Source organism: Glaciibacter superstes DSM 21135, assembly GCF_000421145.1.
Lineage (GTDB): Bacteria > Actinomycetota > Actinomycetes > Actinomycetales > Microbacteriaceae > Cryobacterium > Cryobacterium superstes.
Map to the genome: position 1 here is coordinate 1 of NZ_ATWH01000011.1, position 56,822 is coordinate 56,822.

General features: G+C 63.2%; 56 protein-coding genes and 3 pseudogenes (1 of these 59 running past the window's edge). 42 read left to right on the forward strand and 17 right to left on the reverse strand.

What is annotated here, in order from left to right:
- The 3 genes from K323_RS26445 to K323_RS28990 form a co-directional block, all read left to right on the forward strand.
- The coding region (locus K323_RS26445; protein ID WP_022886127.1) for a cation-translocating P-type ATPase at positions 1-2,587 on the forward strand (2,587 nt) is incomplete at its 5' end.
- 392 nt (positions 2,588-2,979) lie between these two features.
- Entirely contained in the window at positions 2,980-3,765 is a 786-nt protein-coding gene (locus K323_RS28520; RefSeq protein ID WP_022886128.1) for a hypothetical protein, read from the forward strand.
- 141 nt (positions 3,766-3,906) lie between these two features.
- Positions 3,907-4,338: a hypothetical protein gene (locus tag K323_RS28990; protein ID WP_022886129.1), complete on the forward strand. Its 432-nt coding sequence runs from the start codon at positions 3,907-3,909 to the stop codon at positions 4,336-4,338.
- Positions 4,339-4,345: 7 nt separating this feature from the next.
- Here K323_RS28990 and K323_RS26460 read toward each other — a convergent pair whose 3' ends face one another.
- Positions 4,346-4,933, reverse strand: a complete 588-nt coding sequence (locus K323_RS26460; protein WP_022886130.1) for a DUF3267 domain-containing protein — start codon at positions 4,931-4,933, stop codon at positions 4,346-4,348.
- Between the two features lie 257 nt (positions 4,934-5,190).
- Between K323_RS26460 and K323_RS28995 the strand changes: the two genes are divergently transcribed.
- On the forward strand, positions 5,191-6,135 hold the full coding sequence (locus K323_RS28995) for a GAF domain-containing protein (protein ID WP_022886131.1): 945 nt from the start codon (positions 5,191-5,193) through the stop codon (positions 6,133-6,135).
- Positions 6,136-6,405: 270 nt separating this feature from the next.
- Here K323_RS28995 and K323_RS29000 read toward each other — a convergent pair whose 3' ends face one another.
- Positions 6,406-7,302 (reverse strand): hypothetical protein, encoded by an 897-nt coding sequence (locus K323_RS29000; RefSeq protein WP_022886132.1) that lies wholly within the window; start codon positions 7,300-7,302, stop codon positions 6,406-6,408.
- 247 nt (positions 7,303-7,549) lie between these two features.
- Between K323_RS29000 and K323_RS0115230 the strand changes: the two genes are divergently transcribed.
- Positions 7,550-7,930, forward strand: coding sequence for a hypothetical protein (locus tag K323_RS0115230; protein WP_022886133.1), 381 nt, complete (start codon positions 7,550-7,552; stop codon positions 7,928-7,930).
- Between the two features lie 45 nt (positions 7,931-7,975).
- A complete protein-coding gene (locus tag K323_RS0115235; RefSeq protein WP_022886134.1) occupies positions 7,976-8,596 on the forward strand; it encodes an RES domain-containing protein in 621 nt (206 codons plus the stop codon).
- Positions 8,597-8,626: 30 nt separating this feature from the next.
- Here the strand turns inward: K323_RS0115235 and K323_RS29500 are convergent.
- From K323_RS29500 to K323_RS26475, 3 genes and pseudogenes are all read right to left on the reverse strand, one after another.
- Positions 8,627-8,785, reverse strand: a pseudogene (locus tag K323_RS29500) (DUF4913 domain-containing protein); the annotation flags it as partial.
- Positions 8,786-9,304: 519 nt separating this feature from the next.
- Positions 9,305-12,022 carry an HAD-IC family P-type ATPase gene (locus K323_RS0115245; RefSeq protein ID WP_022886135.1) on the reverse strand — a complete coding sequence of 906 codons (2,718 nt, stop codon included), beginning with the start codon at positions 12,020-12,022 and terminating at the stop codon, positions 9,305-9,307.
- Positions 12,023-12,112: 90 nt separating this feature from the next.
- Positions 12,113-12,994 carry a universal stress protein gene (locus K323_RS26475; protein ID WP_022886136.1) on the reverse strand — a complete coding sequence of 294 codons (882 nt, stop codon included), beginning with the start codon at positions 12,992-12,994 and terminating at the stop codon, positions 12,113-12,115.
- A 462-nt stretch (positions 12,995-13,456) separates the two neighbouring features.
- Between K323_RS26475 and K323_RS0115255 the strand changes: the two genes are divergently transcribed.
- On the forward strand, positions 13,457-14,467 hold the full coding sequence (locus tag K323_RS0115255; RefSeq protein WP_051147389.1) for a universal stress protein: 1,011 nt from the start codon (positions 13,457-13,459) through the stop codon (positions 14,465-14,467).
- A gap of 6 nt (positions 14,468-14,473) precedes the next feature.
- Here K323_RS0115255 and K323_RS30065 read toward each other — a convergent pair whose 3' ends face one another.
- Positions 14,474-14,671 (reverse strand): cation transporting ATPase C-terminal domain-containing protein, encoded by a 198-nt coding sequence (locus tag K323_RS30065; protein ID WP_022886138.1) that lies wholly within the window; start codon positions 14,669-14,671, stop codon positions 14,474-14,476.
- A gap of 83 nt (positions 14,672-14,754) precedes the next feature.
- Between K323_RS30065 and K323_RS26480 the strand changes: the two genes are divergently transcribed.
- The 4 genes from K323_RS26480 to K323_RS0115285 all read left to right on the forward strand — a co-directional run bounded on the left by K323_RS26480 (position 14,755) and on the right by K323_RS0115285 (position 17,786).
- Positions 14,755-15,855 (forward strand): AI-2E family transporter, encoded by a 1,101-nt coding sequence (locus tag K323_RS26480; RefSeq protein ID WP_084697363.1) that lies wholly within the window; start codon positions 14,755-14,757, stop codon positions 15,853-15,855.
- 507 nt (positions 15,856-16,362) lie between these two features.
- The gene (locus tag K323_RS0115270) at positions 16,363-17,103 is read left to right on the forward strand and encodes a CPBP family intramembrane glutamic endopeptidase (RefSeq protein WP_022886140.1); all 741 of its coding nucleotides are present in this window, start codon (positions 16,363-16,365) and stop codon (positions 17,101-17,103) included.
- Entirely contained in the window at positions 17,100-17,246 is a 147-nt protein-coding gene (locus tag K323_RS29840) for a hypothetical protein (RefSeq protein ID WP_022886141.1), read from the forward strand. The genes K323_RS0115270 and K323_RS29840 overlap by 4 nt, the downstream gene beginning before the upstream one ends.
- 273 nt (positions 17,247-17,519) lie before the next feature.
- Complete coding sequence (locus tag K323_RS0115285) at positions 17,520-17,786, forward strand: site-specific integrase (RefSeq protein ID WP_022886143.1); 267 nt, start codon at positions 17,520-17,522, stop codon at positions 17,784-17,786.
- Here K323_RS0115285 and K323_RS28525 read toward each other — a convergent pair.
- A pseudogene (locus K323_RS28525) lies at positions 17,747-18,086 on the reverse strand (hypothetical protein); the annotation flags it as partial. The gene K323_RS0115285 and the pseudogene K323_RS28525 overlap by 40 nt on opposite strands.
- Before the next feature lie 140 nt (positions 18,087-18,226).
- Between K323_RS28525 and K323_RS0115295 the strand changes: the two are divergent.
- The 5 genes from K323_RS0115295 to K323_RS0115320 all read left to right on the forward strand — a co-directional run bounded on the left by K323_RS0115295 (position 18,227) and on the right by K323_RS0115320 (position 22,557).
- The gene (locus K323_RS0115295; RefSeq protein ID WP_026851708.1) at positions 18,227-18,484 is read left to right on the forward strand and encodes a metal-sensitive transcriptional regulator; all 258 of its coding nucleotides are present in this window, start codon (positions 18,227-18,229) and stop codon (positions 18,482-18,484) included.
- Positions 18,485-18,554: 70 nt separating this feature from the next.
- Positions 18,555-18,821, forward strand: a complete 267-nt coding sequence (locus tag K323_RS0115300) for an SHOCT domain-containing protein (protein WP_022886145.1) — start codon at positions 18,555-18,557, stop codon at positions 18,819-18,821.
- Positions 18,821-20,263, forward strand: coding sequence for a multicopper oxidase family protein (locus tag K323_RS0115305; protein ID WP_022886146.1), 1,443 nt, complete (start codon positions 18,821-18,823; stop codon positions 20,261-20,263). The genes K323_RS0115300 and K323_RS0115305 overlap by 1 nt, the downstream gene beginning before the upstream one ends.
- A 272-nt stretch (positions 20,264-20,535) precedes the next feature.
- Positions 20,536-20,790 carry a carboxymuconolactone decarboxylase family protein gene (locus K323_RS26495; RefSeq protein WP_022886147.1) on the forward strand — a complete coding sequence of 85 codons (255 nt, stop codon included), beginning with the start codon at positions 20,536-20,538 and terminating at the stop codon, positions 20,788-20,790.
- Between the two features lie 522 nt (positions 20,791-21,312).
- Positions 21,313-22,557 carry a nitrate/nitrite transporter gene (locus K323_RS0115320; RefSeq protein ID WP_022886149.1) on the forward strand — a complete coding sequence of 415 codons (1,245 nt, stop codon included), beginning with the start codon at positions 21,313-21,315 and terminating at the stop codon, positions 22,555-22,557.
- A gap of 19 nt (positions 22,558-22,576) precedes the next feature.
- Here K323_RS0115320 and K323_RS0115325 read toward each other — a convergent pair whose 3' ends face one another.
- Positions 22,577-23,011 carry a pyridoxamine 5'-phosphate oxidase family protein gene (locus tag K323_RS0115325; RefSeq protein ID WP_022886150.1) on the reverse strand — a complete coding sequence of 145 codons (435 nt, stop codon included), beginning with the start codon at positions 23,009-23,011 and terminating at the stop codon, positions 22,577-22,579.
- 329 nt (positions 23,012-23,340) lie between these two features.
- On the opposite strand from K323_RS0115325, the gene K323_RS0115330 reads away from it, so the two are divergent.
- The 5 genes from K323_RS0115330 (at position 23,341) to K323_RS26505 (ending at position 29,291) form a co-directional block, all read left to right on the forward strand.
- Positions 23,341-23,580, forward strand: coding sequence for a heavy-metal-associated domain-containing protein (locus tag K323_RS0115330; protein WP_022886151.1), 240 nt, complete (start codon positions 23,341-23,343; stop codon positions 23,578-23,580).
- A 112-nt stretch (positions 23,581-23,692) separates the two neighbouring features.
- Entirely contained in the window at positions 23,693-25,648 is a 1,956-nt protein-coding gene (locus tag K323_RS26500; protein WP_033373324.1) for a heavy metal translocating P-type ATPase, read from the forward strand.
- Between the two features lie 96 nt (positions 25,649-25,744).
- Complete coding sequence (locus K323_RS0115340; protein ID WP_026851709.1) at positions 25,745-26,110, forward strand: ArsR/SmtB family transcription factor; 366 nt, start codon at positions 25,745-25,747, stop codon at positions 26,108-26,110.
- Positions 26,107-27,756 (forward strand): SulP family inorganic anion transporter, encoded by a 1,650-nt coding sequence (locus K323_RS0115345; protein WP_022886154.1) that lies wholly within the window; start codon positions 26,107-26,109, stop codon positions 27,754-27,756. The genes K323_RS0115340 and K323_RS0115345 overlap by 4 nt, the downstream gene beginning before the upstream one ends.
- Positions 27,753-29,291 (forward strand): multicopper oxidase family protein, encoded by a 1,539-nt coding sequence (locus tag K323_RS26505; RefSeq protein ID WP_022886155.1) that lies wholly within the window; start codon positions 27,753-27,755, stop codon positions 29,289-29,291. Before K323_RS0115345 ends, K323_RS26505 begins: the two co-directional genes overlap by 4 nt.
- A gap of 458 nt (positions 29,292-29,749) precedes the next feature.
- Here K323_RS26505 and K323_RS26510 read toward each other — a convergent pair whose 3' ends face one another.
- From K323_RS26510 to K323_RS0115365, 3 genes are read right to left on the reverse strand one after another with little or no spacing between them, the layout of a single operon-like run.
- Positions 29,750-30,184, reverse strand: a complete 435-nt coding sequence (locus tag K323_RS26510; RefSeq protein WP_022886156.1) for an Hsp20/alpha crystallin family protein — start codon at positions 30,182-30,184, stop codon at positions 29,750-29,752.
- A 54-nt stretch (positions 30,185-30,238) separates the two neighbouring features.
- On the reverse strand, positions 30,239-30,910 hold the full coding sequence (locus K323_RS0115360; protein ID WP_022886157.1) for a BON domain-containing protein: 672 nt from the start codon (positions 30,908-30,910) through the stop codon (positions 30,239-30,241).
- A gap of 40 nt (positions 30,911-30,950) precedes the next feature.
- On the reverse strand, positions 30,951-31,499 hold the full coding sequence (locus tag K323_RS0115365) for a putative ABC transporter permease (RefSeq protein WP_022886158.1): 549 nt from the start codon (positions 31,497-31,499) through the stop codon (positions 30,951-30,953).
- A gap of 293 nt (positions 31,500-31,792) precedes the next feature.
- On the opposite strand from K323_RS0115365, the gene K323_RS30705 reads away from it, so the two are divergent.
- The 6 genes from K323_RS30705 (at position 31,793) to K323_RS28530 (ending at position 37,627) form a co-directional block, all read left to right on the forward strand.
- Positions 31,793-31,915, forward strand: coding sequence for a hypothetical protein (locus K323_RS30705; RefSeq protein ID WP_022886159.1), 123 nt, complete (start codon positions 31,793-31,795; stop codon positions 31,913-31,915).
- 352 nt (positions 31,916-32,267) lie between these two features.
- Positions 32,268-33,716, forward strand: a complete 1,449-nt coding sequence (locus tag K323_RS26515) for an amino acid permease (RefSeq protein ID WP_022886160.1) — start codon at positions 32,268-32,270, stop codon at positions 33,714-33,716.
- Positions 33,713-34,984, forward strand: coding sequence for an arginine deiminase (locus K323_RS0115380; protein ID WP_084697367.1), 1,272 nt, complete (start codon positions 33,713-33,715; stop codon positions 34,982-34,984). The genes K323_RS26515 and K323_RS0115380 overlap by 4 nt, the downstream gene beginning before the upstream one ends.
- Positions 34,985-34,999: 15 nt before the next feature.
- Positions 35,000-36,025, forward strand: coding sequence for an ornithine carbamoyltransferase (argF, locus tag K323_RS0115385; protein WP_022886162.1), 1,026 nt, complete (start codon positions 35,000-35,002; stop codon positions 36,023-36,025).
- Position 36,026: 1 nt separating this feature from the next.
- Positions 36,027-36,953 (forward strand): carbamate kinase, encoded by a 927-nt coding sequence (locus K323_RS0115390; RefSeq protein WP_022886163.1) that lies wholly within the window; start codon positions 36,027-36,029, stop codon positions 36,951-36,953.
- An 80-nt stretch (positions 36,954-37,033) separates the two neighbouring features.
- Entirely contained in the window at positions 37,034-37,627 is a 594-nt protein-coding gene (locus K323_RS28530; RefSeq protein WP_022886164.1) for a P-type ATPase actuator domain-containing protein, read from the forward strand.
- Positions 37,628-37,780: 153 nt separating this feature from the next.
- On the opposite strand, the gene K323_RS30070 is transcribed toward K323_RS28530, so the two are convergent.
- A complete protein-coding gene (locus K323_RS30070) occupies positions 37,781-38,176 on the reverse strand; it encodes a protealysin inhibitor emfourin (protein WP_022886165.1) in 396 nt (131 codons plus the stop codon).
- A gap of 165 nt (positions 38,177-38,341) precedes the next feature.
- Between K323_RS30070 and K323_RS0115405 the strand changes: the two genes are divergently transcribed.
- Entirely contained in the window at positions 38,342-38,689 is a 348-nt protein-coding gene (locus tag K323_RS0115405) for a VOC family protein (protein WP_022886166.1), read from the forward strand.
- A gap of 92 nt (positions 38,690-38,781) precedes the next feature.
- Here the strand turns inward: K323_RS0115405 and K323_RS0115410 are convergent, their stop codons facing one another.
- Both K323_RS0115410 and K323_RS26525 read right to left on the reverse strand, forming a co-directional pair.
- On the reverse strand, positions 38,782-39,237 hold the full coding sequence (locus K323_RS0115410; protein WP_022886167.1) for a hypothetical protein: 456 nt from the start codon (positions 39,235-39,237) through the stop codon (positions 38,782-38,784).
- A 121-nt stretch (positions 39,238-39,358) separates the two neighbouring features.
- On the reverse strand, positions 39,359-40,519 hold the full coding sequence (locus K323_RS26525; RefSeq protein WP_051147400.1) for a M4 family metallopeptidase: 1,161 nt from the start codon (positions 40,517-40,519) through the stop codon (positions 39,359-39,361).
- A gap of 91 nt (positions 40,520-40,610) precedes the next feature.
- Here K323_RS26525 and K323_RS0115420 point away from each other — a divergent pair, with 91 nt between their 5' ends.
- From K323_RS0115420 to K323_RS28535, 11 genes and pseudogenes are all read left to right on the forward strand, one after another.
- Positions 40,611-41,501 (forward strand): LLM class flavin-dependent oxidoreductase, encoded by an 891-nt coding sequence (locus K323_RS0115420; RefSeq protein WP_022886169.1) that lies wholly within the window; start codon positions 40,611-40,613, stop codon positions 41,499-41,501.
- Positions 41,498-41,950: a PaaI family thioesterase gene (locus K323_RS0115425; protein ID WP_022886170.1), complete on the forward strand. Its 453-nt coding sequence runs from the start codon at positions 41,498-41,500 to the stop codon at positions 41,948-41,950. Before K323_RS0115420 ends, K323_RS0115425 begins: the two co-directional genes overlap by 4 nt.
- Before the next feature lie 119 nt (positions 41,951-42,069).
- Positions 42,070-42,927: a class II fructose-bisphosphate aldolase gene (locus K323_RS0115430; protein ID WP_022886171.1), complete on the forward strand. Its 858-nt coding sequence runs from the start codon at positions 42,070-42,072 to the stop codon at positions 42,925-42,927.
- Between the two features lie 3 nt (positions 42,928-42,930).
- Positions 42,931-43,749, forward strand: coding sequence for an HAD-IA family hydrolase (locus K323_RS0115435; RefSeq protein ID WP_022886172.1), 819 nt, complete (start codon positions 42,931-42,933; stop codon positions 43,747-43,749).
- The gene (dhaL, locus tag K323_RS0115440; protein ID WP_022886173.1) at positions 43,746-44,384 is read left to right on the forward strand and encodes a dihydroxyacetone kinase subunit DhaL; all 639 of its coding nucleotides are present in this window, start codon (positions 43,746-43,748) and stop codon (positions 44,382-44,384) included. Before K323_RS0115435 ends, dhaL begins: the two co-directional genes overlap by 4 nt.
- A 24-nt stretch (positions 44,385-44,408) precedes the next feature.
- Complete coding sequence (gene dhaK, locus K323_RS0115445) at positions 44,409-45,404, forward strand: dihydroxyacetone kinase subunit DhaK (protein ID WP_026851711.1); 996 nt, start codon at positions 44,409-44,411, stop codon at positions 45,402-45,404.
- A gap of 77 nt (positions 45,405-45,481) precedes the next feature.
- A complete protein-coding gene (locus tag K323_RS0115450; protein ID WP_022886175.1) occupies positions 45,482-45,907 on the forward strand; it encodes an RbsD/FucU family protein in 426 nt (141 codons plus the stop codon).
- A gap of 46 nt (positions 45,908-45,953) precedes the next feature.
- The gene (locus K323_RS30550; protein ID WP_245571006.1) at positions 45,954-46,112 is read left to right on the forward strand and encodes a ribbon-helix-helix protein, CopG family; all 159 of its coding nucleotides are present in this window, start codon (positions 45,954-45,956) and stop codon (positions 46,110-46,112) included.
- 1 nt (position 46,113) lies between these two features.
- Positions 46,114-47,523 carry an HsdM family class I SAM-dependent methyltransferase gene (locus K323_RS26530; protein ID WP_245571007.1) on the forward strand — a complete coding sequence of 470 codons (1,410 nt, stop codon included), beginning with the start codon at positions 46,114-46,116 and terminating at the stop codon, positions 47,521-47,523.
- Complete coding sequence (locus K323_RS26535) at positions 47,520-48,674, forward strand: restriction endonuclease subunit S (protein WP_022886177.1); 1,155 nt, start codon at positions 47,520-47,522, stop codon at positions 48,672-48,674. The genes K323_RS26530 and K323_RS26535 overlap by 4 nt, the downstream gene beginning before the upstream one ends.
- Positions 48,675-48,739: 65 nt before the next feature.
- A pseudogene (locus tag K323_RS28535) lies at positions 48,740-49,624 on the forward strand (restriction endonuclease).
- Positions 49,625-49,659: 35 nt separating this feature from the next.
- Here K323_RS28535 and K323_RS0115470 read toward each other — a convergent pair.
- Both K323_RS0115470 and K323_RS29005 read right to left on the reverse strand, forming a co-directional pair.
- Positions 49,660-50,010: a DUF4190 domain-containing protein gene (locus K323_RS0115470; RefSeq protein ID WP_084697373.1), complete on the reverse strand. Its 351-nt coding sequence runs from the start codon at positions 50,008-50,010 to the stop codon at positions 49,660-49,662.
- Positions 50,011-50,097: 87 nt separating this feature from the next.
- Entirely contained in the window at positions 50,098-51,084 is a 987-nt protein-coding gene (locus tag K323_RS29005) for a hypothetical protein (RefSeq protein WP_022886179.1), read from the reverse strand.
- A 418-nt stretch (positions 51,085-51,502) separates the two neighbouring features.
- Here K323_RS29005 and K323_RS0115480 point away from each other — a divergent pair, with 418 nt between their 5' ends.
- Together K323_RS0115480 and K323_RS0115485 are read left to right on the forward strand one after the other, a co-directional pair.
- Entirely contained in the window at positions 51,503-52,540 is a 1,038-nt protein-coding gene (locus K323_RS0115480; RefSeq protein WP_022886180.1) for a Fic family protein, read from the forward strand.
- Between the two features lie 4 nt (positions 52,541-52,544).
- Entirely contained in the window at positions 52,545-55,943 is a 3,399-nt protein-coding gene (locus K323_RS0115485) for a DEAD/DEAH box helicase family protein (protein ID WP_022886181.1), read from the forward strand.
- Positions 55,944-55,962: 19 nt separating this feature from the next.
- On the opposite strand, the gene K323_RS0115490 is transcribed toward K323_RS0115485, so the two are convergent.
- A complete protein-coding gene (locus tag K323_RS0115490) occupies positions 55,963-56,451 on the reverse strand; it encodes a hypothetical protein (RefSeq protein ID WP_157509458.1) in 489 nt (162 codons plus the stop codon).
- 150 nt (positions 56,452-56,601) lie between these two features.
- Here K323_RS0115490 and K323_RS0115495 point away from each other — a divergent pair, with 150 nt between their 5' ends.
- A protein-coding gene (locus K323_RS0115495) for an FtsX-like permease family protein (RefSeq protein ID WP_022886183.1) crosses the window boundary here: on the forward strand, positions 56,602-56,822 show its 5' portion. Its footprint extends 3,376 nt past the window's final position; only the first 221 of its 3,597 coding nucleotides appear in the window; the start codon lies at positions 56,602-56,604; its stop codon lies off the right edge, out of view.

A 56,822-nucleotide genomic window follows, 5' to 3' on the forward strand; every position in this document is an offset into this window, starting at 1 on the left:
TGTCTCTCTCGTCGCGTGGGTCGTCGAAGGGGCAGAGGGTGCGCCCGTCGACGCCATCGTGATCGCCGCGATCGTCGTCCTCAATGGGATTCTTGGCTACACACAGGAGGCGAAGGCCGAAGATGCCGTAGTCGCGCTCGGCACGATGTCCGCCGCGGCATCAACCGTCTTGCGAAGCGGCGAGCTGAAGACCGTGCCGTCCGCCCAGTTGGTGCGAGGCGACGTGCTCGTCCTCGGCGAAGGCGACGCCGTCGGTGCGGATGCCCGACTGCTCACTGCGAGTGCACTGCGCATCCAGGAGGCATCGCTGACCGGTGAGAGCGAGGCGGTCACCAAGAATCCAGCGACGCTGACGGAGCCGGCGCCGCTCGGCGACCGGGTGAACATGGTCTACAAGGCCACCTCCGTCGCCCAGGGCGTCGGGCGTGCGGCCATCACGGGGGTCGGGATGTCGACCGAGGTGGGGGCGATCGCCGAGATGCTCGACGCGACCGTCGAAGAGCCCACTCCGCTGCAGAACGAGATCAACCGCATCGGCAAGATGCTCGGCGTCATCGTCGTGATCGTCGCTCTGGTGGTGATGATCACCATCATCCTGGTCGAGGGCATCACGGCGCCGAGCGATCTGGTCGTCGTGCTACTGCTCGGAGTCTCACTCGCCGTGGCCGCGGTGCCAGAGGGGCTCCCCACGATGCTCTCGGTCGTACTCGCGATCGGCGTGCAGCGCATGGCGAAACGCAACGCCGTCGTGAAGAAGCTCAGCTCGGTGGAGGCGCTCGGCTCCGCATCGGTGATCTGTACCGACAAGACCGGCACCCTGACCCGCAATGAGATGACGATCGAACGCGTGGTTACCTCCTCCGGGCGAGCCGACGTCACCGGTGTCGGATACCGTCCCACGGGTTCGGTGCTGAGCGATGGTGAGGAGCTCCCCGGCGACCAGCGCTATGAGGTGCAACTGGTGCTCGGCGCGGGATCTCTCGCGAACAATGCCCAGCTCACCGAACACGACGGCGAGTGGCACATCCAGGGGGATCCGACGGAGGCCGCGTTCCTCGTGGCGGCCCGCAAGCTCGAGGGCACGACGGGACACATCGACCGTTTCGAGCGGCGGGCCGAGATCCCGTTCACCTCTGAGCGGAAGATGATGTCGACGCTGCATCAGGAGAAGACCGACCGAAGCCTCCTCCTGTTCAGTAAGGGCGCCCCCGACGTGCTGCTGAGCAGCTGCACCCTGCTTCAGGTGGGCGAGAAAACGGTTCCGCTCACCGAAAGGCTCCGGCAGCAGGCGATCGATGAGGTGGAGGCCCTGTCGGCGGAGGCCTTCCGCACGCTCGGTGTCGCATACCGGGTGCAGAACACCGCCGACTCCTCGGCCGACGTCGACGAGTCGCTCGAGCACGACCTGGTGTACGCCGGTGTCGTCGGAATCATCGATCCGCCGAGAGCTGAGGCCGCCGAGGCGATCTCCGAAGCGCACCGCGCGGGCATCCGCGTCATCATGATCACCGGTGACCATCCGGCCACCGCCGCAAGGATCGCCGCCGACCTCGGGATTATCGGGCCGTCGGCACGTGCGGTGACCGGAGCCGAACTCGACACGCTCGATGACCACCAACTGCGGAACGTCACGCGTGAGGTATCCGTGTACGCCCGCGTGTCGCCCCGGCACAAGCTGCGTCTCGTCGACGCGCTGCAGGCCGACCAGCAGATCGTGTCGATGACCGGTGACGGGGTGAACGACGCTCCCGCACTCAGGTCCGCCGACATCGGCGTCGCGATGGGCATCACCGGCACCGAGGTCACCAAAGAGGCCGCGCGCATGATCCTCGCCGATGACAACTTCGCCACCATCGTCGCGGCGGTCCGTCAAGGCCGGGTGATCTTCGACAACATCAAAAAGTTTCTGCGCTACCTGCTGTCATCGAATGTCGGCGAGGTGCTCACGGTGTTCCTGGGCGTCGTTTTCGCCGGTGTGATCGGCCTCACGGACGCGAGCAGCGACGCGCTCGTCCTGCCGCTGCTCGCGACCCAGATCCTGTGGATCAATCTGATCACCGACTCCACCCCCGCGCTCGCGATGGGCGTCGACCCCGAGGTTGACGACGTGATGGCGCGGAAGCCGCGCAAACTGACCGACCGGGCGATCGACGCGCGCATGTGGGGCGGGATCCTCTCCATCGGCCTCGTGATGGCATTGGCGACGCTGTTCACCATCGATCTGTTCCTCCCCGGCGGTCTCGTCGAGGGCAACGACACGCTCGAAGTTGCACGCACGGCCGGATTCACCACCCTCGTCTTCGCCCAGCTGTTCAACGCGCTGAATGCCCGTTCGGAGACGACCAGCGCGTTCCGGATGCTGTTCGCGAACAAGTGGCTCTGGGGCGCCATCGCGCTGGGTGTCCTGCTGCAGATCGCCGTCGTCGAGGTGCCGTTCCTGCAGGTGGCCTTCGGAACCACGTCCATGGATCTCGCCCACTGGGGCACATGCGTGGCACTCGGATCAGTCGTGCTCTGGTACGACGAGATCCGCAAGGTCCTTCTGCGCGCACTCGCGAGGCGCCGCGGGGAGGTAAAACGGTGCTAGTCCGCCTCTTCGACGTCGGCGGGGCCTTCGTTGTCTCGGTACTTGATTCGTACTGGAACAGGGGTGGGGTCGGTGCGATCTTGTCGGGTGCTGGTGTGGACATAGTTGATACTCGATTCTTTAGCTCTGCAAGCGGTGTGCCGTACCGAATTCCGACGGCGGACGACATCCACGGACTCACTCGTCGCGTCGGCCCGCGCCTTGCGTGGCACCCGCTCCACGCTCGTGCCCGGTTGAGAACTGCGGGCGGACGGCTCGGCGCATCCGTTTGACATCTGCGGGACCTTCGGATCTGTGCACTCGGGAGTGCGCCGCTCGATTCCGGGAAAGGACGCGAGCGATGTCGTGGAAGGCGTCCCCTGGCGCTCGCGTCGCTGCTCGCGGAGGCGCTGGTGCCGGGTCCGCGTACAGCCGCCGCCCATGCCCTGGTCTTGCTCATCATCGTTGGCGGGGGACTGATTGAGGGGATCGCGTTGGGAGTTCTTCAATCGGCAGGGCTGGTGCGATGGCTTCCTTCGTTCAGCCGACGAAGATGGATCCTGTCGACCACACTCATGGCGGGTCTCGGCTGGGCGGCGGTATCCGCCGCTGCCCAATTCAGTGCCGACGGGATTCCACTGCACCTCCAACCATTGATCGGTGGCGGATTGCTCCTCGGAGCCCTGATGGGCTCAGTGCTCGGCGCAGCCCAGGCCGGGGGACTGCAAAGGATCGTCCGACACCCGTGGCGCTGGATCTTGATCAGCATTCTGGCATGGGCGCCGGCGATGGCCGTCATCTTCGCCGGTGCCACGGCGCCACGGTGCCACGGCGCCAGACGCAAACTGGTCGCCGTTCCTGACGCTACTTCTCGCAACAGTGACCGGAGCGGTTGCGGGCGCGGTGCTCGGGCTCGTCAGCGGGCTCCCGCGCTCGTTCTCCTTCCGGGCGCCCCTGAGACGAAACGCTGGTGGCGGAACCTCGACAACCCGAGCGCCGTCCGGGTTCTCCTTCGTGGCGAGTGGCGAGTGGCGGAGGGCAGGACCCTCCGCCCACACCAGCACGGCTACGACGAGGCGGCGCGGGCCTATCGCGCGCGCTGGCCGCAGATCCAGACACCGGCGGGCGGGCCTCCCGTTATCGTCCGCATGGAACTGCGGTCGGCGTCAAAAACCGACGCGGGCTGGGCCGCCGTCTGAGGCGAGCACTTCCGCGAAGACTCGCACGCTGTTCCGTGCGGAATTGCGGATGATTCACCTCGGGACTTTCGCCCTGTGCCGCTCGCGGACCGAGGAGGTGCACTGAGGACGCAGGGCCGCGGACCACGTAGAACGGAGTATGTGATATGGGATGTTCGACTCCGAGCGACGATATTCTGGTCGCTGCTCGTCGTATCAGGTTTCAACGCGCTCCCCGCGATCGGCGGCGGAATCGCCATACTTGTCACAGACGGGCTCGGGATGCCTGCTGCCTTCCTCGCGATCAGCCCGTTCACTTCGTTCATGTGGCCAGCTCTGATCCTGATTATCGTGGTGGGAGGTCTTCGGGCTCTCGCGGCCGGGCTCCTGGTCATGCGCCGGGAGTCGGCCCTGTTGTGGTCGGCTGTGGCCGGACTCGGGATGCTCATCTGGATCTTCACCGAGACCACTCTGATTCGTGGATCGTCCTGGTTACAAGTGCTTTATTTCGCAACCGGATCGGCGCAACTCGTCTGTGTGCTCGCAATGCTCGGAATCGCGGGCTGGCTCCCTCGGGTGCCACTCCGCCGGTGAGCTCTGGCTAGCTCGCGGCCTGGGGCAAGAAGACGCGAACCTTGTCCCCGTCGTCCTTCACCAGCGCATCTCGCGGCAGTCGCGTCACCACGAATGCCTCCACGAAGTCGCCGGACGATCCGGCGAAATTCAGGGCCAGGACGACGTATGCGGTGAACCGAAAGTCCACCGGCACCACCAGGAGCACAGCTGACAGCACCACGCCCCACAGCACCGCCGGCGCTAGCGCAACGAGCACTGCGCTCCGCCGTGTGAGGTAGGCACGATTGCCGGTCGTAAGGAAAGGGAACCGCACCCGATACGAGGGCTTCACCTTGGTGATCAGCTGGAGCATGACCCCGTGCGTTGCTTCGTGCAGCGCCATATAGACGAGGGCGGCGACGAGCGTCACCGGAATGGTGAGAAACGGGCTCCACCCCGTGCCGAGGGGAACGCGGAACAACAGCGGGACGATCACAGTGACCACGGCAATCACGACGAAGATCGCTTGAATGGCGATCGCCGACATCCTGTTCTTCTTGAGATCGACTGCCTGGTGCTCCCGATAGTCGGAGGGGAGGTGGGTCCCGTCCTGTAGCGCGGTTCGGTCGATCATTTTGTCTCCTCGGTCGTCGGCAGGTCCGTTCCGGTGGTCGTGCTCTACACAGACTTTCGGCCACACCAGAAAAGTGCAAGGGCCTGAGGTCCCGTCACGCAGCACGGTCGGAGCGCCCAGCTGGCCTGGCAGAACGTCGTCACCCTTCCGCGCCCGCTCTTCGCACCACTAACCTTCAGCTGAGGCATACCGAGGATGGAGGTTGCTGATGACGGAGGACGGTTCCCTGATCTTCCCTGAAGGTCCGCGCGCCAGAATTGGACGAAGCGCTTGGCGACCTCGTTGCTCGGGCCTCCGATGTGCTTGCGACCCAGGGTCGGCTGTGCGTGCTTCTCAAGGCCAAGCAGCTCATTAGTCAACAACTCGATCTGACGGTCGTGCTTCGCCGGATCGTTGAGACGGCCATCGACCTGGTTGACGCCCGGTACGGTGCGCTCGGTGTCATTTCTCCTGACGGGTCGCTCGAACAGTTCATCCATGTCGGAATGGCCGATGACGAGGTGTCAGGCATCGGCCGCCTGCCCGAAGGACACGGGCTTCTCGGCGCACTGATCGACGATCTGCAGCCGATTCGACTTCCCCAACTTGCCGACGACGAAAGATCGATGGGGTTCCCCGAGCAACACCCGCAGATGGAGAGCTTTCTCGGCGTGCCGATCCGCGTGGGCGATCAGGTCTTCGGCAACCTTTATCTCACGAATGCTGCGTCAGGCGAGTTCAGCGCCGATGATGAGGAGCTCGTCACCGCTCTCGCGTCGACCGTCGGTTTCGCCATCGATAATGCCCGCCTTTTTGAGCGGGCCAAGCGCAGGCAGGCGTGGCTGGCGGCATCCGCCGAACCTCTGTTCTTCGTCAACGGCGGGCTATTCAACCAGTGGGTCCGCCAGGTGGTTCAGCGGGCCGTCCGTGAGAACCGGGGGAGCGGTCGAGAGCCGCTGGGGACGCTGGTGTTGGCCTCGGAGCCGATCACGGATTTGGACACCACTGCCGCCGAGGAGCTCGTCGATCTGGACGATTGGCTGGCTTGGCGCGGGATCACGCTGGTGTTCGCCGAAATCAAGGGACCGGTAAAGGACACGCTCGAGCGCTACGGGTTGAATGACCGGTTCACGGACGAGCGTTTCGCGCCGACGGTGGGTGCCGCGGTGGATGCCATCACCGGTGAGTTGCGAACGGACATCGAAGACACGCCGGACGTCTAATCGCGGAGCGAGGTGGGTTTCTCGCGCGTGCGGGGGTACCGGGAGCGACTCTCCCAACTACTACTGGTGAAGACCATTATCCGTTTTCACACTATGGGTGCTGGTGCTCCAGTCGGACGCCTTCCGGCCCATCCTTATGGTGGATGGATTCTCACCAGATCTTTCATACCGGAACGGATTCTCACCAGATCTTTCATACCGGAACGGATTCTCACCAGATCAGGGGGGCGGACGCCGTGGAGTCAATAGTCGTCCGACTCCACCGGCACTTCAATTCTGCAGCGGCCCGCTCACAGCGTGATCCAGCGTCGGATCCGCAGGTTCGGTGACCCGCTCCCGAGGCACCAGAAGCCAGACGATGAGGGCAGGCAATGTGGGTGCAACGAACGCGTACAGAGGATCAGCGCCGCCAGAGACCAGGGACTGGTAGACGAGGATCGAAGCCGCGCCCAGGGCATAGGACGCCAGGCCGGCGACGAGCCGCCAGCGGGGTGATGTGACGCCGCGGTTCGCGATGAACGCGATCGTGCAGTTGGCGAGGAACGGCACGATGAACAGGCCCTGCACCTCCAGGCTCAGGTTCTGCTCGGGGTCCACGCCCGCGCCCGAGACGAGAGCAAAGGCGACAGAGACCAGGGCGTACCCGATGAAGGCGAAGGACGCCGTGACGAGCGCTCGTACGATCCGCTCGAACACCGGGGGCAGGGCGGCGAGTACCCCTTGGGGATATCGTGCGTACATGGCGGCGATAAGACTGAACGCGAGGGTCTGCACGAGCATCTCCGGCAGCCCGATCGCGTGGTACCACAGCGGCACTCTCGTGTAGACGAGTCCCTCGATCGAGGATGGCGCTGCGGCGGAAGTCGAGAGGATCCCGATGCCGACCAGCAGCAGCCACAACCAGAGCCAGCCGAGTCGCGCCGCGAGCACCCTGCGGAACGGCAGCAGCACAGCGGCGATGATGACGCCGCGGACCACCTGCACGACGGGACCGACGAACAGCGAGACCGAGCCGAACTCCTGCATGTAGTCGCGGATGACTGGCTGCTCGAACAACGTCTCGTAGTCGAACGCGATCGACGCAATGATGCCGACCAGGAGATAGGTCACGACGTGCACCAGTGTGACCCTGATCACGAAGCGCCCTGCGCCTTCCCTGTGTTCCATGTGCGCCAGTCTGGCCTCCCGGCAGGGCGGTCGGTAGGGGGAGAGCTCCGATTGTATCTCGTACCTTCTGTAAACAGAGTGGCTTCAACTTGACATGATAACCATTATCGGTCAAATAACCGGATAAAATGGTAGGTGTAAAACCAGACGTTCTTGCGGACAAATCACGGGGCATGTAGTGTGAAGCTCTATTGGCGTTGATATTCTTCATTACTGGTGGAGAACCCGAAACGAGGGAAACGAAGCTATGAGCTTTGCAGGAAGCACCAGAAGCGATGTGCATGCGACGGGTCACCTCAGCGCGATCAAGCTCGATGTCCGTGATATCACCGCAGCGCTGCAAGCCGACCTCGGGCAAGCGCTCTTGAGTGTCATCGTTGGCAAGGAGCCACGCACCGTTTCAAGGTGGCTGACGGGGACGAAGCCACCGCAAGCCACCGAACAGCTTCTTCGCAACGCCTATCAAGTGCTGCAAGTGATCGAGTCCGTCGATGCCGCACCGACGGCGCGTGCCTGGTTTATGGGGATGAACCCGGATCTGGACGACAACTCGCCGGCGGAGGCGCTGTCTGAAGGCCAGATGAGAAGCGTGATGGCGGCGGCTCGCAACTACGTGATCGCCAGCTAGCGTGGACTTACGGTCCTGGCCATCCCACCGAACGTGCTGTACCGGGTGGAATTCCTCTACCCACCGCTGCGGTTTTCGATGATCTCTCCGCTTATCGCAGCAAAGCCCGATGAGGGCAACAGATTCGACGTGCTCGGCGCCGGCGTATTGTATGCCGCTACTGAGCCGGAAGGCTCCTACGCGGAAACGCTGGCTAGCTTCCGTCCGAAGGCGTCGTTGCTGGCGAAGATGGACGCGCACGGGCCGAACCAAGTATCCTCTGGCACTGTTCCAGCAGAATGGCGACGGAAGAGGATGATCACCCAACTGCAACCTTTTGGTGCGCTTCCTTTCTTGGACATCGAGGCGGCCGCGATACATACGCACCTCACCTCAGCGATGGCAGATGTGCTCGCGGCCTTCAATGTGAACAACTTGGATGTAGCTCAGATACGTGGGCCGAACCGACTGCTGACCCGAGCGCTGGCGACGTGGGTGTATTCGCAGGCGGACGATGATGGAATGCCTCTCTACGGGGGCATTCGGTATGTTTCCAGGCTCGGCGATTACGAGTGCTGGGCGCTGTTCGATAATGCACCGCTGGCGGCCACGACACGATCACCCATCAGCCGCAACGCGAAAGGGCTGCAGGAGGTCGCTGACGTTCTCGGACTCACCATTCTCTGAAAATGCACGAGTGGAATGGGCGGAAGTCGCTCAACCTCGCATATCAGGGAAGAATCCCTCCGGTGGTGGTGAGTACGGCATCGGATCGCCGTGGGTATTGCGGTCGGTCGATTTGGTGAATGGTCCTTCTGGGTCGAGCAGGATGGGCATGTGGTGATCGGCGTGTTCGATCCACCAGCTGCTCATTCCGGTGCATGCCCCAGTTGCTGTTTGTCGCCCTGCACTCTCCTCTCAGAGTCAGGGGTGCTCCAAGAGCCCCGCGAACTTCTGTCAGGGAATAGAGGGACGGCTCCTTTCCTGACGCGTTCCGTCTTTCTGTTCTGACGCCTGGTTGGGGTACACCCCAAATAGACACATCAGCATGCGCCCTGGTGCGTAGACGGGAGGTTCTGAGCGATTTCCTTGCCGGCAGGGCATACGCGAATCGGTACCCAGACAACTCTTCGCGGGCCGGCACGGGCGGCGCTTGCGGGGGAGTGTCCGCACGGCGTCGGCTTGCGGGCGGTGCTGTAGAGGGGAGATTTTCCGCAGCCGCTGCGATCATCTGCTCACGAGTAGCGTGCGCCTTCAGGAAAGTCCATTTGCTGCTGAAAACGTTTGGAGCCTTTGGACCGTGGTGGCCATGTTGAGCGGCTCGGCCGTTTCGGTCGCGTCCCGTGGAGTGGTGTAGTCATAGGCGCACCGACACTGCCGATGGTGTGGCCACGGTCACCGCTGTCCTCGCGCCACCACCCGTTCGATCGCCTTGCCTATTTCGACGAACAGGAATATCGCAGCCGACAGGCCGAGGGTGTACCCCCACTCGCGCAGACCGATCGGTGCGGAGCGGAACCAGAGGTTCATGAACGGGGTGTAGACGAACACGAGCTGCAGTATCAGGAGCGCGCCGGTGGAGATCCAGATCACCGGGTTGCCGCGCAGCACGGCCAAGTTCAGGCTGGAGGCCTGTAGGAAGCGCGAGTTGAAAAGGAAAGCGAGTTGGCTGAGAGTGAGCATGGTCACCGCAGTGGTTTGCGCTTCAGCGAGGGTGGACCCAACGGCACGCTCCAGAAAAAACACTGCGATGGTGGCACCGCTAATCAGCAAAGACACCCAGAAGATCCGGCCCAGGTAGCCCCGGCCGAGAAGGGATCCGCCCGGCTTGCGGGGCCGGCGCAGCATTACGCCTGGCTCGGCGGGTTCATAGGCGAGGGCGAGCGAGAGGGTGACGGCAGTGATCAAGTTGACCCAGAGGATTTGCGTCGGCTGAAGCGGCAAGGTAAATCCGAATAGCACGGCGACAAGGATGACCAGAGATTGGGCGGCCGTGGTGGGCAAGAGGAAGACGATCGACTTCTGCAGGTTGTCACGGATGCGCCGCCCCTCTTCAATGGCACGTTCGATGGTGGCGAAGTTATCGTCAGCTAGGACGATATCGGCGGCCTCTTTAGTCGCCTCCGTGCCCTTGATCCCCATCGCCACCCCGACGTCAGAGCGGGTGAGCGCGGGGGCGTCGTTGACACCGTCGCCCGTCATCGCAACAACCTCCTCGTGGGCTTGTAACGCTTTCACGATCCGCAGTTTGTGCTCGGGGCTGGTGCGTGCATACACGTCGACGTCACGCACGACCCGGACGAGTTGGTCCTGGCTCATCGCTTCCAACTCGGCTCCGGTGATCACCCGTGAGTGTGCATCGTCTGTGATGCCCATCTCTCGGCTGATTGCCCGCGCGGTGCCCGCATGGTCACCGGTGATCATCTTCACCCAAATACCGGCGGCGTGCATGGTGGCGATCGCCTTGATCGCCTCCGGCCGGGGCGGGTCCACGATGCCAACCACCCCAAGGAACAGCAACCCACTATCGACGTCCCCTGGGTGCAGATCGACCATGTCGTCGGGAGGGACAACTGTTGCGGCGGCAAGCACACGCAGGCCTTGCGCGCTGAGATCATCGACACACTCATCCCAGTACGCCACATCGATCGGCTCTGGCTTTCCGACGGCGCCGAGCTGCAAACTGCTGCGCGCGAGCACTTCCCCGGGGGCTCCCTTAAGAAAAATATGCAACTTCCCGTCGGGGTTCTTATCGAGCGTGGCCATGAATTTGTTGTCGGACTCAAACGGTATGACTGCGATCCGTTGCCAGCTGACGGAATCGAAGCCGGCCTTGAGGGCGAGGGTTCGCAGTGCCCCTTCGGTCGGTTCGCCGACGACCCGCCATTGGCCGTCCTCCTCGGTGACGCGGGCATCATTGCAGAGGGCCATGACCGCGATGAGTTCGGTCAGGTCGGGGCGGGTATCGAGCGTGGCGGGTTCGTCGTCGAGGCTGATCACGCCAACCGGCTCGTAACCGATTCCGGTGACTTGGTAGTGGGCGGCTCGGGTGACGGCGCTACGCACCGTCATCTCGTTGCGGGTGAGCGTGCCGGTCTTGTCGGAGCAGACGGTGGTAACCGAGCCGAGCGTCTCGACCGCGGTCAGCTTGCGGACGATGGCTCGACGTTTGGCCATCTGCTGCACGCCGAGAGCCAGGGTGATGGTGACAAGAGCCGGCAGGCCCTCGGGAATGGCCGCGACCGCGAACCCGATTGCTGCCGACAGTAGATCATTGGCGTCTTGATTGTGCAGAAGACGGCCGATCACGAGCATAACCGCGGCTACGCCAAGGATGAGCAGTGTTACCTTCTTGCCGAAGGAGTCCAGCTGCCGGGTGAGCGGCGTGGCGAGGCTCTGCACCCCGGTGAGCATCGACTGGATGCGGCCGATCTCGGTATCGACACCGGTGGCAGTGACGACGCCGATCCCGCGACCGGTGGTAACAATTGTGCCCGAGTAGAGCATGCTGTGCCGGTCGCCAATTCCGGAATCAGGAAGAACCGGGCTGGTCATCTTGCCGGAGGGAACCGACTCGCCGGTGAGGGCGGACTCCTCCACGCGCAATTTGGTTGCCTCGACCAGGCGCACGTCGGCGGGCACCTTGTCACCGGATTTAACCCGCACGATGTCGCCGGGAACGAGCGCTTCCGCGTCTACGTCGACCCACACGCCGTCGCGGCGGGCATCAGCGTGCAAGGACAGCATCCGGCGGATGCCGTCGAGCGCCTTCTCGGCCCGCCCCTCCTGCAGGAAACCAATCACCGCATTGATGACGGCCACGGCGAGAATGACCGCGGCATCGATCCAATCACCGAAAATCGATTTGAGTACAGCGGCGGCCAGCAGCACGTAAATGAGCACGTCGTTGAAGTGAGCCAGAAACCGCAGCACCGGGTGCCTGGTGAGCGGGGCAGCCAGCAGGTTCGGGCCATAGGCGGCCAAGCGTTGCTCTGCGGCACCAACGCTGAGGCCCTGCGGGTTCGATTCGAGATCCGCGAGCACCTCCTGTGACGGGCGCGCGTATGGATCGTGCGCGCGTAAGAGCGCGTCGGTCTGGGATGTAACGCTCATGAAAGCACCGTCTCGTAGGGGCCTCGCGTCGAAATCCGGGTGGTTGATTTAGGAACTCGATATGTCAACCCGGCCACTCCAGCGGCCTCGCTATTTTCCGCGCTCGGCGTTCGGTATGAGCAGAGGCATGTCGGCGGGGTGCGGCACGACCACGACCGGGCACGGCATGCTGATCAGCAGGTCGTGGGCTACCGAGCCGAGTAGCAGCCCGGGAACCATCCCGCGTCGGTGGGTGCCTACCACGACCATTTCAGCGTGCTCAGCCGCGTCGGTGAGGGCCAGAGCAGCAGGTCCGTGTTCGAGCGTGTCTCGCACCACCACGGTCGAATGCTCGGCGCGAACCCGTTCGACCACTCCTGCCAGAACCTCGGCGTGTGCCATCCGTATCTCGTCATAAGGACTAGCACCGGCGCTCAACCATCCGAGAGCGAGCAGGGTGGGGATGCGCCACGCATGCACGACCGAAAGTTCACGGCCGAGCCGCTCGGCTTCCCGGGCGGCGAAGTCCACCGCAATCTGAGAGGTATCGTCGTCATCCACGCCGACGACGACGGAACCGTTACAAGGCGTCCAGTCTGTGGGCACGATAACCAGGGGGCAGCTCACCCCGGCTGCGATCTGGTGGCGCAATGTTCCATAGACGAAGCCCGCGGCCTCACGAGTACCGATAACCAGCAGATCGGCGTCAGCGGCGGAAATCAACAACTCCCGGCGCGGCGCGCCTCGTCGTACCGACGTCATCACCTGTACGGTGGGCGCTTCGCGTCTAACCCGACTCGCGGCATCCATCAACATCTGCTCGTAAGCAGGAAGGACCCGGTCCTCCGTGATCGTCGTCGGCAACCTTGCCAGATCGATGACAGTGGTGAGCTCAAGAGATACGCGAATCGTGCGGGCACGCTCGATCACCCAGTCGAGCGCGGCTCGGCTTCCCGTGCCGCCGTTCAGCGCGACGACAATTGTCTCGGCCATACCGTTTCCTATCCCTGATCTCATGGAGAACTGGTGCCTGGGCTATCACTTCACGTTCTCAGTGCGGTGTGGTTACCGGAAGTATCGGAGATCCGCGTAGCCCGATCTGCGGCGTCGCGAACCAATCCGATGTCGGTGTCGTCCCTACGTGAACATACAGTGCTGAGGCCCGTCGCCGACGGGCTGGCGAACAGCATGCCTGGACAGGCCCCCAGTGTAACGGACAAGGCTCGCCAGAACTGAGGCCGCAGCCGGGTGGAACGGGGGGATGCGGCCTTTGGGGTGGACTGCCGTGATCGTCACACTCGGGAAACCGCGCGACTGAGCGATTCACGATTAAATCTCACAGGTGCTGATCTTGTTGCGCGCATGCCGTCCATCAGGTCATGCAGTGACCTGAATCCCTGGAATTGAGATCACTGATCCCACGCTCTTTTCTCTCGAATGTGCAAGCCTGTGGGTATGCGCAATGTGATTCTGGTTGGCGTTGATGGCTCGTCGAACAGCAACCGAGCTCTGGATTGGGCAATCGTCGAGGCTGATATTCGCAATTGGCCGCTGCGATTGGTGAGCGCGTTCCCCCCGGCGTTTGTCGCGGATCCAGTTGTCGGAGCGAGCTATGCACTGGCCGCAAGACGGGAAGCCGAGGCCATCCTTGACCATGCGACGGCACGCGCAGAGGCTCGAAGCGTTCGCACCGAAGCGCATATTGAGTGCGGTGATGCCAGCAAGGTTCTTGTCGAACATTCCGAAACCGCCGGACTGGCGGTAGTCGGCAAGCGCGGCAGAGGAGGCTTTGTCGGGCGACTGTTAGGTAGCGTCTCTTCGGGCCTGGCAGCCCACTCACACTGTCCCACTGTCGTGGTTCCGCAGGAGGGGCATGAAAGTGCTGTCACCGGGTTGGAAGTCGGTCAAGGCACTCGTGGTGACCCCAGCAACGAACGTGGCGAGAAGAGCGCGATGCACCCAACCTTCTCCGATGCGGTTGGTACAGGAGATACGGCGCGGCAGCAGGAAAGCGCGATTAATGGTCTTTCCTTTGCTGGTCAAATCGTGATGGCGGTTGACTCGGGTTCGCAGGGCCCCGCCTTATGGGAAGCCGCGGAAATGGCGCGCATCCACGGTAAACCGCTTGCGTTGGTGTCCGTGAAAGGTACAACCGTCGGTGACCTGGGTTGGTCGCCATCCGTGGAAGATTCGGATCCGTACTACGAAGAGGAACTAGCAAAGTTGACCCGCGTCGTTGCTGCGGTAGCAGCACGGTACCCCGATGTGAAGGTCAGCCGGCATCTCTTCGTGGGAAAGGCAGCAGAAGTTCTTGTTCGAACGACGCAAACCGCCGACTTGGTGGTGCTCGGGACCCGGGGCCTCGGCGGATTCCCTGGACTGCTATTGGGTTCCGTTAGCCAAGCCGTGCTGCATCACGGACGATCGCCGATGATGGTGGTCCCTGGAGCGAATACGGTGGGTTAGCACGGGTTAGCACCGGACGGCACGGCCGCCGAGTACCGGTTCATTCCTGGGTCGGCGCTTTTCACGTACCGCGTCGTCACGACCCGGATCAAGTGCCAGTGCAAAGGAAGGGGTCACCCGGTGCACCAGGTTGTTCCACAGGATCATCAGTCCTACCAGCAGCGCAATTAACCCAGCGATGAAGGCGGTTGCGACGACGATCACGCTATCGAGGCATAGATTGTCTCGATAATCGGGTCGGAGACAAGAGACGGCGAAAACGTGCCGGGCCTGTCTAGGGTTGGAGGATGAGAGCAGAAGACAACAGCGGTCGCCCATCTATTCGCTCACTGATGACTGACCATCTCGGTCGTCTGGGCATCCGCAGCGCTCAGATCCTCGTCGTGATCGCACTCGTATCGGTGGTCGTGTTAGCGCTCGTGCAGATGAAACTCGTGATTGTTCCGGTGCTCATCGCCCTCATCCTGGCGGCAGCGCTGAGCCCGGTCTTCAGCTGGCTGCGAAGACACAATGTCTCGGCGATGCTTGCCACCTGGATCACCCTGCTTGGGGGTGTCCTGGTTTTCGGCGGCATCATCACGCTCATCGTTCTTGCCGTGCGCAACCAGTGGAATAAGCTGGCGGTGGCCGCATCGGAAGGCCTGGATGATCTGCAGGCTTTCCTGGTCCAAGGGCCGATTCCGATTGATCAGGAGCAGATCGACGCCGTACGCGATGCCGCCGTCGACTTTCTGACGAGCAGTCAGTTCGGAATTGGTGCGATCGCCGGCGTCTCTGCCGTAACGGAGGTGATTACAGGAATCCTGCTCGTGTCCGTGATCCTGTTCTTCTTCCTGAAAGACGGCGACCGGATCTGGAACTTCTTCCTCCGCCCCTTCACGGGCGAACTCCTTGAACGGGTACGGCGCGTCGGCCACACCGCGCCGCGGGTCCTCGGCGCATACGTTCGTGGCACTTCGATCATCGCCCTCGTCGACGCCATCGCCATCGGCGCAGGGTTGGCGATACTTCAGGTTCCGCTAGCGCTTCCACTTGCCGTCATTGTGTTCCTCGGCGCATTCATTCCCCTAATCGGTGCGACACTCGCGGGGGTCCTCGCCGCCCTGGTTGCGCTCGTAGCCAACGGCCCGATCGTCGCCCTCATCGTGCTGATCATCGTCATCGCGGTCAACCAACTCGAGGGTGACCTGCTACAGCCCGTGGTCATGGCGCAGTCCTTGAAGCTGCACCCCCTGGTGGTCCTGGTCGCACTGGCCACCGGCACCATCCTCGGCGGCATCACCGGTGCCGTACTCTCGGTGCCGATCGCAGCGGTGGCCTGGGCGATCGTGAAGGTGTGGAACAGGGCAGACGAATCAAACACCGCCCAGAAGCCCCTGGCCGAGTGAAATTAAAGCCTCTCCCGGCAAGGAGCTGTCTGCCGGCGGCCGAGCCGTTCAGATTCCGACGTTTTGGCGCAGGAGGTCGCTTAAATTATCCGGAAAGCATGTCCCGCTCGAGGTTCCCATTTGAGACGTCGATTGCTGCGTGGCGGGTCGAGGGCATGGGTGCGATTTGTGTGCCCGCATGCAGTCCGCTGAAGGGGTGGCGAAGTCGCGATCAAGCGAGTGGGATTCCGGTGGGGAAGCGCTTGTAGCCGAGATACTCGAAGGCCACCACAAGTGGATGGAGGTGCTCCCACGGCTGCGCGGTGCGCCGTACCGCACTAAGGTCCCCGCTGAAGGTTCGGCTGCGCTTCTCGCGACGGGAACGCCAGCAACAGTGGGTTTGAAGCGAGTACCGAAACGCTCACCCCGAGCCCGAGCCCGAGCCCGAGGCCGAGCGGTGCTTACCCCATCCATCGAGGGTAGTCTGGCGATGATTCGCTCTTGCGCGTCACTCGTCAGAGGAGCGCCATGCGGAAACTGCAGGACACCAAACCCATCTGGCACGCGCTGATCTGGATCGCGATCTACATCGTTGCGGTCAACATCGGCGACTTTCTCGGTGAAGTGGTGCGGTTTCCCGAACTCACGAGCATTGTGCTCGTCGCGCTGTCGATGGTGCTGATCGTCTACCTGCGGGTCGGTGGCCGACTCGCTTTCTATGGCATTCGATCGGTGCAGCCGGGCACTCTGCCACTCACGCTCTTCTACATCCCGCTCTTCGCGATCACGTTCGTGCAGTACGCAAAGGGCTTCGCGCCGGGGCTTGACCTGCGAACGGTCGCATTCGCCGTTCTGCTCGTGGCTGCGGTCGGATTCGTCGAGGAGCTGCTGTTCCGTGGCTTCCTGCTCCAGGCGTTGCGTACGCGGGGCAACCTCACACGCGCGATCATCATCTCGGGTGTCACCTTCGGCATCGGCCACATCGTCAATCTCCTTCGGGGGTACTCGCTCCCCGACCAGGCGCTGCAGCTCGTCGCGGCCGTCCTCATCGGCATCGCCCTGGCATACTGCGCCGTGCTGACCGGGAGCATCCTCCCCGGTGTTGTCTTCCACGCGCTGTTCAACCTCAGCGGCACGCTCACCAACCAGTCCACACTGTGGGATTTGGTGGCAGTCGGCGTCATCGCGATCGTCATGATCGCGTTCATTTTGGCCTTGCGCAATCGACTCGTGAGGGCCGGCCCGGCAGTGATCAGAACTACCGCATGATCACACTCGCACCGCCCACCCTCGCGGTGACCGGCTCGACCGGCGCGGTCGGGCGTTTGGTCGCCGAGAACCTCGCGGCAGCCGGCATCCCGATTGGCCTGCTAGGGGCTTTCTCGTGCCCCGGCGCCGGAGGCCGCGAGTAGCGTGAAATGCATGTGGGGCCGCTACGCGATGAACGATGAGACCAACGAACTCATCGTCGAATACGTCGCGGCCGGCGGCCGCGCCGCGGACTCGGCGGCCAGCTACAACTTCGCCCCCCACGCAACGCGCGCCGATCGTCCGCGAGTTCGTCGACGACGCCGGCACGCTCGAGCGCGAGATAGAGCTCGCGCAGTGGGGATTCTGGCCCGCCTGGGTCAAGCCCGGCGACAAGCGTCCGCACCCGATCAACGCCCGGTAGCAACTTCGAACGGTTGCTCCGCACGTTCGTCGACGACAACGAGGACGCACTGAAGGATGAACGGATCGAGGTGGAGGAGTTCAACACACACATCTTCCGTCGGACTTCGGCAGCCCTCATCGAAGCCGCAGCGGACATCACACTCGCGTCCCGACTCCTCAGACACGCAAACGAGCAGGTCACCCGCGCCAGCTACGTCGTCACCGCAGAAATGGTCGACCCGGTCACGGCACAGATCCATCAGGACACGTCAGCGGCTTCCCTGGCCAGGCCGGCGTAGAACGCATCTTCGGCCTCGCGGCGTCGCGCGACATCGTCGAGTACGAACGGCACGAAGTCTTCGTCACGCTCAACGATTGCCGTGTCCTCGACCGCTGTTGCCGGGTCTTCGCCGGGCCACGTTGTCTGCCGCGTGGGCCGGTAACGGTCCAGACGGGTCCCGGATGCGACCACCCAGTCGCGCAGGCGCAGCCGCGTCCGAGAAGTCGCGGTGCCAGCCCAGCGGGGCGGAACCGTTCTGCTCGGGGTCATACGTGGCCAACCAATGCAGATGCAGCGCCGACGGCTCCCACACCAGCTCGGAATCCTCCTGGATCCCAATAGGTCCGTCGGGTCTTCGAGCCGGGAACTTCACGAATTCCCTCCATGCCGCGCAGCATATATACAAGATACCTACCCGGGTATAAAATTGGCCTCAGCAAAGTGATCCTTGGAGGCGTTGTGGAGCTCGACCCGACCGACATGAAACCGGTGATCAACCGGCTGCGCAGGGCGCAGGGACAACTCGCCGCCGTTACCCGCATGATTGAGGAGGGCAGGGACTGCAAGAGCGTGGTCACGCAGTTGGCCGCTGTCTCACGCGCGTTGGACAAGGCAGGGTTTGCGATTGTCGCGACAGGGCTGCAGCGGTGCCTGAAGCAGGAAGATCCGAGCGTGGACCAGGCGGAACTGGAAAAACTCTTCCTCTCCCTGGCCTGATCTTCTGCCGCTGGAAGAAACCGAACTGAAATGTTGGGCATCGCCCACCTGGCCCGGAAGGAAACACACAATGATGTGGGGATACGGATTCGATATGGGGTGGATGTGGCTGTTCGGGCTGCTGGTGCTCCTCGGTGTTGCACTCATTGTGATCGTGGCCGTGCGCGCCTTCTCCGGCGGTGTCAACCGGGGCAGTCCTCGCGGGAACGCCGATGTTTTACAGAGTCAGGGAGGCCGGAGCGCGGCGCGGCAGCTCCTCGATGAACGCTACGCCAAGGGCGAGCTGAGCTCCGAAGAATACCGCGAGAAGCTCACGGTGCTCGGCGAAGACAGCTAATGCAACCGATCAGTCGGCGAAATGCCCTCCTGCTGGGCGGCATCGGGGCGGTGGGCGTGCTCGCGGGCGGGGCCGGCCTCACATGGGCGTTGACCCCCGGATCCAGCACTGTCACCGGTCTCGAGTTTGTTGAGCCGGAACCCCTGCGAAGCGTCAACGGTCGGCTGCAGGTTCGACTCTCAGCGGCCGAGCGGCCGGTACAAATCGCCGGCAGACAGGCAAGGGCGCTGACCTACAACGGGGGCCTTCCCGGTCCCACCCTGTTCGTCCGACCTGGCGACCGGCTGAACGTAACTCTTGACAACGGGCTGCGCGCCGCCACCAATTTGCACGTGCACGGCCTGCACGTCTCCCCGCAGGGCAACAGCGACAACGTGCTCCTGGCAATCGACCCCGGCACCTCATTCGACTACGAGTACCGGCTGCCGGACAATCACCCGCCGGGCGTGTACTGGTACCACCCCCATCATCACGGCTCGGTGGCTGATCAGCTCTTCGGCGGCCTCTATGGTGCCATCGTCGTGGAGGACCCTGACCTTATCCCCATCAGCCGGGAACGGATACTGGTCGTCTCGGACATCTCACTGGACTCGTCCGGGCGCGTCCCAGCCACCTCCCCGATGGACCGGATGGTCGGCCGGGAGGGCAACCTGGTCCTGGTCAACGGTCAGCTCACCCCGCACCTGACAGCCAGACCGGCAGAACGCGAACGGTGGCGCATCGTCAACGCGTGCGTCTCCCGCTACCTCAGGCTGCGGCTGGACGGTCAACAACTTCAGCTGCTTGGAATCGATTCTGGCCGCTTCTCGAGCCCGCAGGATGTCGATGAAGTTCTGCTGGCCCCCGGCAACCGGGCGGACCTGCTGGTTACGACCGCACCCGGAACAACGGTGCTGCGCACCTTGCCGGTGGACAGGGGCACCACAGCGGGCATGATGGGCGGTGGTCAGGCGTCCTCCACCGGCGCGGACCTCGTAACCCTTGACGTCAGCGGCGACCCTGCCGCTTCCCCGGGACCCATCCCGGCGCAGCCGGCGCCCCGGGATCTGCGGACGGCAACGGTTACCGCCCGACGGGAGCTGACCTTCGCCATGGGCATGGGCATGGGTACGGGAATGATGAGCTTCACCATCGACGGGAAGTCGTTCGATCCAGCCAGGGTTGACACCACGGTACGGGCCGGTGCCATCGAGGAATGGACACTGACCAACACCAGCCCAATGGACCACCCGATCCATCTGCACGTGTGGCCCATGCAGATCATCGAACAGGGGGGCCGCACGGTGGACGCCGCAGTCTGGCAGGACGTGGTCAACGTGCCTGCGCGCGACAGCGTCCGGGTCCGCATCCCGTTCGATGACTTCACCGGCAAGACGGTCTACCACTGCCACATCCTGGACCACGAAGACGAAGGGATGATGGGCATCATCGAAGCGCGGTAAGAGTCTTGGACGCGCGGTCTGCAACTCAATGAAGAAACCGGATGATTGGCATAGCACATGAATTACGCACACACCGTCACAGTTGCCCTGTCGTACGAAGAAGCGGTGCAGCAAACTCGGGAGTCGCTCGCCGAACAGGGCTTCGGTGTCCTCTCCGAAATCGATGTCCGGGCCACGTTCGAGGCCAAATTGGGTGTCGAAAGCGCTCAGGCGCTCGCGTGTGCTCACTCGCTGACTGTTTGTGATGTCAAGAACTTCGTGATGTCGATTGGTTGGGCCGGTGGCAACTCGACATCGGCTGGATCGATGACGACCTCGACGGGCTTTGCTGCGAGCGCGCAGCATTGGCACTGGCCGAATCGGTAGCTCTCATCGCAAGTGATCGGGTTCCAGATGACGTATATGTAGCCGCTGCGATCATCCTCTCGGATTCCGAACTTGCGGCGGTGATCTGGGTGGCCATCGTGATCAACTCATGGAACCGGATCGCGGTATCCAGTCGGTACCGCGTCGGGCCGACCGACTAGCCCGAACTCGGCCGACGCGACCCTCTGGCGCAGGTGCCATTCTTCGTGGGTTAGCAGCTGATCAAATAGCGGCCCATCCTGTTGACCTCGCGTCGGAGGAGGATGATGAAGTCATGGCCTTGTCCCGACGTTTGATTCCGCTACAGAGCACCTGCGCCCAGCCGCACCACTGCCCAAAACCCATGCGGATGCAAATTCTGGCGCAGGTCCCGTTCTTCGCGGGTCTATCGGAGGAAGAGCTGGACAGTATCGACCAAAGAATGGTGTCCCTGTCCTGCCTCACCGACGGCGTCCGTCACCCCGATTTCGGCTGAATCGGGCCGACCCCTTCGCAAAGCCCCGAGACAAGCCCGACATCGTCACTCCAGGCTGAGGGTCACGTCGTGGCAATGGTGGGTGACGGCCTCAACGATGCTCCGTCAGGAACTCGTCGATCGTCCTGACCCCTTCGGCCTGTGATTTTCTCGCTGGATGGCGCCCGAACGCCTGTCCTGGAGATCCCGCCGTGTGGGAAGGTGGCTCATGGGTACTCAACGAACACGGCCAGGTACCTCACGTGCCATGCTCATGCTCGTCGTGGCCGCTGTGGGCTATGCGCTGAACTTCTGGGCCTGGGCTCTTCTCAGCCCGCTGGGGCCCCTGTACAAGGATCTGCTCGCGCTATCGGGCAATCAGCAGGCATTTCTCGTTGCGATTCCGGTGCTCGTCGGCGCGCTGGGCCGGATACCGGTGGGAGCGCTGACCGATCGGTTCGGCGGTCGGATCATGTTTCCCGCAATCTCGGCCGCGTCTATCATCCCCGTGCTTTTTCTGGGTTTCTTCGGACAAACCTCGTACGTCGCCCTCGTCATCGGCGCATTTTTCCTGGGCGTCGCCGGCACGATCTTCGCCGTCGGTGTACCGTTCGTCAACGCGTGGTTCCCTCCCGAGAAGCGGGGAACAGCGGTGGGCCTGTACGGGATTGGAATGGGCGGAACGGCGATCGCGGCACTGACCACGGTCCACCTCTGGAACACCGTGGGGAATACCTCCCCCTTCCTCATCTCCTCGATCGCGCTGGCCGTTTACGCCGTCGTGTCGTGGACGCTCCTGCGCGACTCACCCGATCGCGCGGTCCCCACGACGTCATTGCTGAGCCGGCTCACTGCAACGGCACGCAGCGCCTTCACCTGGCAAACGTCATTCCTTTACGCGTTGAGCTTCGGCGGATACGTCGCATTCTCGATCTTCCTGCCCACCTACCTGCAGACCGCTTACGGCCTCGAACTGGCCGATGCGTCCAGCCGGATGGCCGGCTTCGTCGTCGTTGCTGTGTTCTGCCGCCCACTCGGAGGGATCCTCTCCGACAGGTTCAGCTCAATTTCGGTCCTCGCCGCCAGTTACGCAGTGATCGCGACCGCCGCTGTGGGCTTGACATTCACTCCGCGAAGCCTTCAGGATGGATCGATTCCGCTGGTCGGGACCCTCTGTTTCCTCACGATGGCAGCCGCTCTTGGTGCGGGCTCGGGTGCCGTCTTCGCACTCATCGCGGAGATCGTCGATAGCGACAGGATCGGATCAACCACGGGCTTCGTCGGCGCCGCCGGCGGTCTCGGTGGTTTCGTTCCTCCGCTGTTGCTCAGTGCCCTGTATGAAAGTACCGGCACCTACGGCGTCGGGTTGATTCTCCTGGCCCTCACTTCCCTGCTGTGTCTCCTCGTCACGCTGACGCTCACGCGCGCGACACGAAATGCGCACCGAGAACGTGTTGCGCAGGTCAGCACCTGACAGCAGCACGACAGTCGCGCTATGAGGCGTCGAGTTCTGGATCCGGTTCTTCGCCGAAAATGAAACGCCGACCGCTCAGCTCGTGAACGTCGATGCGCACGTAGTGACGTTTGACGCTCGCAATCCACGACTTCAGGGGCAGTTGTTCGGCCTCAGCGATCTCGGCTTCGGTTTCGAGGGCGTGCGCAGTGCCCTTGACGACAATGCTCCAGCCTTCGGTCTCGGTGTAATCATCGACTTCGAAGGCGACCTTCTCGTTTGCCGTGAGGCCGAAAAGTTTTGTCCCTTCTGCGGTGCGGAACATCACCGAACCGGCCTGCGCCACATAGTTGACCGGGAAGACATCCGGCTGTCCGGCGATCGAAACCGCGACCCGTCCGAACCTCGCTGTCGACAGCAACGCCCATGCTTCGTCTTCACTGAGTTTCTTGATGCTCTCGTTGGTTTCACTCATGACTCGTGTCTACCTGCTTCTACCCGGGAACGCCAGAGTCCTACCTGATTCAGAGGAACGGGCCGGTATCCTCTTGCGCGAAGTGAGGTTAGGCAAGCTTAGGCAATGCTCACTAGTTTCACGATCATGACAATTCTCCAGACTCTGAAAGCGCTCCGGTTTCTATAATTTGAGCGTATCGACAACGCTCCTCGCCGGCAGTGCGATTCAGCTTCCAGCGCGCAGCTGCGGCTAAATGACGCGCGTCATGGTGTGCTTCGTGGGGTCACCGTAGCGTCATAGTTACCCCGGCAGATAGGGGCGACTATCACCATCGGAAGGACCACGTCATGAGCACCACTGCTCCCACCACCACCCGCACTCTCCTGCGCGCCGAAGGTTTTTCCTGCCCCTCCTGCGTGTCGAAGATCGAGAAGCAGGTCAGGCGTGTGGACGGTGTCTCTGCGATCAAGGTTCACTTCGCCTCCGCCCGCATCGAGATCGACCACGACCCGTCGGTCGTGAGCGTCGACGACCTGGTGGCGGCAGTCGCAAAGGCCGGTTACAAATCACGCCCGGCCACCTTCTGACCGCGTCGTAGACAACGCGCAGCGGACCAGCAGGCTCTGCACCCTGCATCGCTGCGGTTTGAATGCGCCCCATGGGCCGGGGCTTCATCAATGTCAAAGAAGGGCAAGTGACATGAGCGCGTTACGCAGTTGGATGAATAACCGGTGGATGATCCCGGCCGTCTCGGGGTTATTGATCATCACCGCGCTTGTGATCCTCCAGGTATCCCGTATCGACACGGTCGGCAACATCGTTATGGTGGCCGCCGCAGTGGTGGCCGATACCCGAATCGTGATGAACGCGGCGCGAGCGCTTAGAGCGAAATTCATCGGTATCGATCTGCTGGTTTCGGTGGCCGCGATCGGTGCGGTCATCATCGGTCAATATTGGGAAGCCGCCGCGGTGACCTTCCTCTTCGCGATCGGTCACGCCCTTGAGACGGCAACCCTGAACAAAACCCGATCCGCTCTGGCCGCGCTGGTCGCCGTCGCTCCCGACGTCGCCATTGTTCTGCGCGACGGTGAGCAAGTGGACGTCTCTGCCGGCGCCGTGATCATGGGTGAGACCGTCCTGGTCAAGAACGGCGCCAAGGTTCCCGTCGATGGCGAGGTCACCGGTGGTACCGGTGCCCTCGATGAAGCATCGATTACCGGTGAATCCATGCCGGTGGAGAAGATGATCGGTGACCGTGTCTTCGCCGGTACCGTCTCTCGGAGCGGATTTTTACAGGTGCGCGCCACCGGCGTCGGAGCTGACACCACGCTGGCCAGAATCATTCACCGTGTCGAGGACGCGCAGGGCGCCAAGGCCAAGACTCAAGTGTTCATGGACCGGTTCTCCGCCTGGTACACCCCCGCGATCATGATCCTGGCGCTTGTCGTCGGGGTGCTGACCGGCGACGTCGTCCTGGCGCTGACGCTGCTGGTCATCGGCTGCCCCGGAGCACTCGTCATCTCCATCCCCGTCTCGATGGTCGCCGGCATCGGCCGGGCCGCGAAAGACGGCATCCTCATCAAGGGTGGCGAATTCTTGGAGACTTCCGCGAGAATCACCGTTGTCGCTGTGGACAAGACCGGCACGCTGACGATGGGCCGCCCGCGCGTGACCGACGTTATCGTGCTGGACCGAAGCATGACTCGGGAGCAGGTACTGACCTGGGCGGGACGGGCCGAAGCAGGCTCAGAGCATCCGTTGGCCCGGGCGATCCTGGATGCAGCTGTAAGCGAAGGCTTCAGCGTCACCGGTCTGCCGGAGTCAACCGAACCGGTTCCGGGCAAGGGCATCGCGGTCAACACTGCAGGCCGTCGGATCCTGATCGGCAATCTGGCTCTCCTCACCCAGTACGGAATCTCGCACACGGCTGCCGCCGCTCGGGTGGCGGATGAGCTGGCCCAGGCGGGCCGCACTCCAATGATCGTGGCCGTCGATTACACGGTCGCCGGTGTGGTCGGTGTCGCCGACGAAGTGCGGCCTGATGCCGCCCAGATGGTGACGAACTTGCATGCCGCTGGTGTCAAGAGAGTCATCATGCTCACCGGGGACGCACCGCTGGTAGCCAATGCCATCGGGTCGATCACCGGCGCCGACGAGATCCGAGGCTCGCTGCTGCCCGAAGACAAACTCAACGTTGTCACCGCGCTTCAGGCGGAGGGCCACATCGTGGCAATGGTCGGCGACGGCGTGAACGACGCTCCCGCACTGGCCACGGCGAACATCGGAGTCGCAATGGGAGCGGCCGGCTCTGCCGTGGCGGTGGAAACCGCCGACATCGCCCTCATGGGCGACAACCTCCTCAAACTCCCCGAAGCGATCTCCCTCGCCCGGCGCACGGTGAATAACATGCGTCAGAACATCACAATCGCCGTGGTCACGGTGTCCCTGCTTCTGCTCGGCGTACTCCTTGGCGGGATGACAATGTCAATCGGAATGCTCGTCCACGAAGCATCAGTCCTCATCGTTATCATCAACGCCATGCGCCTGCTACGCCGCCACGGACGTGACACCAGTGTCATACCAGCCGATTCCATGGCGTTCGCAACTCTGAGCTCAACCGTCATGAGTTCAGCTGAGCACAAGCCGAGCGACTAGACACTGAGTGGGAAAGGCGGAAAAGCTCTGGGTGGTATGATGAATTCATCAAGTCAGTATTCCGCGGTTCATTCTGAAGTGCACAAGGAGCGTCGCATGGCATTCGACAACAACGAGCGGCCCGTGTACGAGATCAAGGCGAATCTGTTCAAGGGCCTCGCCCACCCCTATCGCATCCGAGTGTTAGAGATCCTCGCGGGTGTCCACGAGGCACCTGTCTCAGACCTGATCGCTGAGACCGGACTTGAGGCTTCCCATCTCTCGCAGCACCTCTCGGTGCTGCGCCGCTACGGCTTAGTCGTGTCCGAGCGACGAGCGAGTGTCGTTTACTACCGTTTAGCGTTCCCTCAGGTTGCCGACTTGTTGCGAGTGGCCCGTCAGTTGCTTTCGGAGTTGTTACAGGATTCGCAGAGACACCAGGCCTCGGCCCTGACTCTGCCCGCGATCTCTTCTGCTCGATGAGAGCCTCGTCATGGTCGCTGAGAACGCTGCTACCAAACCTTCTGGACTATACGGAGCTTCGCCGGAGTTGGCGCGGCGACCTGGTCGCGGGTGTCACGGTCGGCATCGTGGCGCTCCCTCTGGCCTTGGCATTCGGCGTGAGCTCCGGTGTGGGGGCCGAAGCTGGTCTCATCACGGCAATCGTCGCCGGTTTAGTCGCTGCAGTGTTCGGCGGCTCGAATGTTCAGGTGTCCGGGCCGACCGGAGCGATGGTGGTAGTACTCGCCCCGATCGTGGTCAGCCACGGCGTCGGTTCCGTGATGCTCATCAGCATCCTCGCAGGCATCATCGTGTTGCTCGCCGGCGTACTGCGCCTGGGGCGAACGGTTAGCTACATTCCCTGGCCGGTGATCGAGGGATTCACCGTCGGCATCGGAGTGATCATCTTTCTCCAGCAGATTCCTGCTGCAGTCGGCGTGGGAGGGGCCGGACACAGCACCAACGCCGTCATTGCTGCCATGGAGTCAGCTCTGGGCGCGGATTGGCCGGCGGCTTTCTCTCCGCTCGCGACTGTTGCAGTCGTCGCTGTCGTCATGCTGCTCCTGAGCCGCATCAGCGGTCGACTCCCGGCATCCTTCATCGCGATCGTGGTCGTGACGCTCGGCGCATCCCTCCTCGGCCTGCCACTGGACACGATCGGGGAGTTGCCTCGCTCACTACCGCTACCGACACTCCCGGTGATCGAGGCGGAAAGCCTGCTGAGCCTGCCGGGCCCTGCATTCGCAGTAGCAGCTTTGGCCGCAATCGAATCACTGCTGTCGGCCAGGGTGGCAGCGTCGATGACTGACACAGGACCCTACAACGCTGATCGTGAACTCGTCGGGCAAGGACTCGCATCGATCGCATCGGGGTTCTTTGGCGGGATGCCCGCCACCGGCGCTATCGCCCGAACTGCGGTCAACGTGCGATCCGGCGCCAGAACACGCGCATCCGCGATCGTGCATTCGCTAGCACTCCTCGCTGTCGTCTATCTGGCAGCGAACGTCGTCGCGGTGATTCCGTTTGCCGCGCTCTCCGGGGTGCTCATGGTCACTGCGGCCAGAATGATCTCCCCCACAATAATCAAACAGGTGCTGCGATCTACCCGATCCGATGCGATCGTATTCGTGATCACCGCGATCATCACGGTGAGTTTCGATCTCATCATCGCTGTCGGAATCGGCATCGCCGTTGCCGCGTTCTTCGCCCTGCGCGCCCTCAGCACGGCCAGCGGTGTTCACAGGGAGGAGCCGCCGGGCTCATCCCTGGCCGGCGATGAACGGATCGCGCTCTTTCGTATCGATGGCTCATTGTTCTTCGGTGCTGCCGAGCGAATCCTCGACCGCATCAATGATCATGAGGGTATCGAAGTGGTGATTCTGCGCCTCTCACAACTGCAACTCATCGACGCCACCGGCGCACACACCCTCACTGACCTCGTGACCGCTCTGGAACGACGTGGGGTCACGGTTCTCATCAAAGGCATCAGACCCGAACATCTGCACGTTCTTGAGCGACTCGGCGTCATCGGATCGCTCCGCCACCCCAACCATCTCTTTGCCGAACTCGAGCCCGCGATCGCCCACGCCCGATCCCACATCAGCCGAGCGGCCATCGCCAGCGAATGAACACAGACACCGGCGACAGCCAACAGCCACCTGGAGACGGTCCACCTCCGATCCGGATCAATCGACGAACGCTACTACTCGGCCTCGGCGCGCTCACTGCCATCGGGGCGGTCGGATACTGGATCACTGAGGGACAACCCCGCAACCCCGGGGCCACATTCGCCACGCCCATACGGATTCCTCCGCTGCTGGAGTCGGAGATCATCGACGGTGAACGGGTCTTCCGCCTGACAGCGCAGGCCGGCGAAACAGAACTCGTGCCCGGTGCCGTGTTCGCGACGATGGGGTTCAACGGCACCCATCTTGGCCCCACGATACGAGCCGCGCGCGGGGAACGTGTGCGCATCCACGTCACGAACGACCTCACGATGCCGACCACCGCACATTGGCACGGCATGATCCTCCCCGCAAGCCAGGACGGCACTGCACATCAGAGCATCAAACCCGAAGCCACGTGGACTGCAGCTTGGCAGATCGATCAACCAGCGACGACACTCTGGTATCACCCGCATCCTCACGGGCAGACCGAGTTACAGGTCAGCCGAGGCATGGCCGGCCTGTTCCTCATCGACGACGACGCGTCGTCAGCCTTGCCTTCGGAATATGGCGTAGACGATATCCCGCTGATTATTCAGGATGTCACCATCCAGTCCGGACGCACGCTTCCGGGGACACCCATCACCGCGCCCATCGGCCGGATCGGTAACACCGTGATCGTCAACGGCACCCACCAGCCACGCTTTCAGGCGTCCACGAGCCTCGTACGCTTCCGCATCCTCAACGCCTCGGCGGCCCGCTGCTACAACCTTGAGCTCGCGACCAGGGTAACGTTCTACCTCGTGGGCACCGATGGTGGTCTCCTTCCTTCACCGGAGCCGCTCACCAGCCTGCTGCTCTCCCCCGCCGAACGCGCCGAAGTCCTCATCCCAGTGCCGCGGGATGCCGATCTAGTTCTTCGCTCCGTTCCACACGATCTGGGCATGAGTCACGGCGACAACATCACCTCAGGCGCCGAGGACACCCTGGGGATTCTCCGCATTACCAGGGCGGCCGACGCCACCACGAAAACGCTCCCCGTTGCACTATCCTCGACAGCACTCCCTGAGCGAAAAGACACCACCACGGAACGGCACTTCACACTCGGCAACACGACGATCAATGGGAAGTCGATGGACATGAGCCGCATCGATACCGTGATCACTGCCAACTCCACTGAGACGTGGACGATCTCGAACAGCTCTGACCGTGCCCACAACTTCCACATCCACGGAACACAGTTCGCCGTCAACGCTGTGAACGGCGCAGCCCCAGAACCCCAGAACCGTGGATGGAAAGACACCATATTCATCGCCCCAGGAGATACCGCCGAGCTGATCGTCCCTTTCAGCTCCTTCGCCGACCCGTCGACCCCATACATGTATCACTGTCACATGCTCTGGCACGAAGATCAGGGCATGATGGCCCAGTACGTTCTCACCGACGGAGAGCACCAAACTGGACCACTTCACAACAACAACGGCGAGAGCCACCACTGAACCGCTCGATTTCCCCGCTTCCTCCGCGTAGAGATCGACCGCGCCAAGGCGAAGCGGCCCGAAGACGAGCGGAAAAACAAACATCGCGCCAACACCCTCGGCAAGGACCGCCCGGCTGAAGGCAGGCCACACATTATTGGGACATCCTCGAAGTTCCGGCACGAGCACGGGAGCCGCGGTCCGCATCGCATCCCAGCACGGACCTTCCCGAGATCGAACTGCAGCTCATCCAAACGCGCGGCTCGCCCACTGCTTTGCAGACACCGTCTCCAGGCCCACGAACTCAGCGAGCGTGTAGATGGAAGCACCAGCGACGGGAAGCAAATCAAGGAAGGGGCGCCAGAGTTCAGATTCTTGACCGGCGAGGGACCCCCTCCGCGTGCACGGATGATGCTGGGACGGTGGAAGCGGGAGTCAGAACGACGAAGGTCGTCGCTCCGCTCCCGCGCACCCACCGGTCACGGGGCCGCGTGTCCGGCTCCGATCGCGATCTTCGTCGGTGCCGCGAGCTCCTTCAGCGGCACGGTGACCTTGAGGATCCCGTCGTCGAAGTCGGCCTTGATCTTGCTGTCTTCGGCCTGCTCGGGGAGGGCGATGCTGCGGTAAAAGCTGCTGCTGCTCTCGCGGATCACGTACTTCTTATTCTTGTCCTCCTCCTGTTCGTGCCGCTCGGCCTGGATGACCAGGGCGCCCTTGTCGACGTTTACCGTGATGTCCTTCTCGGCGAAGTTCGGCAGGTGGGCCTCGACGACGAGGGCGTAGTCATGCTCGGTGTAGACGTCCGTGGTCGGCAGCTTGCCGCGCAGGGCGCGGAATAGGCCGTCGTCGAAGAAGTTCCGGCGCAGGGTATCGAGCCCCGCGAAGGGGTCGAAGCGGACGAGATTGCGTGCCATGATGGTGCCCCTTTCTCATGTGGGGCGCGATTGCCGCGCCCCGTCGTGTTTGGATCAGTTGGCCCGGATGACGATGCGGTTGTCGACGTCGGTGACGTGCGGGGAGGCCCAGGCGGCGTTTCCGGCCTGCCGCTTCTCTGCCCAGGACCGCACGGTTCCGGTGAGGGTGACCTTGTTGCCGGACACGGTGGCGTCGATGGTCTTCGCGTCGAGCTGGGCGTTGCGGGTGAGGGCGTTCTTGATGCGCTCCTCGGCATCCACCGCAGACGGGCGCGCGGTCAGGGTGATCATGTTGTTCACCGAGTTAACCCCGCGCAGGTACTGCACGGCGCGTTTGGCGGCCTGGCGCTGGAAGTCCCAGCTGACCTGGCCGGTGAGGGTCACGGCGTGATCCTTGATCTCGGCCTTGACAGTGTCAGTGACGTTGCTGGCCCAGTTGAGGGCGCGCTCGACCTCCTTGGCGATGTCGGTCTCCGTGACCGTCCACCCTGACTTCGGATGCACCACCAGGTCGTCGACGACCGCGGTGACGCCTCGGATGCGCAAGGCGGCGCGCTTGGCGGCGAGCCGCTCGGAGTAGTCGTCGACCTCGCCGGAGAGCGAGACGGCACCGTCCTCGACGGCCACGCCGACGCCGGCGGCGTCCACGTCGGGGGTCCATTTGAGTTCGTCCTGGACCGCGGTCTGGATGTCCTGGTCGCTGCGGACCGGGGTTGCGATGCTCATCTTCTTCGTCCTTTCATCACGTGCGCGAACTGCGCACTCATCAACCGTGCGCCGCCTCGGACTTGTCGTGTAAGGGCCATTGGTCCCGTCGCGGGCCACGGCGAGGCCGGACGGATGGCGATCGAGCCGCAAGGGCGCGGTATCGGACGATGAGGTTCGCGTGCGAGAAAGTGCCGAGGAGGATCATGTCGGGTGCCAATCGGTGGACCAGGCGATCACCCCAGGATTCGATTTCGATTTCGTCGGCATACGCGGTCGCGTCGACTGCACCAACACGTCGCCTGATCCGCCGAAACGCGGCGATCGTCAGAGCCGCGGAGCTCACGGTGAGTGTGACGAGGATGGCCAGCGCGGTCTCGCCGGCCGGGCGCGGGATCGCGGAAATCAGCCGGATGCTCATCGGGTCGAGCAGGTAGATCAGCAGTAAGGACATCAGGCCCCAGGTGATCGCGGACTGCAGCCAGATCCGACCGTGTAGATTGACGGGCTTGTCCCGGTAGTCCCACAACACCATCCCGAACGTCCGCTCCAGCCCTGCGCTCACGGCATACTCGATCGTGGTGCAGATCGCGAGGCCGGCGAGGAACACCAGTAGACGGTTTCGATCACGACTCCGAGGAGACCGTCGATGAAGAACAGCCAGAGGGCGACGTACGCGTCCACGTCCGGCTCCTCTCATGGGTGTCGCCGCGGAACGCGGGTCGTTCGGGCAGCCTACGGACCGCGTCAACCGGCGCGAGGGGCCATAGGTCCTCCCGCCCCAGCAGCGGAGTGGGGACTTTGGACCCTATGCCACATGAGCCAGGCGACAAAGGATGGGCAGTGTCGGATTCCCCGGTCACGCCCGCTAGGGGTGCCCTCCCGGCAGGAAGGAACATCGTCATGAAGACTTCACGACCTCAAGAGCCCGGCGAGACGGTCATCGATCCGGCTGACATCGAGCTGCCCCCGACCGAGCCGATCGACATCACGCCGTTCCTCAATCTGCAGCCCATCCGGGAGTGAGGCATGGTCCCGGGCCTTCAGACCAAGAGGGCAGTGAGCCTTCAGGAGCCAACTCGCCGTGCCAGCCGGGAGCCCGGCATGTTCGCGCATCACGTGAACTGGATCTGGATCCTCGTGCTCATGCTCTCGGCGGCGTTTCTTTTCTGGGCCTGCTCACCTTCGCGGATCCGGTCAAACCAGCCGCCCGGCGATCCCCGGGGTGTGTGGCTCTCCCGGATGGGTGGGCGTCGTCATCGGCATGGTGATCCTTCCCCGCTGCGAGGTCTGGCGTCTATTCGATACCGAAACAGGGCCGAGACGGTAGGACCTTCGGCCCTCACGGATCGGGCTGGACTCCGCGAAGATGGGCGACATGACTACTCCATCGCTCCCCAAGCAGGGTAAGCATCTCGGACTTCCCGCCGCATCCGCCCTGGTCGTCGGTTCCGTGATCGGTACCGGTGTATTCGGTCTCCCCACCGCGCTGGCCGCATTCGGGCCGATCAGCCTCGTCGCGTTCATCCTCGTCACCATCGGCGCCATCGCCCTGGCGATCGTCTTCGGCTGGCTCACCAAACGGGTTCCCGGCTCCGGAGGGCCTTACCTGTATGCGCGGGACGCCTTCGGGGAGTTCGCCGGGTTCCTCAACGCCTGGTCATACTGGCTGACCGCGTGGGCGGGCAACGCCGCCATCGTCGTCGCCCTCACCGGGTACGTGGAGGTGTTCATCAACACCGACCACAACGTGCTCTGGTCGATCGTCATCGCCGTCGCCTGCCTGTGGATCCCGGTGCTCATCAACGTGCTCGGGCTGCGCAGCATGGGCGGCGCGCAGGTCGTGTTCACGATCCTGAAGATCGTGCCACTCGCCCTCATCGCGATCATCGGCCTGTTCTTCCTCAACCCGGCCAACTTCGGCCCGTTCAACTCCTCCGGCACCGACGGCTGGACCGCCCTCGCCGGCGCCGGCGCTGTTGCCCTATTCGCCTACCTCGGCATCGAGACCGCGTCGGTCGCTGCCGGCCGGGTTCGCAATCCCGACAAGAACGTCCCCCGCGCCACGATCTACGGCACCCTCGCCTGCGCCGTCGTGTACATCCTCGGCACCCTCGCCGTGTTCGGCACAGTCAGCAACAGCGACCTGCGCACCTCGACCGCCCCGTTCAGCGACGCCGCCGACGCGATCTTCTCCGGCACCTGGGCCGGTCAGGTGATCGCGGTCGTCGCGATCGTCTCCGGACTCGGATGCCTCGTCGGCTGGACGTTCATCGTCGGCGAAATGCCGCACGCCGCCGCGAAAGACGGCATGTTCCCCCGAGTCTTCGCCCGCGAGGCGCGCGGGATGCCGATCGTCGGTATCCTCGTCTCCACGATCTTCGCGACGCTGCTGACGATCCTCGCCTACACCAGCTTCGAGCAGGTGTTCACGATGGTCGTGCTGCTGACGGTGTTCACCGCGGTCGTCCCGTACCTGTTCTCCGCGGCCGCGCAGATCTACTGGCTGCTCAGCCGCACCCGGTCCACGTCCTGGCCGCACTTCGCCCGCGACATGGTCGTGTCGGTCCTCGCCCTCGCGTTCAGCTTCTGGGCGCTTATCGGCACGGGAGCTGAGGCGACCTTCTACGGGGCGATCGCGTTCCTGCTCGGTGTGCCGCTGTACGTGTGGCTGAAGGTCTCCAACCGCCGCCACGGCATCACGACGACCACCCCGTGGTCGACATCCGTCGTCGTCCCAGACACTCCGGCCGCACTGGTCACCCCTTCCGAACCATCACCGCCGCTCACCGAGCCGGCCACCGCCGGGAAAGGCACACAATCATGACCACCCTCACCCAAACGAGCCCAGCCCCCGCCACGACTACTGCGGAGAGGAGCCTCGGGGTGGACTCGGAGGTCGGGACGCTCCGGCAGGTGATCGTGCACCGGCCCGGGGTCGAGCTGGACCGGCTCACCCCGGACAACTGCGACGAGCTGCTGTTCGACGACGTGCTCTGGTCGTCGAAGGCGCGTGCAGAGCACGACGCGTTCGTCGAAGTACTCCGCTCCCACGGAGTGGTCGTTCACTACTTCGCGGAACTGCTCGCCGAGACCCTCGCATTCCCCACCGCACGAGAATTCTTGCTCGACCGGCTCTGCACACCCGACCGTTTCGGGCCGACCCTTGCACCGGAGCTGCGCCGGCATCTCGACGCCCAGCCCCCGGCCGAGCTCGCGGAGCAGATCATCGGTGGGATCACCATGGAGGAATTCGGGAGCCCAGCGACCGACAGTCTGCTCTGGCAGATCCGCGACCCCCATGGGTTCCTCCTCCCGCCCCTCCCGAACACCCTCTTCCCTCGCGACAGCTCCGCCTGGGCCTACCAGGGCGTGAACGTGAACGTGATGGCAAAACCCGCTCGAGTCCCGGAGACCGTGAACGCCCGCGTCATTTACAACCACCACCCGCTGTTCGCCGCCACGGAGATCGAACGCTACAACCCCGACGAGATCCGGCAGGTATCGGTGATTGAGGGCGGCGACATCCATATCCTCGGTCACGGCACCGTCCTGATCGGCATGGGCGAACGCTCCACCCCGATGGCCGTCGAAACCCTCGCGCAAGCCCTGTTTCGCACCGGGCAGGCCGAGCGGGTCATCACCGTCCCTCTCCCGAAGTCACACGCGACGATGCACCTCGACACGCTCATGACGATGCTCGACGAGCGCACCTTCATCCTCTCGCCATCCCTTGATCGCGAACGCCTGAGCGCCCACTTGATCACCCCCAGCGACGACCCGGACCACCTCGCGGTCGGTCGCGCGGAACTGCTCTTCCCCTTGCTGGCGAAGACGCTCGACGCCGAGGATCTGCGCGTCCTCGTGACGCAGGAGGATCCCAGAGCGGCGGCCCGGGAGCAGTGGGACGATGCGAACAACTTCCTCTCCATCGCTCCAGGTGTCGTGATCGGGTACGACCGCAACGTCGCCACCAACACGATGCTCCGAAAGCACGGTATCGAGGTCATCACGATCGGCGGCAGCGAGCTCGGCCGCGGCCGCGGCGGCTCCCGCTGCATGTCCTGCCCCATCCAACGCGACCCCGCCAACTGAACGGCGACGACAACGATGACCTCGCTCCTGCCGCCTCGGCACCTCCTCGAAGACAGCGACCTCACGCGCGAACAACTCGAGCATCAGCTCGGTGTCGCCGCCCATCTGAAGACCGAACGGGCGAACGGTGTCGAGCAGCAGCGACTGATCGGCAAGACGATCGCGTTGCTGTTCGAGAAACCCTCCACCCGCACCCGCGCCGCATTCGAGGTCGCGATCGACGAGCAGGGCGGGCACTGCACCTACATCGACCCGGCCAGCAGTCACGTCGGGGTGACCGAGTCGATCGAGGACACCGCGATCGTGCTCGGCCGCCTCTACGACGGGATCGCGTTCCGCGGATACGCGCACAACGACGTCGAAGCCCTCGCCCGCTTCGCGGGAGTCCCGGTGTGGAACGGCCTCACCGACCGCTGGCACCCGACCCAGGCTCTCGCCGACCTGCTCACGATGCGCGAGCACGCGGCGAAACCCCTGGAGCAGCTCGCGGTGTGCTTCCTGGGCGACGCGCGCGACAACGTCGCCAACAGCCTCCTCACCAGCGGTGCGCTCATTGGCATGGACGTTCGGATCGCCTGCCCGGACGCTCTCCGCCCCGAGGACGACATCATCCACGCTGCGGGACGGATCGCCGCGACATCCGGCGGCAGGGTGCTGGTCACCGACGACATCGACCAGGCCGTGACCGGGGCGGACTTCCTCTACACCGATGTGTGGGTGAGCATGGGCGAGCCCCGCGAAGCGTGGGCCGAACGCATCCCGCTGCTGCGCCCCTACCGGATCGACCAGGCGATGGTGCAACGCACCGGCAACCCTGCCGTGAAGGTCTTGCACTGCCTGCCCGCCATCCACGACCAGAACTCCCAACTCGGACACGAACTGTTCACCGGGTACGGGCTGGACGGCGCGGAAGTTTCGGACGACGTGTTCCGCTCCCCGCACTCGATCGTGTTCGACCAGGCCGAGAACAGGCTGCACACCATCAAAGCCGTTATGCTCTGCAGTCTCAACCGGTCGCAACCCATCCTCGATGGAGCGTGACATGCGGCTCGTGATCGCCCTCGGCGGCAACGCGCTCCTGCACCGCCACGAACCGCCGGAGGCAGCGACCCAGGTCGCCAGGCTTGCCCTCGCCGCGCCGGCGCTGGCACGACTCGCAGTTCAGCATCAGGTTGTGTTTGTGCACGGCAACGGCCCGCAGGTCGGTCTCCTCGCCCGCGAATCCACCGACGATGCCACCCTCACCGCACCGTACCCCCTGGCTGCGCTCGACGCCGAGACGCAGGGACTGATCGGATCCCTCCTCACGCAGGCACTGCACAACGCGGGACTGGCCGGCCCGATCGTCACCTTGGTCACCCACACCGTCATCGACGCGGACGACCCGGCCATGGGCGAGCCGACGAAGTTCATCGGCGCGGTCTACGACCATCACCGCGCACACCGGCTCGCCGCAGATCACGGCTGGGACATCGCCCGCGACGGCGACGGGTGGCGACGGGTCGTGTTCTCCCCACTCCCACAGCGAATCGTGGAGCTCCACGCCGGAGCCACCCTGCTGGACACCGGCGCGACGGTGATCATGGGCGGAGGGGGCGGGATCCCCCTCACCGACCACGACGGCTACACACCGGTGGAAGCGGTCATCGATAAGGACCACACCGCGGCGCTCCTCGCTCGTGCTTTGGGCGCCGAGCAGCTGGTGATCCTCACCGACGTCCCCGGTGCGCTCACCGACTACGGCACCCCCGACGAACGCGTCATCGGGGACACCACCCCCGGTCTGCTTCGGGCGCTGCCGTTCCCGGCCGGATCCATGGGACCCAAAGTGGACGCGGCCTGCACCTTCGTGGAGAACACGGGCAAACCAGCCGCAATCGGAGCCCTCGAACACGCCGAAGAGGTCGTCGACGGCATCGTCGGAACGCAGATCACGCCGGGGCCTGCGTCGAGAGCCGGTCGGCTATGAGCATGTGTATACCCGGTGATGGCGCGTAGCGTTGGGAAGAGACCACTCGCCAGCACTCCGTACAGGAAAGACGAGGCCGCATGATCCTTCGCCTATTTGTCCGGTTCCGTAGATACCCGCAGGTGCTGGCTGCCCTGGTGGTGGCTGCTGTGGCCGGGATTCAGTTGCTCACGCCTTGGGCGGAGCATGCTCTTTGGCTGCCGACGGTCTTCGCGCTCCTGATGGCGGCGCGATCGGCGTGGAGGATACTGCGCGAGCTGCGGTCCGGGACGTTCGGGGTCGACATCCTCGCCGTGACCGCGATCGGTGCATCCGTCGTAGTCGGCGAGGCATGGGCGGTGATCGTGCTCACCCGCGGCGAGGCGCTTGAGGACTACGCTGCCAACCGAGCCAAGCGCGACCTCACTGCGCTATTGGTTCGCGCCCCGCAGGCGGGACATCGGCTGGCCGCAGACGGGACCACCGTTGAGGTGCCGATCGACACGATCGCGCCCGGTGACCGGTTGATGGTCCGCGCCAACGAGATCGTCCCCGTCGACGGCACATTGATCAGCGATATCGGTACCTTCGACGAGTCCTCCCTCACCGGGGAGAGTCTCCCAGTGGAACGGATCGCAGGCGAGGAGGCCTCAGCGGCGGGGTCAACGGTGCCACTGCTGTTAGACCGAGCGTGACGCGGGCGGCGAAGGACAGCCAGTACGAGCAGATCGTCAACCTCGTCGAACACGCCGCGGCCAGCAAGGCGCCAATGGTGCGACTCACGGACAGGTTCGCGATCCCGTTCACCGTGGTGGCCCTCGCGATCGCCAGTGCGTGCGGCGAAGGTACTACTGAGACTCGCCTGACGGCGGCGCCACTGAACTGTCGTGCGCTATTCCCTGTTCACTGTTCCGTGCGCCCTGCTCGGTGACCTCTTCTTCGCCCTGCTCACCGTGCCGTTCGCGGCCGCTCACCTGGTCGTGGTCATTCACTTCCTTCACCCGGTCGACGAGTTCCCGCCACGGTCCCTGTACCTGCGGCTCGGCCAGTACGACCTCGTGGGGAGCGCACCTGATCCGGTACACGTAGCGGTCCGGCTTCGGTTCGCTGGCTTCAATCTCGTTCCAGGGCAGTCCGTTGATGAGGGTCTGCCACCAGTCGGCATCCGGCTGCATGTCGACCCGAACCTGCCAGGTGACCCTGATGCCCGTGATGCCGCCGCTCCGCGAGACGATGACCTTCATGCGGTGATGCTATCGCGTCGCCCCGCTCCGGTCGACCCCGCACACACCTCGAGTGGAGACCAGGCGGGCCTTACAGGCACACTCTCACCGCAGGATCAATCTCGGAACCCGCAGCGGGACACCCACTTCCTTGTCTTTGTGGCAGCCCTTGCCTAGCCTTGAAGCATGGCTCTTCGTCTCGAGGAAATTGTTGTCGACTGCAGTGATCTTTCGTCGCTCGCGCGATGGTGGCAAGCGGCCACGGGGTGGCAGATCGTTGACGAGGACGGCGACGCAATAGAGCTGGCTCCTGCTCCTGGTCAGACGCCCAGCTTGATGTTCATCAAGGTTGCCGAGCACAAGCAGCATAAGAACCGGCTCCACCTCGAATGGGTGCCCGACGATCAACAGGCGGAGGTCGAGCGACTCATCAGCCTTGGGGCCAGCCGCCTCGACATCGGTCAGGGCAGCGCATCCTGGGTTGTGATGGCCGATCCGGAAGGAAACGAATTCTGCGTCTTGGCCGCGCGTTAGCCCTGCGCATATTCTCCCGCCCCGCGAAGAGCGACTGCCCGCATCGGCGTCACACGCTGTTCGTCGATACGAACGTTGCATCGCAGCAGGAACTACTCGAGATCCTTCAGCGTCAAGATCTCGGGGATGCGGTCCCCATCCTGGCTCGATCTCACGAAGCCGTCGGCGTCCGCCTTGTAGATGCCGGCTACAGCTCCGGTTATGTAGAACTCGTTGGCAGCAGCGTTCGGCAGCTGGGTCGGTGTGAGGAACACGAGGTACCGGTTGCCCGGTTCCAAATAGGGCGTATCGGCTTGGGTGCCGGGTTCGCCCATTTGACGAATCACGACAGTCGACCCTTCTTCCAGGCGAGACGGCATATCGACGGCCGATTTTGCAAGATCGGGTGGTTGCACTGCCGCTACAACCACAACCGTCGCGGCCGTGTAAGCGGACGAATCTTCACCTGCCGCGACGCTGTTGCGATCCTCCACCTGAACTTCCACGACAGCGGTGCTGTCGGCGATCAGCGCGCTGAGCGAGTCGTAAATCTCGTGTCTCGATCCCACTGACCCGCTGCTACACGCAGACAACATCACCATGGTCAACGCCGCTAAGGAAGCAACGAGCGACGAGCGTGTGTGAGACCAGCGGTTCATGGCGTGTTCCTTTTCGGCAGCGTACTCACTTTCAGTGAGGGGAGTTCATGCCAGTACGGTCATCCGACTGGCTCTTGGTGACGCCGACGGTCACCCAGGCTGAGGCCACCGCTTTGTGCTCCGGCGAGCCGTCTCCGAACAACCGAAACGCCGTCTTCGAGGTGGCTTCGGCGAAGCCGGCAAAATCCACGGTTGCGCTGAGGTCACCACCGGTGAGGGTCTGATACCAGATGTGGCCAGGGGCGTCCCACGCGTTACCGCCAAGGGAATCGGCCACCAAGTAGAAAGCACGGTTCGGGATGCCGGAATTCAGGTGCACCCCGCCGTAGTCGTCGTCAGTCTCGACATAGTCCGCCATGCTGGCCGGCTGGGGGTCTTTGCCGAGGACATCATCGTTGTACGCAGTTCCGGGCGCCTTCATCGAACGGAGGGCGTTGCCCTCGACCTCATCGGTGAACAGGCCCTCGCCGATCAACCAGCTGGCCTCGGCGGTCGACTGGCCCTTCGCCTTCTGTTCGACAAGGGAACCGAACACATCTGAGACCGACTCGTTGAGCGCGCCGGACTGCCCGCGGTAGACGAGGTTCGCGGTGAACTGGGTTACACCGTGGGTGAGCTCGTGGCCGATCACTGACAGCGACACAGTGAAGCGGTTGAACACCTGCCCGTCGCCGTCTCCGAAGACCATGCGCTGGCCGTCCCAGAAGGCGTTGTCGTACTTCTCGCCGAAGTGCACGGTGGCGTTCAGTGGCAGTCCATTGCCGTCGATCGAGTCCCGCTCGAATGCGCTCCAGAAGAAGGAGTATGTCTCGCCGAGCCCGTCGTAAGCCTCGTTGACGGTGACATCGGCGACAGGAGGCTGGCCCTCCACGCGCACCAGCCGGCCCGGCAGGTCTTCGCGGCCGACGGCATCCGAAACGCTGCGCCTCGGTGAACCGGGAGTCGCCGGCTCCCGCGCAGGATGCGGCTTCGTTGGCCGAGCAGACGGATGCGGCGACGGTTCAGGCGCGCGCACGTCGCGGATGGGCGCGTCGCGCAACAGCGAATGCCGGGCAGCGTCTGAAGCAGCCGCGAACCGCGGGTCGTCGAGCCGCGCCAGTCGCAGGAGGAGGTACGGCGGAACGATGCCGCAGCGCGCCGAGGAAAGGGAATCAGCGGAAGAGGCGCCGGGGGAGTGAACTGTGCCTGCCATGAACCGAGTCTTACACCCACGGGTGACATCGGGATGGATTGCCAGAATCCGGTCACCGACAAAGATCGGAACCGGTCCGTAGACTCGCATCATGCGCTTCGGAATCGTCATACTCCCGCAGGATCCGTGGGCCGAGGCCCGTCAGAAGTGGATGAGGGCAGAGGAGTTCGGCTTCGACCACGCCTGGACCTACGACCACCTGTCCTGGCGCACACTCGCCGACCAGCCGTGGCACGCCACCATACCGACGCTGACCGCTGCTGCCGCCCAGACCGAACGCATCCGTCTCGGCACGTTCGTCACCTCACCGAACTTTCGCCAGCCGGTGCCGTTTGCGAAGGACATCGCCACTCTCGACGACATCTCCGGTGGGCGTTTCCTTCTCGGTGTCGGTTCCGGCGGCACCGGCTTCGACGCCTTTGTGCTCGGTGGGCGTGAGCTGAGCCCTCGCGAGCGTCACGAACGCTTCGCCGAGTTCGTGACCGGTCTCGACACGCTGCTTCGCCACGAGGAGCCGGGAAGCGGGGGAATCAGCTTCGACGGCGACTGGTTCAGCGCGGTGAACGCCAGGATGGTCGGGCGGCCGGCGCAGCAGCCGCGCGTGCCCTTTGTGATTGCGGCGAACGGTCCGAAGGGCCTGCGGCTGGCCGTGACACACGGTGCGGGCTGGGTGACAACGGGAGCCGATGGGGTCGAAGGCGATGAATGGTGGCGTTCAGCGCGCGACCTCGTCAAACGCATGGAAGACGTGGCGGTTGCAGAGGGCCGTGACCCCGCGAGTGTTGACCGTTATCTGTCCCTTGACAGTGGCGGGCAATTCTCGCTGGAGAGTATCGACGCTTTCGAGGACTACGTCGGCCGGGCATCCGCGCTCGGCTTCACCGACGTGATCAGCCACTGGCCGCGAGCCGACGGCATCTACGCCGGCGACGAAGCCGTTCTGGAGCACGTTGCCGCCCGCCTGGACGGGCTTCGCTCATGACATCGCTCGCCGACGAGGTCGGCCCTGGACTGACCGGGCTTGAACAACTCAAGGCGTTGATCGAGTCGGGCCGTTCGCCTGGCATCGCCGAGTCGCTGAGATTCAGTCTGGTGGAAGTGGACGAGGGCCGCGCGGTTTTTGAGGGTGTCCCGGACAATCACGCATTCAACCCGATCGGCACGGTGCACGGAGGCTATGCTGCCACGCTGCTCGACAGCGCCTGTGGGTGCGCTGTGCACTCCAGGCTGAGTCCGACGCAGGCGTACACGACGCTCGAGCTCAAGGTCTCATACCACCGGCCGATGACAGCAGACACCGGGCTGGTGCGCGCGGAGTCGACGCTCATTTCCTTCGGCCGCCGGGCCGCGTTTGCACAGGCCACGCTGACGGATGCCGCTGGCCGGATTCTCGCGTCGGCCACGTCGACGCTGCTCGTCTTCGAGCGCTGAGGTCTGGCAATACCGTGCGCATTTCGCAGGGCGTCGAGGGGTAATTGGCCCCCGCGGGCTTGTTGCCCGCGGCACCGATTAGGCCTAGCATGACGATCGAAGATGCTTGGAGGCCACCCGTGGGTGTTTCAACACTGAAAGACATCGTCGACCGTGCATTTGCCGAGCGCTACGGTGTCCCTGCTATCAATATCGTCAATGACCTCACGATGGAGGCCGTTCTGGCGGGCGCTGTCGAAGCGCGGTCTCCTGTCATCGTGCAGACCTCGGTCAAGACTGTGAAGTCGATCGGCTCCAGTGTGTTGTTCGCGATGTGGGAATCGATGACTGCCGGGATCGAGGTGCCGGTTGCCCTGCACCTCGACCACTGCCCAGACCGCGACGTCATCACGGAGTGCCTCGAGCAGGGGTGGAACTCTGTACTCTTCGACGCATCCGTTCTCCCGGTGGAAGAGAACCAGCGCCAGACCATCGAGGTGGTGAAGCAGGCGAGGGAGTTCGGCGCTCACGTCGAGGGCGAGATCGAGGCCATCACCGGGGTGGAAGACGGAATCGGCTCGCACGAGGAAGCCGCCAGGCAGACGCTTGAGGTGTCGCTTCGGTTCATCGAGGCGACCGGAGTCGACGTCTTTGCGCCGGCGATCGGCAATGCGCACGGGGTGTACAAGCGGGAACCGGTCCTGGACTTCCAGCGCGTCACCGACATCATCGATGCGCATCCGATCCCGATCGCGCTGCATGGCGGCAGCGGTCTCACCGACGCGCAGTTCAGCGATCTGATCGCCCGTGGCTGTGCAAAGGTCAACATCTCGACGGCGCTGAAGATCACGTACATGAAGTCGAACCTCGACTACCTGAAAGACGCGGAGGCTCGTGATAAATGGGACCCTCCGGCGCTGTTCAGCCACGTGCGTGGTGACATCGTCGCGATGACCAGGAGTCTCGCCGAGCAATTCGGCAGCGCAGGCCGGGCATAGACCATGCCGGCGCTCATCTTCGATTGCGACGGGGTACTGGCCGATACCGAGCGAGACGGGCATCTCCCCGCCTTCAACCAGACGTTCTCGGAGTTCGCGGTTCCCGTGCACTGGAGCGACGCGGAGTACGCGGAGAAGGTGAAGATCGGCGGCGGCAAGGAACGCATGGCGAGCATTCTCACCGCAGAACTCGCCGCCGAGATCGGACTGAGCGACGACCCATCGGACTGGTCAGACACCATCGCGAGCTGGCACCGGCGCAAGACTGCCATCTACACCGAGCGCGTGGCAGACGGGGTCATGCCGGCCCGGCCCGGAATCCTTCGGATCACAACGGATGCCGCGGCAGCCGGCTGGACACTGGCCGTCGCGTCGACGTCGGCAGAGGCATCCGTTCGCGCCGTTCTGCAGCACGCGGTCGGTGACGAGTTGGCACACCGCTTCAGCGTGTTTGCCGGGGATATCGTCACGGCGAAGAAGCCGGCACCAGACATCTATCTGCACGCGTTGCGCGAACTCGACCTCGACGCATCCGACGCCGTTGTCATCGAAGACAGCGAGAACGGCCTGCGTGCGGCGCTCGCCGCCGGGCTGCGCACAGTCGTCACCGTCAGCAGTTACACGGCAGAGGAGGACTTCTCCGGCGCGTCGCTGGTGGTGTCGTCGCTGGGTGACCCCGATAGCCAGCCCATCACGATCCTGTCGAATCCGCTGGATCTGGCGACCGGGGCGTATGTCGGTTTGTCCGACATCGAAGCAATTCTGCGACACCAGAACCTCAAACAGCCGAATCCCACAGATTCGAACCAGGAGAACCGATGACCGAGTCGAGCCTCGCTGACACCGAATTTGTGGTGCACAGCATCGCGCAAACGGCCGTAGACAATGAGCGCGAGTTCGGTGACCTCGATTCCGTCGTCGGCGACGGCGACTTCGGCTACTCCCTCGCTCGCGGATTCGAGATTGTGCTGAGCGACTGGGACACCTTCGATCGCAGCGCACCCTCTGCGTTCCTGCAGAAGATCGCGATGGTCATCACCAGTCGCATCGGCGGCACGTCAGGACCCATCTGGGGCACCGCATTCCTGCGCGCCTCGACAGCGATCAAGGGCAAGGAAGAACTGAGCGGTGCGGATGTTGTCAGCATGCTCAGGGCGGCAGTCGACGGTATCAAGGCCAGGGGCAGTGCAGAGCTCGGTGACAAGACTCTCCTCGATGCCCTGGTGCCGGCGACCGATGCGCTGGAAGCCGAGATTGCGGCCGGCACGGATGCCGCGGGCGCACTGGCCAGGATGGCCGCAGTGGCGAGGGAGCAGGCAGACGCGACAACGAGCATGATCGCCAGACGTGGTCGGGCCAGTTATACGGGTGAGCGCAGCATCGGCTCTCCCGATCCTGGCGCGGTCGCAGTGGCCGTCATTCTCGAACGGTTGAGTGCCGAATTCTCGGCGCGCTGATGGAAAGCAATGGAGCTGGGAGAAATGAAAAAATTCGTCAATGATCCGAAGCAGTTTGTGCCGGAGATGCTCTCCGGCATCGCTCTGGCGAACCCCGACACGCTGAAATACGTTCCGGAGTACAACCTGATCATGCGTTCTGACGCACCGAACGCCAACAAGGTGTCGATCGTGCAGGGTTCTGGTTCCGGGCACGAGCCCGCCCACGTGATGGTGGTGGGGAAGGGCATGCTGGATGCCGCGTGCCCCGGTGATGTGTTCGCCGCGCCGCCGATGGACTACGTCTATGAGACGACAAAGCTCGTCGCTTCACCCAAGGGTGTGCTGCTGCTGGTGAACAACTACACCGGCGACAAGATGGCGTTCGAGATGGCACAGGAGATGAGCGAAGCCGACGGCGTCATCGTCAAGACGCTGTTCATCGATGACGATGTGTCGGTGCAGGATTCCACCTACACCGTCGGGCGCCGCGGGGTCGCGGGCAACTTCTTCGTGATGAAGGCCGTCGGGGCGGCAGCCGAAGCGGGCGCGGACCTCGACGAGTGCATCCGCATCGGCGAGAAGGTCAACAGCGTGACCCGCACCATGGGCATGGCGCTCACCTCGTGCACGCCGCCGGCGAAGGGGTCGCCGTTGTTCGAACTGGGCGACGACGAGATGGAGATGGGAGTCGGCATCCACGGCGAGCCCGGTCGTCGTCGGGCGAAGCTGGCCTCCGCGAATGAGATCGTCGATGAGTTGCTCGAGGCCGTGGTGAGCGATCTCCCGTACGCTTCGGGTGATCGAGTGGCGCTGATGATCAACGGGCTTGGCGGTACTCCGATCAGCGAGCTGTACATCCTCTATGGGCGCGCGCACCAGCAGCTCGCAGAGCGTGGCATCACCGTCGGCCGCAGCTACGTGGGCGAATACTGCACCTCTCTCGACATGGCAGGCGCCTCCGTCACGCTGGTGAAGCTCGATGAAGAGATTGAAGGGCTTCTGGAAGCACCGGCGGAGGTGGCCGTCAGGATCTTCTGACCGGGCTTTTCCGGTCAGGCATGGTCGGTACGAGCGGTAGGTTTTCTCTGGACGACGATTCGCTCAGAAAGAGGACCATGCTGAAGAACATCGACCCGTTGCTCAGCGGCGATCTGCTCAAGTTGCTGACCGAGATGGGCCACGGTGACATCGTGGCGCTCGTCGACCGCAACTTCCCTGCCTACCGCTACGGCAAAACCGTCATCCGCCTCGATGGCGTCGGCGTCGAGGCGGCGGCCCAGGCGATTCTGTCGGTGTTCCCGGTAGACGCGTTTGTCGAGTCGCCGATCGAGCGGATGCAAATCGACGATCAGCCAGACACGGTGACGGATGTCGCGGCCGCCGTCTCGCGCATCGCCACGGCTGCGGAGGGCAGGGAAATCGTTGCGCTCGGAGTCGAGCGTCAGGAGTTCTACGTGCGCGCGGCATCCGCCCAGTTCCTGGTGCAGACCGGTGAGACCGTTCCATACAGTTGCTTCCTCCTGCGCAAAGGCGTCGTCTGACAACCGTGTTACACGTAGTTCAATTGAGGTGAACAAGGAGGGCGCGATGGCATCTGTACGTCTTGATGCCCGGCAGGAGGCGGCGCTGGAGAAGCTCGCGGCTGAGACCGGTCGAACGAAAACCTACTACGTCAAGCAAGCGCTCGATCGCTACCTCGAAGATCGAGCAGCTCACGTACCTGCTTTTCATCAAGCGGCTCGATGAGTTGCACACCCTCGAAGAGAACAAGGCGAACCGGCTCGGTCGCCCGATCGAGAACCGCATCTTCCCAGAGGGCAACGACGTCACGGCACGCCAGCCGCGCCCGTACAACGACCTGCGCTGGTCGGTATTCACCAACCGTTCGCCGCAGGAGATGTACGAGATCCTCGACCAGCACGTCTTCCCGTTCCTGCGCCAGCTGGGCGCAGACGGCTCCAGTTATGCACGCAACATGAAAGACGCCCGCTTCACCATTCCTACCGCGGAACTCCTGGTCAAGGTTGTCGACCTGCTCAATGACATCCCGATGAAAGACCGCGACACCAAGGGCGACATCTACGAGTACATGCTCTCGAAGTTGGCCACCTCTGGCACCAATGGTCAGTTCCGCACCTCGCGCCACATCATCAAGCTGATGGTGGACATGACCGCGCCGACACCAGATGACACGATCATCGACCCGGCCGCAGGCACCGCCGGGTTCCTGGTGGCGGCGGGGGAGTACCTGCACGACCACCACGGCGAGATCTTCACGGATGCCGCGCTGCGCGAGCACTACAACCAGAAGGCGTTCACGGGGTATGACTCCGATGCGTCGATGGCTCGCATCGGAAGCATGAACCTGCTGCTGCACGGGGTCGAGAACCCCACGATGGAGCGCGCGGATTCACTCGCGGAAAGCCACCCGAGAACGGATGCTTACACTCTCGTTCTCGCGAATCCGCCGTTCGCGGGCAGCCTGGATTACGAGACGACCGCTAAGGATTTGCTGCAGGTCGTCAAGACGAAGAAGACGGAACTGTTGTTCCTCGCCCTGATGATTCGGGTGTTGAAGTATGGCGGGCGAGCTGCTGTTATCGTGCCGGACGGCGTGTTGTTTGGGTCGTCGAAGGCACACAAAGAGCTGAGACGGATGCTGGTGGAAGACCACAAGCTTGAGGCGGTCGTGAAGCTGCCGAGTGGCACGTTCAAGCCGTACACGGGGGTGTCGACGGCGATCCTCTTCTTCACGAAGACGAGTTCAGGTGGAACCGACAACGTCTGGTTTTATGACGTGCAGGCCGATGGTTTCTCGCTCGACGACAAGCGCACTCCGCTCGACCCCGCGATCCACGAGCAGAACAATCTCCCCGACGTACTCGCCCGGTGGCAAACCCTCCCAAGACCCGGTGCCACCCCGCTCGCGGCGAGCCCCGAAGCCGCCCGCCCTCGAACCGCCCAATCCTTCCTCGTCCCGAAGGCTGAGATCGCTGCCCAAGGCTACGACCTCTCTCTCAACCGCTACAAAGAGGTCGAGCACGAGCACGTCGAGCATCGTTCGCCCGCCGACATCCTCGACGACCTCGCCGCTCTCGATGCTGAGATTGCGGCCGGCCTCGCAGAGCTCCGTCGTTCATTGTCTCCATCCGCATGAGCTTCGAAACTGTCGTGCTTGGTTCTGTGCTGTCTGTCGACAGCCGATCCGTCATGCCTGAGGCAATCTCCGGCGGCACGACGTACGTCGGCCTCGAAAGCATCGGAAGGTCGGGAGCGCTCGACGAGTCGATTACTGTCCGTGGCGGAGAGCTAAGGAGCAACAAGTTTGCGTTCGACAGACGTCACGTGTTGTTCGGCAAGCTTCGTCCCAACCTCGGAAAGATAGCCCGTCCAAGCGGCTCGGGCGTCTGCAGTACCGACATCTATCCGCTTCTGCCGAGCGACAGACTCGACCGCGGGTATCTGGCCCACTTCCTTCTTCGACCAGAATCGATAGAAAAGGCGGCGTCTCGCACATCGGGGGTCAACCTACCGCGAATCAGCGCAGCGGTGTTGAATTCATTCGAGATCCCCCTCCCGCCCCTCCCCGAGCAGCGTCGAATCGCGGCCATCCTCGACCAGACCGACGAACTCCGCACCAAACGGCACCGCGCGCTCACCCTCCTCGACCAGCTCGCCGACTCCGTCTTCGAGGAGATGTTCGATTCCTCTCATGATTCCTCTCATGATTCGTCCACTACGTCGGCGCTGGCGAACCATTGCCTTCAAATCACCGATGGGGAACATCAGACTCCCAGGAGAACCATGAGCGGACACAAGCTCTTGTCGGCAAGGAACGTGCGAAACGGCTACCTCGACTTCACGTCCGTCGACTACGTAGGCGACGATGAATACGCGCGGATTGCGAAACGTTGTCGACCCGCTGCGGGAGATGTTCTCATTTCTTGTTCTGGTTCCGTTGGCAGAGTGGCGATGATTCGTTCGGACGAAGAGTTTGTGCTTGTAAGAAGTGTCGCCCTCGTCAGGCCCGACGCGTCGATCGATCCCGTGTACCTCGAGCAGTATCTGCAGACACCGCGGATGCAGGAAGAGATGAAGAAGAGGGTGAACCTTTCTGCGCAGGCCAATCTCTTCCAGGCGCAAATAAAGAGTCTCCCAATTTATGTGCCACCAATGAGTGAGCAGATTTCGTTTTCACGCAGGTTTGAGCTGATATCGACGGAGCGAGACAAGCAGCGTGAAGGAATTCGGTATTTCGACGAGCTCTTCGCTTCACTTCAACATCGAGCCTTCCGAGGAGAACTGTGAGCAAAATACCTGAGCCGCGTGAGGAAGCTACAGACGCTTCCTCGATTCCGGCATGGCAGTTTTTCATGAAGCCGATTCTTGAAGTTCTCTCCGATGGGCAGGTCTGGCAGAAGAAGGCGCTCGAAGAATCAGCGCTCGATCATGCAAACATCCCGCGCGAACAACGACTTGAACTACTTCCGTCCGGTCAATACCGAGCCCTGAATCGAATGGGCTGGGCGATGTCGTTCCTGACCCGTGCTCAGGCGATATCGAAGCCCGTGAGAGCTGTCTTCCAAATCACCGACACTGGCCGCAAATTGCTAGTGGAGAACCCTGAGGGAATTGCAGAGCAAGCCCTCAAAGCTATTCCTGCCTTTCAGGAGTACGTTCCTCAGCGCGGTCGACGGTCAACGAAAGCTTCAACGTTGAACAACGAAGAACCGAATCCTGAAGAAGATCCGATCGAACTCATCGAATCAGGAATCGCGACTTTCGAGTCTGAGGTGGCCGCAGACCTTTTCCGTCGTCTTCGTGAACAGCATCCAGACTTCTTCGAGCAAGCAGTCGTTGACCTTCTCATCGCAATGGGTTACGGGGGAGCGGAGCAGCGGGTTCGCCGGCTTGGCCGTACAGGTGATGGCGGCGTTGACGGCGTCATCGATCAGGACGCTCTCGGCTTGAATCGCGTTTACGTTCAAGCAAAGCGGTATGGTGCAGGCAACTCGGTGCAGCGGCCTGAGCTGTAAGGATTCGTCGGCGCACTTGCCGATAAGGGGGCAACGCAAGGAGTCTTCGTAACCACCAGTGCTTTTAGTAGCGGTGCTCGAGATTACGTCGACCGCATCCCGAGCCGAGTGGTTCTCATCGACGGCCAACGCCTTGCTGACCTCATGATTCGTTACCGCGTCGGTGTCCAGGTCAAACAGACTTACGACGTGGTTGAGGTCGACGAAGACTACTTCGAATAGACGATCGGCTCCGATTCGCTCCCACCGCGCGAATATTAGCGATTCGCGGCCGAACCGATCGCGCTCAGGATGAGCACCAACATGCCCAGTACGAGCGGGGTGAATCCGAGGCAGATTCCCCAGAGCGCCATGCCTCGACCCAGGCCGTTCACGCGCTTCGAGGTGTTGAGGCCGACGAAGCCGAAGATAATCGCCAGAATGGCCGGGATCGGCGACAGAAAGATCAGGATGATCGTGAGCGCCGGCAGCACTCCGAGAATTCCGCAGATCAGCGCCGCAACGGCCATGCCATTCGACGGGGGTCGTACAACCTGCTGATAGACAACTTGATACGCCGTGGGATACATCGGCTGTTGCTGGGGCTGGTGTGGATTGAGGTCACTCACGGTTCACATTCCTTCTACTTGATATTGATGGGGCGCGGGGACGCCGGCTTTCGGGTCGTCGGCGTCCCCGCCTACTGAACGGGCTGGCTAACCGACGGTGATCGACCAGGGGCCGTCGGCCTTGACCTCGATCAGCGACGGTCCTCCCGCCCACGGTTTGGTGCCGGAGTAGGCACCGATCTCGTTGACGACGAGGTCATTGCGATTGCCATAGGTCCAGACCACAAAGTTGCGCGAACCTCCGTGAGTGATGGTCGCGACTCCCGGGTCACCGCGGTAGATGACCACGAAGTCACCGGTTCCGGCCGCCGTTGCTCCAGCGAATTCAGGCACAGCACGCAGTGACTTGACCACCACAGACCAATCACCGTTTGCCGTGATCTCCAGCGTCGACGAGCCACCATCGGCTGCACTGAGCACGGATCCGGTGTACGCACCGATGGTGTTCACGAGGAGATCGGTCTGCGCCATGTTCGCGTCGAGCGACCACACGACGAAGTTGCGATCACCGACGTAGTTGACGTCCGCGACCCACGGCTCGCCGACACCGTCGGGCGGTGCGATCTGCAGAACCGTGTCACCGGTGCCGCTGTAGACGGCATCCGCGGGCACCGGGATCACGACCGGGGTTGGTGTTGGCGTCGGCTTGGGCGTTGCCTTGGTCGCCGGCGCCTTCGCCGCGGGGGCTGCAGGCTCGGCCTTCGCCGGGGCATCCGTCGCCGCAGCAACGAGGCTCTTGCTGGGCGAGCCCAGAGAAGCGAGAAAGCTCACGCTGGCGACGATCGCGACGATGAACCCGAGGCCGCCGAGCACGACGCCCGAGATCCCCTTGCCCTTCCGTGCAATCGACTTCGACGCGATCGTCGCGATGCCGAGGCCGATTGCAGCAAGAGCCGGCAGCCAAGCCAGGAAGGAGAGCCCGGGAATCACCGCGAACACCACGGCGACGATACCCAACACCAGCGCCGTGGTGCCGAGCTTCGACTTTTTCGGAGCCGGGGCGAGCGGGGCGGGGTGCAGCCGGACTGGAGCCGACGGTTGCGCCGGCAGCGACGGGAGGCGGAGTGCTCGCACCGAACACCGGTGGCAGGTGCTGTTCCGGCAGCCCGTCGGGGAGCGGCGGATGGCTGCCTGGTTCGGCTCCGACGTCCCGGCCGTTGTCGTTGGACATGATCACTCTTCTCTGGGCCGATCGGCCCGTCGGGAACGCCCGGACAGAGAGTCCGAACGACCGCCGGGTGTGACCGGGCAGTAGAGCAGTTCATCGGCGACCACCGACACTGCGGCCTCGAAGATGTCCGAATCCGAGCGGTTTCGAGCAAATCACCCCGCAACTGGGGTCAGCAGCAAGCCGCGACCGTGACCGAGTACTTCGCTGTGCTGAACAGAATGGAAGCGCTGCAGGAGAATGCAGAGTTGATTGTTCACATTTTTCATCGCACGCTGCGACAAACTCCGATAGTTTGATTTGTACAAATGTTGAAGGGCCACTGTGACAAATTCGCCGTCCAGCGATCGGGACCCGCGTGGGCGACTGTCACGCGTTGCCATCTTTCAACGACTCGACGCCGCCATCGAGGAACTCGGAAACTTCGGGGGGATGCCGACGCCAGCCGAAGCGGCATCCATCTGGGACGATATCTGGCATCTTGAGGCGCACAACTCAACCGCGCTCGAAGGCAACACACTGGTCTTGCGGGAAGTTAAGAACTTGCTCGATCAGGGGCGGGCTGTGGGTGGAAAAGAGCTCAAGGACTATCTCGAAGTCCGTGGATACGGCGACGCGGCGACCTGGGTGTACTCCCAAGCGCGCTCCGCTGGCGATTGGGCTGGGGATGACCTCATCACTCTGACCGAGGTCAGGCACGTCCATCAATTGGTGATGGAAAAAGTCTGGCAGGAGGCTCCACACGAACAGGCCACCACCGAAGAGTCGCCTGGAGGATTTCGGCGGCACGACATTCATCCGTTCTCCGGCGGGATGACCCCACCTTCGTGGGTAGATGTTCCTCCTCAGCTGTCAAGTTGGATACAGGACGCAAACGCGTTGGGTCGGGAGATCAACGGTGGGCTCCTCGTCGCCGAGCGAGTACTGCGTCTTGCAGACTTGCACGCCAGGTTCGAAAGAATCCATCCATTCCTCGATGGCAACGGACGAACTGGTCGACTCGTGATGAACCTGATTCTCGTCAAGCTCGGATGGCCACCGGTCATCATTTTCAAACAGGATCGTACAAAGTATCTCCGTTCGCTCGACAAGGCCGACAAGGGGGATCCAGGACCTCTCGCTGAAGTCCTCAGCCGCTCCATCGTCGACAATCTCCACCGCCTCATCGTTCCGAATGTTGCTGGACCGGCGAGGCTTGTGCCGCTGGAGTCATTGGCGTCCGAAGACTTCAGTTACACAGCGCTTCGTCAGGCCGCCAACCGTGGACGTTTGGACGCCAGTCGTGCGAGTGACGGCTCCTGGCGGTCATCGCGCCACGCAGTGGCACGCTACATCGCGTCGAAGTACAAGCGGGAGAGCTGAGTACATGAGCAACTTCGACTTCGTGCGCTCCGCCTGGCCCGAGATCGCTGAGGAGGCGCGTCGCGCCGAGCATTACACCTTCGGCGACCCGCGCTCCTCGGTGTTCTACGCGAGACGCACCCTCGAGCTTGCCGTGCACTGGCTGTACCGAACGGATGCCTCGCTCAGGCGCCCTTACAAAGACGACCTGTCGAGCCTGCTGTTCGAGCCCACCTTCAAGCAACTCGTCGGCCCAGGCCTCCACACCAAGATGGACCTGATCCGCAAACAGGGCAACTTCGCCGTGCACCGCACCACACCGGTGCGGCACGCCGACAGCCTGCCGATCGTGCGGGAACTCTTCCACGTGCTCATCTGGCTCGCCACCCACTACGCACTCATCGCCGACCTGCGACCCGATGCCGGAAAGCCCTTCGACGCGGCATCCATCCCGAAGCCCCAGCCGGGAGCCGCAGCCCGCACTCAGGCGCAGATCCAGCAACTCGCGGCCGACAACGAGGCGAAGGATGCCGCGCTCGCGAAAGCACTGGAACAGAGCGAATCACTGCAGGCAGAGCTCGACGCGCTGCGCGCCGAGTTTGCCGCGGCCAAAGCGGCCAACGCCGTCATCCCCGACACCCACGACTACCGCGAAGATGAAACCCGCGACCGGTACATCGACGTGCTGCTGCGCGAGGCAGGTTGGAGCCTGAGCGACGAACGCGACGTCGAGTTCCCGGTCACCGGTATGCCGAACGCCTCCGGTGTCGGTGCCGTCGACTACGTGCTCTGGGGCGCAGACGGCCTCCCGCTCGGACTGATCGAGGCGAAACGCACTAAGCGAGATGCCCGCGCCGGCCAGGAGCAGGCGAGGCTTTACGCCGACGCACTCGAACGCCAATTCGGCCAGCGACCGGTCATCTTCTATACCAACGGCTACGACCACTGGATCTGGGACGACACCCATTACCCGCCCAGGCAAGTGCAGGGCTTCTACACGCAAGACCAACTCGCGCTCCTCGTGCAGCGACGGGGCTCCCGGCATCCGCTCGCCGAACTCGCCGTCGACGAACGCATCGTCGGCAGGCATTATCAGGTGCGTGCGGTGCGCAAGGTCGCCGAGGCATTCGATGCCAGGAACGAACGCAAAGCACTGCTCGTGATGGCGACCGGCAGCGGCAAGACGCGCACCGTCATCGCGCTCGTCGACCTTCTGATGCGCGCCAACCTGGTCAAACGCGTGCTATTCCTCGCCGACCGGGTCGCACTGGTCAACCAGGCGGTGAACGCGTTCAAGGAACACCTTCCGGATGCCGCGCCGGTCAACCTGGTGACAGAGAAGGATGCCGATGGCCGGGTCTTCGTCTCGACCTACCCGACGATGATGGGACTCATCGACCAGGGCGGCGCATTCAATGGTGCCAGCGATCTTCGCCGGTTCGGCCCAGGCTACTTCGACCTCATTATCGTCGATGAGGCACATCGCTCGGTGTACCAGAAGTACGGCGAGATCTTCAGCTATTTCGATTCGTTGCTGGTCGGCCTGACGGCGACGCCGAAGAACGAGATCGATCACAACACCTACGGCCTATTCAACCTGGAAGACGGCGTTCCCACCGACTCCTATGAGCTGGGCGAGGCGATCAGCGACGGATACCTCGTGCCGCCGGTCGGCCGGCCGATCTCCCTCGGATTCATGACCCGCGGCATCCGTTACGACGACCTGAGCGCAGATGAGCAAGACCAGTGGGATCTCATTGAATGGGAAGACGGCCTGGTGCCTGCCGAAGTCGATGCTGCAGCCGTCAACAAATGGCTCTTCAACACCGACACCGTCGACAAGGTGCTCGAAGTGCTGATGACGGAGGGCCGCACGGTTGCGGCTGGTGACCGCTTGGGCAAGACGATCATCTTCGCGAAGAACAACGCTCACGCCGAGTTCATTGTTGAGCGCTTCGACGCGAACTATCCAGAGCATGCAGGGCATTTCGCCCGCGTGATCACGCACAAGGTCGAGTATCGGCAGAGTCTCATCGACGACTTCGGCCAGACAGAGAAGTCGCCACAGATCGCGATCTCGGTCGACATGCTCGATACCGGCATCGACGTTCCCGACGTGGTCAACCTGGTCTTCTTCAAGCCGGTGCACTCGAAGACTAAGTACTGGCAGATGGTGGGCCGCGGCACCCGTCTGCAACCTGACCTCTACGGGCCGGGCAATCCGAAACAAGACTTCGTCATCTTCGACGTGTGCGGCAACATCGAGTACTTCAACCAGGACGTGCCGAGCGCGGAGAGCTCGAACTCGCCGTCGTTGACGCAACGTCTGTTTGAAATGCGTCTCAGGATGGTGGAAGCGCTCGACCAGGTCATCTCCCCGAGTGATTCCGAGGTCAGCGTTCGGCGGGATCTCGTCGCCGGCCTGCACACCATCGTGACGGGAATGAGCCTGGGCAACTTCCTGGTGCGCAAGCATCGCCGCACGGTCGAACGATTCTCAGAAGCGGAGAGCTGGGGGCGACTCGATGCCGACGCCCTGGCAGAGGCCGCTGCGCTCTCTGGCCTGCCATCCTCAGCACTGGCCGCGGACACCGACGAGGAAGCGAAACGGTTCGACCTGCTTGCGCTCCATGCGCAGCTGGGCGTGGTGGCAGGCGATCTCGGATTTGCCGCTGCCAAACAAAGGATTCAGGCCATCGCCGATGCGCTCGGCGACCAGAGGAGCATCCCCGTCGTCGCGCAGAACCTCGAACTGATTGCCGCGGTGGCGACGGATGACTGGTGGGACGGCGTCACCCTCCAGATGCTGGAAGTGATGAGGCTGCGCCTGCGCGGGCTCGTGCGGCTCATCGACAGGACCCGCCAGGCGATCGTTTACACAGACTTCGAAGACACACTTGGTGGCATCGGCACCACTGATCTCGTGATCAGTGCACCGGGGGTGGATCGTGAACGGTTCCGGGCGAAGCTCTACCACTTCCTGCGTGAGCACGAGGATCAGGTGGTGCTGCACAAGGTGCGCACCGGCAAGCAACTGACCGCCGTCGATCTGGACGAACTCGAGCGAATCCTCACGCTCAGCGGCGAATTCACGGCAGAGGAGATCGCCGCCGGAGCCGCTGAAGCGAACGGACTGGGCCTGCTGATTCGGTCGGTCGCCGGGATGGACCGGATCGCGGCATCCGAAGCCATGAGCGGGTTTGTGGGTGACTCCACCCTGAACGGCAACCAGTTGGCATTCGTCAACCTGATCATCGAGCACCTCACCCGGCGCGGTTCCGTCGACCCGGCGCTACTGTATGAGGCTCCTTTCACGGGTTACGCTCCCACCGGCCCAGACGGGCTGTTCACGGATGCGCAGGTGACAACACTCGTCGACACGCTGCGCCGGGTGGACGCGACGGCATCAGCTGAGGCCTCCTGACCCACCGGGCTTGCGAAACCTACGGTCGTTCGACTGGGTCGAGCGGTGGATCGGCCGAGATTTCAGGGACAGGGACAGGCTTGGGCGCGAGCACAGCCGGCAGGAATGCGAGGATGATCGCGCCGCCAACCAGCACACCCCATGACAGCATGGCTGGTGCCTGGTTCGCGCCGAGGTTTGCGCTGATCGTCCAGGTGATCAGGCAGAGGCTTCCGACAAGCCCCGTCACGAGCAGCGTGCGTCGCGACTCGAAATTCTCCACCGGGGTGAGACTGGAGACGAACCCGAAGATTGCCGAGACGAAGGCGGTCACACCGGTGAGTGCGACGAACACCCAGGTGGGCTGCGTGGAGACCACTGAATCACCGGACCACTGGGTCGGAAGAGTCTCCGGCAGACCGTCGCGCCACAGGAACCAGGTGACCACGATTGCCGCAGCGGGAACCAGCGTGAGAACGCCCGCTGCGACGAGCCGAATACGTCGTGCCCCGCGCTCCGTCCCACCCATGGCTTGATCCTCCCACGACTCCAGTGCGCCGTCGGCAGCGGATGGCCGAACACAGCCCATGTGACAAGGGAACGGAGGTGGGCTTCCGGTAGCATGCACGAGAGCAAGACGTGCTCGCATGCTTCGTGCGGATACCACCGGGGAGTCGACGTGAAGCACGATGCTCGGCGCTCTGGCGGCTCTGGCGGCTCGGCCGTGCGCGGCCTGCACCGCTCCTGGCTGCTCGGGATGACAGCCGGTCGCTGGCGAGCGGAATGGCGCCAGGTCGTGGCCGTGGCCGCGGTCGCAACCCTCGCCTGCACCCTCGTCACCTCACTCGGCCTGCTCGTGACCGCTACCGAGCAGGGCGGCGTTCGTGGCGCCCTCACCGC

What these genes read in the sequence shown, in the direction of transcription:
- K323_RS26460 (WP_022886130.1), bottom strand. Translation starts at nt 4,933, where the DNA reads ATGATCGACCGAACCGCGCTACAGGACGGGACCCACCTCCCCTCCGAC.
- K323_RS29000 (WP_022886132.1), bottom strand. Translation starts at nt 7,302, where the DNA reads ATGGAACACAGGGAAGGCGCAGGGCGCTTCGTGATCAGGGTCACACTG.
- K323_RS0115230 (WP_022886133.1), top strand. Translation starts at nt 7,550, where the DNA reads ATGAGCTTTGCAGGAAGCACCAGAAGCGATGTGCATGCGACGGGTCAC.
- K323_RS0115245 (WP_022886135.1), bottom strand. Translation starts at nt 12,022, where the DNA reads ATGAGCGTTACATCCCAGACCGACGCGCTCTTACGCGCGCACGATCCA.
- K323_RS26475 (WP_022886136.1), bottom strand. Translation starts at nt 12,994, where the DNA reads ATGGCCGAGACAATTGTCGTCGCGCTGAACGGCGGCACGGGAAGCCGA.
- K323_RS0115255 (WP_051147389.1), top strand. Translation starts at nt 13,457, where the DNA reads ATGCGCAATGTGATTCTGGTTGGCGTTGATGGCTCGTCGAACAGCAAC.
- K323_RS26480 (WP_084697363.1), top strand. Translation starts at nt 14,755, where the DNA reads ATGAGAGCAGAAGACAACAGCGGTCGCCCATCTATTCGCTCACTGATG.
- K323_RS0115270 (WP_022886140.1), top strand. Translation starts at nt 16,363, where the DNA reads ATGCGGAAACTGCAGGACACCAAACCCATCTGGCACGCGCTGATCTGG.
- K323_RS29840 (WP_022886141.1), top strand. Translation starts at nt 17,100, where the DNA reads ATGATCACACTCGCACCGCCCACCCTCGCGGTGACCGGCTCGACCGGC.
- K323_RS0115300 (WP_022886145.1), top strand. Translation starts at nt 18,555, where the DNA reads ATGATGTGGGGATACGGATTCGATATGGGGTGGATGTGGCTGTTCGGG.
- K323_RS0115305 (WP_022886146.1), top strand. Translation starts at nt 18,821, where the DNA reads ATGCAACCGATCAGTCGGCGAAATGCCCTCCTGCTGGGCGGCATCGGG.
- K323_RS0115320 (WP_022886149.1), top strand. Translation starts at nt 21,313, where the DNA reads ATGGGTACTCAACGAACACGGCCAGGTACCTCACGTGCCATGCTCATG.
- K323_RS0115325 (WP_022886150.1), bottom strand. Translation starts at nt 23,011, where the DNA reads ATGAGTGAAACCAACGAGAGCATCAAGAAACTCAGTGAAGACGAAGCA.
- K323_RS0115330 (WP_022886151.1), top strand. Translation starts at nt 23,341, where the DNA reads ATGAGCACCACTGCTCCCACCACCACCCGCACTCTCCTGCGCGCCGAA.
- K323_RS26500 (WP_033373324.1), top strand. Translation starts at nt 23,693, where the DNA reads ATGAGCGCGTTACGCAGTTGGATGAATAACCGGTGGATGATCCCGGCC.
- K323_RS0115340 (WP_026851709.1), top strand. Translation starts at nt 25,745, where the DNA reads ATGGCATTCGACAACAACGAGCGGCCCGTGTACGAGATCAAGGCGAAT.
- K323_RS0115345 (WP_022886154.1), top strand. Translation starts at nt 26,107, where the DNA reads ATGAGAGCCTCGTCATGGTCGCTGAGAACGCTGCTACCAAACCTTCTG.
- K323_RS26505 (WP_022886155.1), top strand. Translation starts at nt 27,753, where the DNA reads ATGAACACAGACACCGGCGACAGCCAACAGCCACCTGGAGACGGTCCA.
- K323_RS26510 (WP_022886156.1), bottom strand. Translation starts at nt 30,184, where the DNA reads ATGGCACGCAATCTCGTCCGCTTCGACCCCTTCGCGGGGCTCGATACC.
- K323_RS0115360 (WP_022886157.1), bottom strand. Translation starts at nt 30,910, where the DNA reads ATGAGCATCGCAACCCCGGTCCGCAGCGACCAGGACATCCAGACCGCG.
- K323_RS30705 (WP_022886159.1), top strand. Translation starts at nt 31,793, where the DNA reads ATGAAGACTTCACGACCTCAAGAGCCCGGCGAGACGGTCATCGATCCG.
- K323_RS26515 (WP_022886160.1), top strand. Translation starts at nt 32,268, where the DNA reads ATGACTACTCCATCGCTCCCCAAGCAGGGTAAGCATCTCGGACTTCCC.
- K323_RS0115380 (WP_084697367.1), top strand. Translation starts at nt 33,713, where the DNA reads ATGACCACCCTCACCCAAACGAGCCCAGCCCCCGCCACGACTACTGCG.
- argF (WP_022886162.1), top strand. Translation starts at nt 35,000, where the DNA reads ATGACCTCGCTCCTGCCGCCTCGGCACCTCCTCGAAGACAGCGACCTC.
- K323_RS0115390 (WP_022886163.1), top strand. Translation starts at nt 36,027, where the DNA reads ATGCGGCTCGTGATCGCCCTCGGCGGCAACGCGCTCCTGCACCGCCAC.
- K323_RS28530 (WP_022886164.1), top strand. Translation starts at nt 37,034, where the DNA reads ATGATCCTTCGCCTATTTGTCCGGTTCCGTAGATACCCGCAGGTGCTG.
- K323_RS30070 (WP_022886165.1), bottom strand. Translation starts at nt 38,176, where the DNA reads ATGAAGGTCATCGTCTCGCGGAGCGGCGGCATCACGGGCATCAGGGTC.
- K323_RS0115405 (WP_022886166.1), top strand. Translation starts at nt 38,342, where the DNA reads ATGGCTCTTCGTCTCGAGGAAATTGTTGTCGACTGCAGTGATCTTTCG.
- K323_RS26525 (WP_051147400.1), bottom strand. Translation starts at nt 40,519, where the DNA reads ATGGCAGGCACAGTTCACTCCCCCGGCGCCTCTTCCGCTGATTCCCTT.
- K323_RS0115420 (WP_022886169.1), top strand. Translation starts at nt 40,611, where the DNA reads ATGCGCTTCGGAATCGTCATACTCCCGCAGGATCCGTGGGCCGAGGCC.
- K323_RS0115425 (WP_022886170.1), top strand. Translation starts at nt 41,498, where the DNA reads ATGACATCGCTCGCCGACGAGGTCGGCCCTGGACTGACCGGGCTTGAA.
- K323_RS0115435 (WP_022886172.1), top strand. Translation starts at nt 42,931, where the DNA reads ATGCCGGCGCTCATCTTCGATTGCGACGGGGTACTGGCCGATACCGAG.
- dhaL (WP_022886173.1), top strand. Translation starts at nt 43,746, where the DNA reads ATGACCGAGTCGAGCCTCGCTGACACCGAATTTGTGGTGCACAGCATC.
- dhaK (WP_026851711.1), top strand. Translation starts at nt 44,409, where the DNA reads ATGAAAAAATTCGTCAATGATCCGAAGCAGTTTGTGCCGGAGATGCTC.
- K323_RS0115450 (WP_022886175.1), top strand. Translation starts at nt 45,482, where the DNA reads ATGCTGAAGAACATCGACCCGTTGCTCAGCGGCGATCTGCTCAAGTTG.
- K323_RS30550 (WP_245571006.1), top strand. Translation starts at nt 45,954, where the DNA reads ATGGCATCTGTACGTCTTGATGCCCGGCAGGAGGCGGCGCTGGAGAAG.
- K323_RS26535 (WP_022886177.1), top strand. Translation starts at nt 47,520, where the DNA reads ATGAGCTTCGAAACTGTCGTGCTTGGTTCTGTGCTGTCTGTCGACAGC.
- K323_RS0115485 (WP_022886181.1), top strand. Translation starts at nt 52,545, where the DNA reads ATGAGCAACTTCGACTTCGTGCGCTCCGCCTGGCCCGAGATCGCTGAG.
- K323_RS0115490 (WP_157509458.1), bottom strand. Translation starts at nt 56,451, where the DNA reads ATGGGTGGGACGGAGCGCGGGGCACGACGTATTCGGCTCGTCGCAGCG.